This is a genomic window from Paraburkholderia sp. (assembly GCF_036488505.1).
Lineage (GTDB): Bacteria > Pseudomonadota > Gammaproteobacteria > Burkholderiales > Burkholderiaceae > Paraburkholderia.
Genome location: NZ_DASXHN010000306.1, coordinates 1 through 56,346, shown reverse-complemented (window position 1 = coordinate 56,346; position 56,346 = coordinate 1). Strand labels below are relative to the sequence as shown.

Genomic DNA, 56,346 nt, shown 5'->3' with positions numbered 1-56,346 from the left:
GCGCCCATAGTTCGGTGCGCCACGTAGGCCTGCGTTACCGTTTATTTATTGTTTGGTGAAGCGAATCACAGCGGTATCGACGCCCGCGTCCGACAGACGCTGACGGCTCGAATTCATGTCCTCGAACTTCGAAAACGGCCCGATGCGCACACGGTAGTACGTGACGCCGCCCGCATCGCGCTGGGTCACTTTCGATTCGAAGCCTTGAAACGCGAGGCGCGCGCGCTGTTGTTCGGCGTCGGCGGCGGTCTTGTACGCGCCGACTTGCAGGAAGTAGCCGGTGTTCGCGTCGCCGGTTGCCGGCGCGGCGCTGCTGCTCTTCGGCGCGGAGCCCGTGCCGGTCGCGGCGGTGGCGGCCGGCGCGCTCGACGCCTGCGGCTTTTTCACCGGAGCCGGCGCGGCGATTCCGCCGCTGCCGTTGTCCTGCGCGGGCTTCGGCGCAACGGCGGCGCCGTTCGCGTTGTTCGCATTGCCCGCCGACGGCGGCACTTCGACGATCTGCGGTTCTTCGAGCATGCCCGACTGGGTCTGCGAATTAGTCTGGCCCGGTGCGGTGTTCGGCGGCGCGGGCTGCGCGGCCTGTGGCACCGGCTGGCCCGGCGTCTTGCCTTGCAGTGGGCGGTTCGGATCGTATTGCGCCTGGCTCGCACCGTTCTCCGGCGCCGTGGGCGGCGCGACCTTCGACACGAACGGCGTAGGCGCACGGGTGATATACAGCGCCACCACTACCGCGATCGCCAGGCCGACGATCAGGCCCAGCACGATACCGAGAAAAGTGCCCCCGGTTTGTTTCGATTGCTTTGTTGTGCGGCGTGGTTTTGCCATCGTACGAATCACCTGCAAAAAGAATCCTGGAACGGTCGCCGATTATATAGAGCGACGGCCGCGTGCATATTACGCCGGAGGAGTTACATCTTGACGGGAGCGGAGACGCCGATCGTCGCGAGACCGTTGGCCAACACCTGGCGCGTGGCCGCCAGCAGCGCCGCGCGCGCGTTGCGTTCGGCCGCATCGTCGACCAGCACGCGCTCGGCTTTGTCATTGTAGAACGAGTGGAATTCCCCGGCGAGGTCGCGCAGATAGAACGCGACCGCATGCGGCGCGAGTTCGTCGGCGGCGTGCTGCAGCATGTCCGGGAACTCGGCGAGCTTGTTGAGCAGCGCCATCGCGCGCTCGCTCGTGAGCGGCGCGAGGTCCACGTTCGCGAGCGAGCTTTCGTCGAGACCGTAGCGGGTGTTGCACTCGGCGATCACCGAACAGATTCGCGCGTGCGCGTACTGCACGTAGTGGACCGGATTCTCGTCGTTCTGCTTCAGCGCGAGGTCGATGTCGAACACGAATTGCGTGTCGGCCTTGCGCGAGATCAGGAAGAAGCGCACCGCGTCGCGGCCGCGGCGGATCGTTTCCTCGTCGATCAGATCGACGGCCGCCTCGGAGCCCGGCGTCGCGCCACCCGACCATTCGATCAGGTCGCGCACCGTCACGTAGCTGCCGGCGCGCTTGGAGATCTTCACCTCTTCGCCGTTGCGCATCACGGTGACCATCTTGTGCAGGATGTAGTCGGGGTAGCCCTTCGGAATGCCGATGCCGAGACCTTGCAGTCCGGCGCGCACGCGCGCGATCGTGCCGTGGTGGTCCGAGCCCTGCACGTTGATGACCTTCGTGAAGCCGCGTTCCCACTTGGCGGCGTGATAGGCGACGTCCGGCACGAAGTACGTGTACGTGCCGTCGCTCTTGCGCATCACGCGGTCCTTGTCGTCGCCGTCGTCGGTGGTGCGCAGCCACAGCGCGCCATCCTGCTCGTAGGTCTTGCCGGCGGCGATCAGCGCCTCGACGGTTTTCTCGACGCGGCCTTCGGTATACAGCGACGATTCCAGGTAGTAACGGTCGAACTTCACACCGAACGCCTGCAGGTCCATGTCCTGCTCGCGGCGCAGATACGCGACCGCAAAGCGGCGGATCGCGTCGAGGTTCTCGATGTCACGCGCGCCGGTGACGGGCGCACCGTCGCTCGCCTCGACCGTCACGCCGTTCATGTAATCGCGCGCGATCTCGGCGATGTACTCGCCGTTGTACGCGGACGCGGGCCAGCCTTCGTCGTTGGGAGAGAGGCCGCGCGCACGCGCCTGGGTCGACAGCGCGAGCGTATGGATCTGCACGCCGGCGTCGTTGTAGTAGAACTCGCGGTGCACGTCCCAGCCCTGTGACGCCAGCACGTTCGCCAGCGCGTCGCCGAGCGCCGCCTGGCGGCCGTGACCGACGTGCAGCGGGCCGGTCGGATTGGCCGACACGAATTCGACCATCACCTGCTTGCCGGCATCGCGCGGCGAGCGGCCGTAGGCGGCGCCTTCGGCGAATACCGCGGAAATCGCCGCCTGCTTCGCGGCGGCGCTCAGGCGCAGGTTGATGAAGCCCGGGCCCGCGACTTCGGCGGCGCCGATCAGACCTTGGGCCTGCGGCTGCGCGAGCAGCGCATCGACGATCTGTTGCGCGAGCTGGCGCGGGTTGGCGCGCAGCGGCTTGGCGAGCTGCATCGCGACGTTGCACGCGACGTCGCCGTGAGCGGCGACTTTCGGGCGTTCGAGCGTGATGGCGGGGCAGATGAAAGCAGCTTCGGTGGCGCCTTGCGAGGCGAGCGCGACCTGTTTCACTGTGTCGGCGAGCAGTGTTTCGAGAGTGTGTTTATGTGCAGGCAGCATGCTTGTTGCGAGTCCAGTGAGGCAATCCGGTAAGGCGGAAGAGGCGCCGGCCGCGGCCGGTGTCGGAAGCATGGAAACGGCGCTGAGGCGTCGCGGCGGGTGCTCGGACGACCGGCATGTTGCGCGGCGCGGCGCACGTCGCGCACTGTTGCCGTGACGCACCGGCATCTGGCTTGCGACACGAGATTCAGCTACCTGCCGCGCGCTTGCGCCGTGCCTGTCGCCACGCTCGTCGCGCTTCGCCGCGGGCGGCGGATTGCGGCGTGCTTTTCCGTTCAGACGGATTTTAGCAGGTGCTAATATGTTCAATGAGATGCCCGCCAGGGGCGTGACCACCACGCCTGCAGGGCGCCAGGTCAGGCGCGCTGGCGCCATCCGCGGGGGGCGCTGATGCGTCAACCCGATATAACGAAAAAGGGAACAGTCATGCTGATTACTTTCAAATGCCACGCCTGCCCGGACGTGATGATGCTGGAAAATCTGGCGCAGTATCTGGTGGGCATTGTCGGCAAACGCCTTGGGGAGCGTGGCGTGATCACTCACGAGGAAGCGGGCCCGGCGATCGACAAACTCGAAGCGGCCATCAGCTTCGACAAGCAGGAGCGCGCCGAGCACGACGGCCATTTTCACGAAGGTGAGGACGGCCACGAGCATCATGAGATTCCGCCTGGACTCGCGCAGCGCGCGTATCCGTTCCTCGACATGTTGCGCGCCGCGCAAAAGGAAAAAGCGGACATCGTCTGGGGGCTTTGACTTGTCGACCGGTGTGGCTGAAGGTCGGCCGCGGCGGTCTCAATCGCGGCTGCCGCACGGCTCGCCGGCTGCGCACCTGGACCTGGAGTGCCGGCCCTGGCCGAACGGCGGCGCAAGGTCCCGGCAACACAAAGAAAGAGCCCGCTCGATGCGGGCTCTTTGTCATTGAGCGGACGAAACCGGCCGCGCTTCTACTGGCTGGCGGAGTCGGCCGGGGCGGCCATCGGTGCGGACGCGCCTTTCTTCATTTTCTGCTTTTTCGGCTTCTTGACGTGCTTTTCGGTGGGCGGCGAGTACGAACTGACCTCGCTCGCCGCGGGTTGTGCGAGCACCGCGGAAGCGCCTGCGGCGAGAGAAACGGTGGTGAGTAACAGCGTCAGCTTCTTCATACGTTTTCTCCGTTGTCGGTTGCGATCTCGATGAGCCGGCGCGTTCTGGCCACGCCTGACAGGATGAAAGCCGAGTCAGTCTACCGAGCCAAAATGTCAAAAACGCCGTGGCCGCAAATATTCAGTCTTTCCACGGCGATATAGTGGGTCGCCGCTCCGCCTGATGAGGCGCGCAGTTATGCCACCGCGCGCCACCACTTACAGCAACGGCGCCAACGCGCGCTGTGCATCCGCCTTCGACAGCGACATCCGCCGCGCGTAGTCCTCGAGCTGATCCTGGCCGATCTTGCCAACCGAGAAGTAGGTGCTGTCCGGATGCGCGAGGTAGAAGCCCGACACGCTTGCCGCCGGCAGCATCGCGAGCGATTCGGTCACACTCATGCCGATCTCCTCAGCCCGCAGCACCTCGAACATGTCTCGCTTCACCAGGTGGTCGGGGCAGGCGGGGTAGCCGGGCGCCGGGCGCACGCCACGGTATTTTTCGGCGATCAGTTCGTCGTTGGACAGGGTCTCGTCGTTCGCGTAGCCCCACAGGTCGCGCCGCACGCGCGCGTGCATCGCTTCGGCAAACGCTTCGGCGAGCCGGTCCGCGAGCGCCTTCAGCATGATCGCGCTGTAGTCGTCGAGATCCTTCTCGAACTGGCGCTCCTTCACGTCGACGCCAAGACCCGCGGTGACCGCAAACATGCCGATATAGTCGGCCACGCCCGAGTCCTTCGGCGCGATGAAGTCGGCGAGCGACCGGTTCGGCCGCATCACGCCGTCGACTACCGGCCGCACACTCTGTTGACGCAGATTGCGCCACGTCAGCGCGACTTCGGTGCGCGATTCGTCCGTGTAGATTTCGATGTCGTCATCGTTCACCGTATTGGCCGGCAACAGCGCGAGCACGCCGTTTGCTTGCAGCCAGCGGCCCTGGATCAGGCGCGCGAGCATCGACTTGCCGTCGGAGAACACGCGCCGCGCCGATTCACCGACGATCTCGTCGTTGAGGATGGCCGGATATGGGCCGGCCAGGTCCCACGTCTGGAAGAACGGAGCCCAGTCGATATAGTTCGCGAGCTCGTTCAGATCGAAGTTCTTGAATACGCGGCGGCCGATGAACTTTGGCTTGACCGGCTGATAGTTCGCCCAGTCGATCTTCGTTTTGTTCGCGCGGGCCTCGGCGAGCGTGACCATCGGCTGCGCTTTCCTGTTCGCGTGCTGGTCGCGGATGCGCGTGTAGTCGACGTTCAGTTCGTCGATGTACTTCGCCGCGCCTTCGTCGGACAGCAGGTTCGAGGCGACCGACACCGAACGCGACGCGTCCGGCACGTACACCACCGGGCCTTCGTAATGCGGCGCGATCTTCACCGCGGTGTGCACGCGCGAGGTCGTCGCGCCGCCGATCAGCAGTGGAATTTTCTTGATGCGGAAGTAGTCGTCGCGCTGCATTTCCGACGCCACGTAGGCCATCTCTTCGAGACTCGGCGTAATGAGCCCGGACAGTCCGATGATGTCCGCGCCCTCGACCTTCGCCTTCGCGAGGATCTCGCTGCACGGGACCATCACACCCATGTTGACTACTTCGAAGTTATTGCATTGGAGCACCACCGACACGATGTTCTTGCCGATGTCGTGCACGTCGCCCTTCACGGTCGCGATCACGATCTTGCCGCGCGACTTCACCTCGCCGCCGGCCGCCGCGAGCTGGCGCTTCTCTTCCTCGATGAACGGAATCAGATGCGCGACCGCCTGCTTCATCACGCGCGCCGACTTTACGACCTGCGGCAGGAACATCTTGCCCTGACCGAACAGGTCGCCGACGACGTTCATGCCGTCCATCAGCGGACCTTCGATCACGTTGATTGGCCGGCCGCCCGCGGCGGCTATCCTCGCGCGCACTTCCTCGGTGTCGTCGACGATGAAGTTCGTGATGCCGTGCACGAGCGCATGCGCGAGACGCTTTTCGACCGGCTGGTTGCGCCACTCAAGGTTCTCTTCCTTTTTCGCGGCGCCAGTCTTGAACTTGTCGGCGATCTCCAGCAGGCGGTCGGTGCCGTCTTCACGGCGATTCAGCACGACGTCCTCGACGCGCTCGCGCAGTTCCGGATCGAGGTCCGCATACACGCCGAGCTGACCGGCGTTGACGATGCCCATGTCCATCCCCGCCTGGATCGCGTGATAGAGGAACACGGTGTGAATCGCCTCGCGCACCGTGTCGTTGCCACGAAACGAGAACGACACGTTGGACACGCCGCCGCTCACCTTCGCGTACGGCAGGTTCTGCTTGATCCAGCGAGTCGCCTCGATGAAGTCGACCGCGTAGTTGTTGTGTTCGTCGATGCCGGTTGCGATCGCGAAGATGTTCGGATCGAAGATGATGTCTTCGGGCGGAAAGCCCACTTCGTTCACGAGAAAGTCGTATGAGCGCTTGCAGATTTGCGTCTTGCGCTCGAAGGTGTCGGCCTGGCCCTGTTCGTCGAACGCCATCACGACAGCGGCCGCGCCGTAGCGGCGAATCAGGTTCGCGTGATGACGGAACGCCGCTTCGCCTTCCTTCAGCGAGATCGAGTTGACGATCGCCTTGCCCTGCACGCACTTGAGGCCCGCTTCGATCACTTCCCACTTCGACGAGTCGATCATGACCGGCACGCGCGCGATGTCCGGCTCCGACGCGATCAGATTCATGAAGCGCACCATTGCCGCTTTTGAATCGAGCATCGCCTCGTCCATGTTGATGTCGATCACCTGCGCGCCGTTTTCGACCTGCTGGCGCGCGACGGCCAATGCTTCGTCGAACTGGTTGTTCAGGATCATTCGCGCGAACGCTTTCGAGCCGGTCACGTTGGTGCGTTCGCCGACGTTGATGAAGAGCGTCCCGGACGTGACGTTGAACGGCTCGAGGCCGCTAAGGCGCATGGTGTGATCGGTCATGGCTGGGTGCGAGTGGGGTGCGTGCGTTAGAGGCCGTGCAGTCGGGGCTTGCGTTCGGGGCGTGCAGTCGTGGCTTGCGCGGGGCAACGCTGGGCCCGTCAGCGGTGGGCGGCTTCGCTCAAGCCGCGTCGCGATACTGGGTGGGCCACTTGCGCGGCTTGAGTTCGGCGAGCGCCTTGGCGATTGCCGCGATGTGCTCGGGCGTCGTGCCGCAGCAGCCGCCCGCGATGTTCACGAGACCCGCTTGGGCGAATTCCTTCAGCAGACCGGACGTATCGGCGGGCAGTTCGTCGAAGCCGGTGTCGCTCATCGGATTCGGCAGGCCGGCGTTCGGATAGCAGGACACATAGGTGTCGCACAGCTTCGCCAGTTCGGCGATGTACGGACGCATCAGCGCCGCGCCGAGCGCGCAGTTCAGGCCGAACGTGAGCGGCTTCGCGTGACGCAGCGAATTCCAGAATGCTTCGACCGTCTGGCCCGACAGAATGCGGCCCGACGCGTCGGTGACGGTGCCGGAGATCATGATCGGCAGGCGCTCGCCCGTGTTTTCGAACAGTTCGTCGAGCGCGAACAGCGCGGCTTTGGCGTTGAGCGTGTCGAAGATCGTTTCGACGAGGAACAGATCCGCGCCGCCGTCGAGTAGCGCTTTGGCCTGCTCGTAGTAGGCCGCGCGCAGTTCGTCGAACGTGACGTTGCGCGCGCCAGGATCGTTGACATCGGGAGAAATGCTCGCGGTTTTCGGCGTCGGCCCGATTGCGCCGGCCACGAAGCGCGGCTTGTCCGGCGTCGAGTACTTGTCGCACGCGGCGCGCGCGAGCTTCGCCGATTCGAGATTCATCTCGACCGCGAGCGACTCCATGCCGTAGTCGGCCTGCGCAACGGTGGTCGCCCCGAACGTGTTGGTCTCGATGATGTCCGCGCCCGCCGCGAGATACTGCTCGTGAATCTCGGCGATGATCTGCGGCTGCGTGAGCGACAGCAGTTCGTTGTTGCCTTTGATATCACGCGCGTAGTCCTTGAAGCGCTCGCCGCGATAGCGGGCTTCGTCGAGCTTGTAGCGCTGGATCATCGTGCCCATCGCGCCGTCGAGGATCAGGATGCGCGAGTTCAACAGCGCGGGCAGCGCTGCGCCGCGTGTATAAGCGGCGTCGGAACGGACTGGCTTGGCGGATTGAGCGGGCTGGGTCATGGCGGACGAGGGCTTGCGCGGGCGATTGCGGAAAGCCTGTCATTGTAGCCGTTGCCGGGCGGACGCGCCCGGCGCGGGTGGCGTTTGCGGGATCGGGAAGGGGCGCGGCGATCTGCGCAGCGGCCGAAGGTGCCACAAAAAACGGCCCAGCAAGCGATAAGCCTGCTGGGCCGTTTCATCACTGTCGGCCGCCCGGTGCGGGCCGCCAACAGGGCCGCACGGCGCGGCCGATCGATGTCGCCAGAACGCTAACCCGTACTACCTCGACGTCAGTGAAGAATTACCGGTTGGGTCATCAAGCTGTCGAACTGGCCGAGGAACTCGTCGACCTCGTCGAGCGTGGGCTCGCCCTCAATCAGCTTCTGCACATGCTCGCGAAAGTTGGCCGCCATTGCACCATCGATGAAGATTTCGCGCTGCATGTTCTTGTCGACGATCTCGTAGCCGCCCGACCTCATGGCCAGTTGGCCCTCTTGCGGCGGAAACTCGACGACACAATAGTTGGGGCTGTTGTAGATCATTTGCATGGCGACACTCCTTATTTCCGTTGGGCTCCTGCCCTTTTCTGCACCGTAGGTGGAGCGTGTGAGATGGAATTCAAGGGGTGGGTCCGGATCGACGCTTGTAATACTTCCGGACCTAACGGTTAAACCCGCTGCTCCAGAAACGATTCGAGCAAGGCGGCAAAACGGTGAGACTGCTCGATGGGCGCCAGATGAGCGGCATCGAGCAATTCGAAGCGGGCGCCTTGGATCGCATCCGCTATCGCCTGTGTGACAGCAGGCGGCGTGCCCGTGTCGTGGCGGCCCGCTACTGTGAGTGTAGGACAGCGGATCGCGCCATGTTTGCCGCGCAGGTCGAAATCGCGCAACGCCTCACAGGCCATCGCGAAGCCTTCCGGCGGCGTGCGACCAAGCGTTTCGCGGATCGGCTCGACCGCTTCCGGATGCGCGGCCTCAAAGTCGGGCGTGAGCCAGCGCGCGATCGTCGATGGCACGAGCGCGGCCATACCCTCGCTGCGCGCGGTGTGGGCGCGCTGGTTCCACAACTCGCGGTTTTCGGACGGCGTGCCACCGGTGCTGTCGGCGATCGTCAACGTATCGACGCGCGACGGGTGATCGAGCGCGAACTGCTGCGCGATCATGCCGCCGAGCGACAGCCCGACCACGTGCGTCGTCTGCGCGCCAAGCGCATCGAGCAGTTTCGCGAGATCGTCCGACAGATCGCGCACGCCGAATGGCTCGCGCGCCACCGCGCTGTCGCCGTGGCCGCGCACGTCATAGCGCAACACCGTGTAATCGTGGCGGAAGTAACCGGCAAGCTGATCCCAGATCGACAGGTCTCCGCCCAACTGATGGATGAATGTGAGCCATGGGCCGCCACCCTCGTTGCTGAGCACGTAGCGTGTTTCGATACCGTTGACGTTCACTTGCATGCGGACTCCTTGAAGAAAGGAAACGCGGTGAGAAATCGTGGTTGCTTCGTCCTGGCAATGCGTTCGCTTCGACGAAGCGCGCCGGTCCGACTGTTCAATTGAGCAAACGGTTGCGGCATTCAGATGCGAGTCGGCGCTACCCAGGAAGTTTCGCCGAACTTGCGATGGTCTGCTCGACGTTGTTTCGTGACCAGTCAGCAGCTTTCGCGCCGCGATGCTTCAAGGTTTGATGTTTTCCGGAGCGGTCGAATCGACCGGCGCGGCGGGAGCCGTGTCGGGCATAACTGCCGAAGCGCTAACGGGTGCGGCGGGCGCGGTGGGCGTGGCGTTGTTGGGCGCGGCCGGATTTGCGGCAGTAGCGGGAGCAGCGGGAGCAGCGGGAGTAGAGGGAGTAGCGGGAGCGGCGGAAGTGGCGGAAGTGGCGGGAGCAGCGGGAGCAGCGGGAGTAGCAGGAGTAGCGGGCGCGGGGCTGCTGTTGCCGCTATTGGCCGATGCAGGCACAGGCGCGGCGCCAGCGCCATCGGGCGATGCGCGGTCGAGATCGAGCTTGCCGCGCCACACGAGTTCGAATTGCGTGCCGTTGGGCTCCGTCTGCACGATCCGCGCGGGCAGCCAGCCGAGCGATGGAGCGAGCCACACGTCGATGCGGCGCTGATCGCCGTCATGGCGCGGCAGCCGTTTGAAATGACGCGTCTCCAGATAGCCTTGCGCCGCGCGAATCGTTTCGTCGCCGATCGTCTCGATTGGCCAGTCCTCGCCGCTATCGGTGTCGACCACAAAGAACTGTCGCGTGACGCCCGGTGTGTATGCGCGAGGATCGCCGCGCACGAGGCTCGCAAGCTGCATCACGACGCTGAAACGGTCCTGGGCGCCGTCGGGCAGTGGGAATGTCGCTGGCGTGCGCGTGAAGCCGATCTTTCTATCGGCGCGATTGAAGATCGCGATGTCTTCCGCGCGACGGCCACGCTTCTCGCCGTACTGCGCCGGCGCGAGGCCGAACGCATCGATACCGCCGTGGCTTGAAAACACGAACGGACCGACGAACGGCAGCGGCACCGAAACGATCATTTCGTATCCCTGCGCGTTGCTGACCCAGTGAATCGTGCCTGGCTGGTTGCGCACGCCGTTGTAGAACGTGTCGTATTCGAGGTCGGCCGATGGCGGCACCGAAAACTTCACGCCCTTCGATGCCTGCGGTGCGCTCGCCGCGACGGGGGCGCTGGCCGCGTTGGCGTTTGCGTTGGCGGACGCGTTCACGTTCCCACTCGAGGCGCCGGCCGGCGCGCTCGCCGCCGCATCGGAGGCGGCCGTGGCCGCCGGCTGGTCCGGTCTGGCCGGCTGCACCGCGCTCAGCACATGCGCTTCCCGCGGGGGGCTGGCAGCGGCCTTGCGCGCGGGCGCCGGCGCATGTTGCGCGGGCGCGGCCGGCTGCGGCGCGGGTTGACGCTCGACCCGCTCGGGCGTCAGGAGCGCGACCTGCACCGGCACATGCTCGCGATCGGCCGGATTCAGATTCACGCGATTGCGCTCGAACCACTGCGCGGCGATCCAATGCATCACCGCCACCGCGACGAGCACCGCGAGCCAGCGCCACGCGCGCCTCGGCCGATGGCCTGCCGGCGGCATGCGATCGGAGTGGCGGGAGGCGGAAGCAAAGACCATCGGCGATTGAATGTGCGTGACTGTGGGTTTGCGTGACTGAGTGTAAAGTGCGGCGCGGGATCAACCGTTTTCGCTGCGCGGCGACGCGCTATAGCCGAGCTCGTACGACAGCTTGCGCGCGCATTCGCGCAGCGCCGTATCGATCTCGCCACCCCAGCGGATATCGAACACGCCTTCATGGCCCAACGCGACGATGCCGAGCGCGAGTTCACCGGTCGAATCGAACACCGGCATGCAGAACGCGTGGATCGTCGGAAGCAGCATGCCCTCGACGCGCGCGGCCTGATGCTCGCGCACCTTGGCGAGCACCTGGTCGACTTCCGCGCGCGTGCGTGGCGCGCCGCTATACGACCCGCGGCGCGAGTCGGCCAGTTCGCGCTCGAGCATCGCGGCGATCTTGCCAGCCGGCAGGTAAGCGGCAAACAGCAGCCCTGTGGCGGAACTTAGAAGCGGCATCACGTCGCCGAGTTTCAGCGATGCCTTGGCCGGATAGCTCGACTCCATCCAGTGCACCATCGTCGGCCCCTGGTTGCCCCATACCGCAATGCCCAGCGTCAGATCGAGCCGGTTGTGCAATTCGGCGAGCGCGATGCGCGCCAGCGTCACGCCATCGACGCGCGCAAGCCGCGCGAGCCCCAACTGCAACGCGAAGCCGCCGAGTTCGTAGCGACCCGACAGCGGGTCCTGCGCGACCACGCCGAGGCGCAGAAAGCTCACCAGATAGCGATGCGCCTTCGCCGGACTCATGCCCGCGCGCTGCGCGAGGTCGCGCAGCATCATTGCGCGCGGCTCGTGGGTGAGCACCTCGAGCAGCCTGAAGCCGACTTCGATCGACTGGATGCCCGAGCGCAGTTTCTCTTCGCCGGGCTCGCTGGCTTCGTCATCGGCGCTGGCGTCGAGTGGATCGGCTGCATCGGCGCTGCCGCGCGAATCATCGGCGGACAGGTGGACGGTGACAGGGCGGGATGTGCCGGAGCGGGCATTGGCGGACATGGGCAAAGGGCGCGGGCGGCGCATTCGGGAATCGGTAATGACAGCAGTCGCAGTGGTAACGATGGCAGTGTGTATCGGCTTCACATACGGTGCGCGGCGCGGCGGCGCACCGTTGCGTGCGCCGCCGCGGCGACCGCGCGACCCGCACGCGAGGCGCGCACACTGGGCCGCGCCGATTCACCATCGTAGAATAGATTCCTTCCATCGTCACTAACCCACGGTTCACAGCTCTATGAAACTTGCCTCGCTGAAGGACGGCACGCGCGACGGTCAACTGATCGTCGTGTCCCGTGACCTGCACACCGCGGCGATCGCCGACGCGATCGCGCCCACGCTGCAGCGCGTGCTCGACGACTGGGCTTTCTACGCGCCGCAATTGCACGATCTCTACGATGCGCTCAACCAGGGCCGCGCGCGCAACAGTTTCGCGTTCGATGCGAAACACTGCATGGCGCCGCTGCCGCGCGCGTTCCAGTGGGCCGACGGCTCGTCCTACGTGAACCACGTCGAACTCGTGCGGCGCGCTCGGGGCGCGGAAATGCCGCCCGAATTCTGGACCGACCCGCTGATGTACCAGGGCGGCAGCGACGATTTCATCGGCCCACGCGATGACGTGGTGTGCGCGTCGGAAGCGTTCGGCATCGACTTCGAGGCGGAAGTCGCGGTCATCACGAGCGACGTGCCGATGGGCGCGACGCCCGAGCAGGCACTGCGCGGCGTGCGCCTCATCACGCTGGTCAACGACGTGTCGCTGCGCAATCTGATTCCCGCGGAACTCGCGAAGGGCTTCGGCTTTTTCCAGAGCAAGCCGGCTACGTCGTTCGCGCCAGTGGCGGTCACGCCGGATGAGCTCGCCGAGCACTGGGAAGACGGCCGTGTGCACCGACCGATGATCGTCCATTGGAACGGCAGAAAAGTCGGCCAGCCCGACGCGGGCACCGACATGGTGTTCCACTTCGGGCAACTGATCGCGCATGCGGCGAAGACGCGCAACCTGCGCGCCGGTTCGATCGTCGGTTCGGGCACGGTGTCGAACAAGGACGCGAACCGCGGCTACTGCTGCATCGCCGAGAAACGCTGCCTCGAAACCATCGAACACGGCGCGCCGCAAACCGAGTTCATGAAGTACGGCGACACCGTGAAGATCGAAATGTTCGACGAAGCGGGCAAGTCGATTTTCGGTGCGATCGAGCAGAGCATCGCGCCGCTCGAATGAACGCGAAAGGGTTTCGCCCGATGCCGTGACCCCGGGGCGCGGCTACACTGACTGGCGCGCGCAGGCAGTCGATCAAAAACGAAAAACCGAGAGGAGACAACATGCCGCGATTGACATCCGTTGAATCTGCAAACCGGCGCAAACGTGCGCCGCATCTCAACGCGAGTGCGCATCTATACGTAAGCGCGGGCGCATCGCGCGGCCCGCTCACGCGCTTCGCGCGCCGCGCCGCCACGCTGTGCGCGGCGCTCGCGTGCGCGCTGCCGTTGACGTCGTTCGCGCAGGTCAAGGTCGGCCTCGTGCTGTCGTTGACAGGGCCGGCCGCGTCGCTCGGCATTCCCGCGCGCGAGACCGTCGCGCTGTTGCCCCGGCAGATCGGTGGACAAAGCGTCGATTACATCGTGCTCGACGATGCATCGGACACGACCAAGGCGGTGCAGGACACGAAGAAGCTGATTTCGGAAGATCGTGTCGACGCGATCATCGGTTCTTCGATTACGCCGAATTCGCTCGCGATGATCGACGTCGTCGCCGAGGGCGAAACGCCGATGATCTCGCTCGCGTCGTCGGCGAAAATCATCGAGCCGGTCGACGCCAAACGCCGCTGGGTCTTCAAGACACCGCAGACCGACGCGATGATGGCCTCGGCGATCGCCGAACACGCGAGCACGCACGGCGTCAAGACGATGGCCTTCATCGGCCAGGCCGACGCGCTCGGCGAGACCTTCTATGCCGAGGTCGCGAAATTCGCGCAACTGCATCACATCGACGTGGTCGCGAGCGAGCGCTTCAATCGCACCGATCCGAGCGTGACTGGCCAGGTGCTGAAGATTCTCGCGACCCATCCGGATGCCGTGGTGGTCGGCGCGGCCGGCACGCCCGCCGCACTGCCGCCGAAAACGCTGCGCGAGCGCGGCTACAAGGGCGTGATCTATCACAATCACGGCGTCGGCAATAACGACTTCCTGCGCGTGTGCGGCGCCGATTGCAACGGTACGTTCCTGCCCGCGAGCCCGGTGCTGGTGGCCGCGCAGTTGCCGGCCGATCATCCGGCGAAGCGTCTTGCGCTCGATTACATCGCACGCTTCGAGGCGCAGCACGGGCCGGGCAGCGTGTCGGCGTTCGGCTCGTACACGTCGGACGCGGGCGCGCTGCTCAATCACGCGATCCCGATCGCGCTGAAGGCGGGCGCGCCGGGCACGCCGCAATTTCGCCGCGCGCTGCGCGACGCGCTCGAATCGACGCGCGGTCTCGCGGATACCAACGGCGTGGTCGATATGAGCGCGACCGATCATCTCGGGCTCGATCAGCGCGCCCGCGTGATGGTTGAAATCAGCAACGGGAAGTGGGTTTATCAGCCACGCTGAAGCCACGACGGCGACGCATCGATTCGCCTGAGACAGCATTGTGGAGAATGTTCATCATGTCCGAGTCACCGCACAGTCATGACGACGCCGGCAATACGCATGACACGTACTACGCGCACTATCGGTCGCTGCGCTTGCAGCGCCATCCGCATGGCGTGCTCGAAGTCGTGATGAGCGGCGAGGGCGCGAACAAAAGCGGGCTCGCCACTGCGAACGCGCGGATGCACTACGAACTCGCCGAAATCTGGCGCGACATCGACCGGGATCCGGAAACGCGCGTCGCGATCATTCGCGGTGAGGGCAAGGGCTTTTCGGCGGGCGGCGATCTGCAACTGGTCGAAGACATGGCGAACGATTTCGACGTGCGCGCGCGAGTCTGGCGCGAGGCACGCGACCTCGTCTACAACGTGATCAATTGCGGCAAGCCGATCGTGTCGGCGATGCATGGTCCAGCGGTCGGCGCGGGGCTCGTCGCCGGTCTGCTCGCCGATATCTCGATCGCGGCGAAGACGGCGCGCATCATCGACGGACACACGCGCCTCGGCGTCGCCGCCGGCGACCATGCGGCGATCGTCTGGCCGCTGTTGTGCGGGATGGCGAAGGCGAAGTACTACCTGATGTTGTGCGAGCCGGTGAGCGGCGAGGAGGCCGAGCGCATCGGGCTCGTGTCGCTCGCAGTCGACGAAACCGAGCTGTTGCCGAAAGCGTTCGAGGTTGCGCGCAAGCTCGCCGACGGCTCGCAAACGGCGATCCGTTGGACCAAGTACGCGCTGAACAATTGGCTACGCACGGCGGGACCGGCGTTCGATACGTCGCTTGCGCTCGAGTTCATGGGGTTTGCGGGGCCCGATGTGCGCGAGGGATTGAGTTCGTTGCGCGAGCGGCGCGCGCCGGATTTTCGCGGCGGCGATCCGTGGCGGCAGACGCGTGATCGTGATGGCACGGATCGCGGCGACAGCTAGAGATACGAGCCGCGCGCACCGTCGATCGGCAGTCGACGAACGATCCTGGTTCCGCGTTGCGCACGGTATGATCGAATCAACGCGCGCGGCCTGCGCCGCGCCGCATCTCTTCACGCACTGAGGCGACAACCATGACCGACACGACTGGCTCCGCGCCGCCCTTTCCCGGCTTTCCGCCCGCTGAAATGCTCGATCGCATGTGGAGCATGATGCGGCTATCGCCGTTCGGCTCGATGCTCGGCGGCGCGCAGCCGGGTAGCGGCGCCGCCCCGTCGCTGTCGATGATGTCCGACATGATGGCGCCGCTCACCAACGTCGAGGAGCTCGACAAGCGCATCACCGATATGCGCGCGGTCGAGCAGTGGCTGAAGCTGAACCTGAGCATGCTGCAATCCGCGATCCAGGCGCTCGAAGTTCAGCGTGCGACGCTCGCGACGCTGCGCGCGTTCGGCGCGTTCGCGCAGTCGTCGATGGCGCAGCCGGCGGCGGCTGCGCCGAACCCGGCGGCCGGGCCCGCGGCGGCGCCCAGTTGGGCCAGGCCGTCAGAGCCGCCGGCGGCCGGTGAAGGCGGGGCTGCGGGCGGCGCCGACGAAGACGACGCGTCCGCCGCGCCGTCCTTCGACGCATCCGCGTGGTGGAACTTGCTCCAATCGCAATTCAATCAGATCGCCCAGTTCGCGATGACGCAGCCGGGTGTCGCGGTCGCCGCGGCGGGGGGCGGCACGCAGGGCATGACCGCACCGCCGGACGCAGCGGACCCACAGGATCCGGCCGCCGACGACGCGAAGCCCGCGGCCAAACGGCCGGCCGCCAAGCGCGCGTCGAGCTCGGCCAAACGTGCGGGCGGCGAGGGCTCGGGCAGTGCGGGGTCGAAAAAATCGTCTTGAGCGTAACCGTGACGCGATAAGCTGGCCACGGCGGTCATCGCCGTGCCCAGCGTGGCATCAGCCGGCCGTGGCAGCGAGGGTGCCGCAAGCGATAACGTGGCAGCGAGCTTGGCGCAAACGATAAGGATGCGAGATGCATGGGCAAATCGGCGCGCGGACACGCGGCGAAGCGCAAGAGAGCGTGGATGGCCATGGACTTTGATCTCGCCATCCCGCTTTCGCTAGCGATTTCCGGCACCGCTGCACTGTCCGCGCGAATCGCGCGTTTTTGTTGCGAAAAGTCAATCCCACTGCGGGATTGCGCGGTTTCCGACGCAGATTCTGCCAGGTCCGCGTGCTATCATTGTGTAAGCTTCATCATACTTTGGGGCGCGTGCTGAAAATAACCATCCCGCCGCCCTCGCGTCATTTGCCGCCGGCACTCCCGTGCAGAGCTGGGCGGTTTCAACGCAGGCTGGTTCGACCTCAGGCAACAGGCATATCGAGTGTCCTTACCGATGGTTGGCCGCGCAGCGCCTGATTCACGCTTCGCGCACCTGTGCAAACGCCCGGACTTCTTTGCTGCCCGATGCATCTGGGCGGTTGATTAACGCGTAAAATTCAATGCTTGGCCGATAAACGGCAGGTCCGTTTGTCGCAGGTAAAAACGGCTACACGTAGCAGCAACAGACACACAGTATGCGCAGACCAGGGGTGGGACAATGAACACCATGCTTTATCCGGAACTTTATAAATCGCTCGAATCCGTTCGATGGGACATGGAGAAAGACATTCCCTGGGACAAGTTCGATGCATCGCTTTTGACCGACGAGCAGGCCGCGACGATCAAGATGAACGCGATCACCGAATGGTCGGCGTTGCCCGCCACCGAAATGTTTCTGCGTGACAATCATCACGACAGCGATTTCTCCGCATTCATGAGCGTGTGGTTCTTCGAAGAACAGAAACACTCGCTGGTGCTGATGGAATACCTGCGCCGTTTCAGGCCGGAAATGTGCCCGACCGAAGACGAACTGCACGCGGTGCGCTTCGAGTTCGACCCGGCGCCGCCGCTGGAAACGCTGATGCTGCACTTCTGCGGCGAAATTCGCCTCAATCACTGGTACCGCCGTGCGGCCGAATGGCACACCGAGCCGGTCATCAAGCACATCTACGAAACGATCTCGCGCGACGAGGCACGCCATGGCGGCGCATATCTTCGCTACATGAAGAAGGCGATGGTGCAAACCGGCGACATCGCGCGCGCCGCGTTCGCGAAGATCGGTGTGCTGATGGCATCGGCGCGGCGCACCGAAAAGCCGCTGCATCCCACCAACCTGCACGTGAACCAGGCGCTGTTCCCGCGCGACACGATTCAGTCGCGTCTGCCCGATCCGGAATGGCTCGAGCGCTGGCTCGACGAACAAATTCGTTTCGACGATGGCTGGGAAAAGAAGGTCGTCGAGCGCATTTTGCACAACCTGTCGCTGCTGTTCGAGCGCACGTTCAACACCGCGCAGGAGCTGAACCGCTATCGCAAGGAAGTGGTCGCGCGCCTGCAGGCCTCCGATCAGAATCCGACCCAGCAGCAGCCGGCATGATCGTGCAAATGCCGCGTTGACATTGCCATTGGCATCGCAATCGACGTTGGCACGGTGATTCGGATTCGCGCGTTGGCCATGATGTCTGCCTTGCAGCAATCCGGGCTCCAACGGTTCATGACAAATCAAAGACGGTCCGCCAGGCGTGAGCTTGCCGGACCGTTTTGCTTGGCTTTGCTGATTTTGCTTGATACCGCCGCCCTTGTATCGTGACGGCAATCTCTTTTCCTTTTTTTCCGCAACTGTGCAATGGCCGCTATCTTTGAACGCAAGATCCTTTCGCGCGATGATCTGGTGAAGCTTCGTCCTTCGCTGCACGCTCCGGTTGTATTCACGAACGGGGTATTCGATATCCTGCATCGAGGGCACGTGAGCTATCTCGCCGATGCGAAGGCGCTCGGCGCCTGTCTGATCGTCGGCGTGAACAGCGACGCGTCGGTGCGCATGCTCGGCAAGGGTGACGACCGGCCGATCAACACCGAGGCCGACCGGATGGCCGTGCTCGCGGCGCTCGAGAGCGTCGACTACGTAGTCGGCTTCGGTGAGAAAAGTCCGGTCGAGCTGATTGCGGCGCTGCGGCCGGACGTGCTCGTGAAGGGCGGCGACTACGACATGGACGCATTGCCCGAGTCGGCGCTCGTGCGCGGCTGGGGCGGCAAGGCGCTCGCCATCGCGTTCGAACACGATCGCTCGACGACCGCGCTGTTGAAGAAGGTGCGCACGCAGGAGTGATCGTTAGCGGGGATTGCCGTCGTGGGCGCAGACGGGCTGCTGCTCGACTTCGCTACTACGGCAATACTGACGTCGAAATCGGCGCTGTCGGCGCCGGTCCGCCGACCACCGCCTGATCGGCTGCGTCGGCGGCGCTGACCGGACGCACCTTCAGCCAATCCGGATGAATCTGGCGGCCTAGACGGACCGGGTCGCGCCCGGCGGCGCTGGGCGCCGGGCTGAACGCGCCGCGCAACGCGGCAAAAGCGAGCACGTTGGCGAGAATCAGAATGGCGATCGGCCAGCGAAGCATTAGCGGTTGTTCCAATCCAGAAGCAGGTTGACACGGGATCGAGGTGCGGAAGTTGCGGCGCCGAAATCGGCCTGGTCGGATGCACTTCGAATCATCGATCCCGAAACGGCCCGTCATCACTGTTTATCGCCGCGGGGCGGGACCGGTGTCGCGCGTCCGCGGACAGTCATCCGCCGCCCGCGCGCGCACCGCGTTGCGCGATATCGTCGGCGGCAATCAGCGCAAGCCCCGACAGCACCAGCGAATCGTGGCGAGTATGCGGCACTTTGAGCGCGCTCGCCACCTCGTCGACGGCGCCGCCGCTGACGACGAGCCGCACGGGCACCCGCCACTCGTCCTGCAGATCGCGCCACATCCGCTCGATCAGTCCCGCCTGCGCGAGCGTGCAGCCCGCCGACAGTGAACGCGGCGTATCGGCCGCGAAGAACGGGCCGCGGCGGTCCGGGTCGGCAGCCCCCGCCGCAGCGCCGGCGTCGAGCAGACCACGGGCGCGGGCGGCATCGAGCGTCGGCAGTTGCGCGGTGTGCTCGCCGAGCGAGCGCATCATCAGCGTCCAGCCCGGCGCGATCAGCCCGCCGATAAACGCGCCGTCCGCGCGCAACGCTTCGAGTGTCGTCGCGGTACCGAACGTCGCCAGCAGCAGATGTTCGCCGGGAAATGCCGCATGCGCGCCGATCATGCCCGCCCAGCGGTCGCTGCCAAGCGAATCCGGCACCGCGTAGCAATTGCTGACCCCGCATTGGCGTGCGCTCGCGCGGATCGTCGTAAGCGGCAGTTGCGGCCACTGCGCGTCGACGAGCGCGGCGATGCGCGCCGCGACGCCGGTGCCCGCCACGTTCGAGACCCAGGCGCCGCACGGCGCCGGCCAACCGGACCAGTCCGGCTGCGAACCGGACTGCGGACCAGACTGTGAAGCCGGCCGCGACCCAGACTGCGCATCCTCATCGTGCGCGAGCGCGCCGTTCGCAAGCTGCTTGCCGTCCGGTTGCACTAGCGCCCATTTGATCCGGCTGTTACCCGCGTCGATCAGCAGATAAGGCGCGCGCTGCGTCATGCGACACCGTCGGCGAGGCGCAGCGACACGTCGCCGGTTGCAATGCTCTGGCGGCCTTCGGCCGTATCGAGTAGCAACTGGCCGCGCTCGTCGACGCCCGCTGCGATGCCGCGCGCGAGTTCGTTGCCTTGCTCGATCAACACGACCTCGCGGCCCGCATACGCGTGCACCGCGTTCCAGCGTGACTGGAACGGTGCGAAGCCGTCGGCGCCGAAGCGCTGCAGCGCCGGTTCCAATGCGTTCAGCTCGGCGGCGAGCGTATCGGTCAGATTCGCGTTCGGCAGCGCGCGCTGCAACGCGGTCGGCACGGTGCCGCGCGCCTGCGGCGGCACGCCGGCATTCAGCGCGCCGACCTTCGCCGCGAGTTCGTCAGCGCCCTTCACGTTGGTGCCGATACCGATCACGACCGCGCTCGCGCGCTCGGTGCTCCACGCGGTTTCGATCAGGATGCCGGCGAGCTTGTCGCCTTCGAGCAGCACGTCGTTCGGCCACTTCAGCGCGATCTGTCCGGGCCCGGCGACCGGCAGCGAGCGCAATCCATCGACCAGCGCGACGCCCACCGCGAGGCTCAGCCCCGCGAGCCCTTCGAGCGGTCGCGGCAGCACGCACGCAACCGAAAACAGCAGCGCATTGCCCGGCTCCGCATACCACGGACGGCCGCGCCGGCCGCGCCCGGCGGTCTGCAGATACGCGACCCGCACGATCGGCCGCGGCAGCGCGTTCGCTTTGCGCGGCAGCGCCTTCATACGGGTCATCAGGTCGGCGTTGGTCGAGCCGGTTTCGTCGACGATTTCGATCGGCCAGTCATGCGCATGCGGGCCGAACAGCTTGACCGCGCGCTCGCGGTCGATGCGCCAGCTGGCCGCGGGCGGGGCCGAGGGGGACGCGGGCGAACTGGGGGGAGGCTTGGAGGCGTTCATGCCGCCTATTGTAGCGACAGCGAACTCGCCGAGGCTTCGGGTTTTGAGTGCGGCCCATCGGCCGAGCCTTCGTTACAATGGCCGCTAATCCGATTACCAGATCCACGCGATCCTTGAACTACGACACTCCGCCCGGCCTTGAAGTCGCGGCCGGCAGCCAAGGCAAGATCGTCCGTCTCTCGGGCCAGTGGACGGCGCTCGCGCTCGCGCGCGATCGCGACACCGGGCATGTGATCCCGCTGCTGCGTTCGCTGACCGGCGCGCAGGGCATCGGCGAGTGGGACCTGTCGCGCATCGACCGGATGGACCACGTCGGCGGCCAGGCGCTGTGGCGCGTGTGGGGCCGCAAGATGCCGCCCGGCACCGCGCTCACCGACACCCAGCGCGACATCTTCGATCGCATCGCGATGCTCGACAGCGTGCGCGAGAGCGCCGAAACGGTGCCGCGCTTCGATCCTTTCACGCGACTCGGGCTGTCAATCTTCTCGTTCTTCGAGCATCTGTACGGTGGCGTCGCGATGCTCGGGCGCGTCGTGCTCGATCTGCTCGCCGTTATCCGCAAGCCCAAAATCACGCCGTGGACCGAAATCTCCGCGAATGTCTACAACGCGGGTGCGCGCGCATTGCCGATCACCGCGCTGGTCGCATTTCTGATCGGGATCGTGCTCAGTTATCTGTCCGCGCAGCAGTTGCGGATGTTTGGCGCGAACCAGTTCATCGTCAATATTCTCGGGCTGGCGGTGATTCGCGAACTCGGGCCGGTGCTGTCGGCGATTCTGGTCGCGGGCCGCTCGGGCTCGGCCATCACCGCGCAGATCGGCGTGATGCGCGTGACGGAAGAGCTCGACGCGATGCGCGTGATGGGCATCCCGCACGGCCTGCGGCTGATCCTGCCGCGCGTGATCGCGCTCGGCGTCGCGATGCCTTTGCTGGTGATGTGGACCAACGCGATCGCGCTGACCGGCGGCGCGCTGGCCGCGAAGCTCGTGCTCAACATCGACATGAGTTTCTTCGCGCGGCAACTGCCGAGCGTGGTGCCGATCGCGAATCTGTGGATCGGCCTGGGCAAGGGCGCGGTGTTCGGCATGCTGATCGCGATCGCCGGGTGTCATTTCGGTTTCCGCATCAAGGCGAACTCGCAGAGTCTCGGCGAAGGCACGACGACCTCGGTGGTGACCTCGATCACGATCGTGATTCTCGCGGACGCGGTGTTCGCGATCCTCTTCCAGAACGTGGGGCTCGGATGATCGCGCCGCTCACCGAGGCCGTGCGCGGCCAACCCGTGCCGTCGATCGAGGAACCGGTGATCGAGGTGATCGACATCACCAAGCGCTACGGCCGCAACATCGTGCATCAGCATCTGAGCTTCGACGTGCGGCGCGGCGAGATCGTCTCGATCGTCGGTGGTTCGGGCTCGGGCAAGACCACGCTGGTGCGGCAGATTCTCGGCCTCGAGCGGCCGTCGTCGGGCACCATCAAACTGTTCGGCGAGGACCTCGCGACCATCTCCCCCGAAACCGCGCTGCTGATGCGCAGCCGCTCGGGCATGCTGTTCCAGCGCGGCGCGCTGTTCTCGTCGCTGTCGGTATTCGACAACGTCGCGCAGCCGGTGCGCGAGCTCGGCAAGGTGCCCGAAGACCTGCTGCGCGACATCGTGATGCTCAAGCTCGAAATGGTCGGCCTGCCGTGCAAGCATGCGTCGAAGATGCCGTCGGCGTTGTCGGGCGGGATGATCAAGCGGGTTGGCATCGCGCGCGCGATCGCGCTCGAACCCGAACTGCTGTTCCTCGACGAACCGACCGCCGGGCTCGACCCGCAGGCGTCCGACGAGTTCGTCGAACTGATCTCCGGGCTGCATCGGGCGCTCGGCCTGAGCGTTGTGATGGTGACGCACGACCTCGATACGATGGTCGCGCTGTCCACGCGCGTGGCCGTGCTCGCCGATCGCAAGGTGCTCGTGAATGCGCCGGTCGAGGAGGCGGCGGGCGTCGATCATCCGTTCATCCGCGAATATTTCCTCGGCTTGCGCGGGCGCCGCGCGCTGCAGGCGCTGCCGCCCGAGCGCCGCGCGAAGCTGCCGCAGGCGGCGCTCGAACCGGCCTCGTCCGAGATCTCGCTGTGAAGCAGGGCGCCATGAACCAGGAAACCTGACAATGGAAAACAAAGCACACGCGTTCTGGGCCGGGCTGTTCACGGTCGTGCTGACGGTGGCCGTCGGGCTCGCCGCGTTCCTGTTCAACGTGGACCGCACGGTGCGGGTGCCGTACGACCTGATCGCGCGTACCAACGTAACGGGGCTGTTCGCCGATGCATCGGTGCGCTATCGCGGGCTCGACGTCGGCCGCGTGCAGTCGATCAAATTCGATCCGAGCCATCCCGGGCAGATCCTGATTCGCATCATGGTCGACGAGCATGCGCCGATCACGCATTCGACATTCGGCAGCCTCGGCTTGCAGGGCGTGACCGGCATCGCATTCATCCAGCTCGACGATACCGGCCGCGATACGACGCCGCTGCCGTCGTCGGCGCAGCAGGTCGCCCAGCTGCCGATGCGCCCGGGCCTGCTCGACCAGTTGCAGCAACGCGGCGACGTGCTGTTGCGCAAGCTCGAAAAAGTCACCGACAACGTGAACGATATGCTGTCGCCGGAAATGGTCGCGCAGTTGCACGCCACTGCGGCGAGCATCCAGCAAGCCGCTTCCGGGGTTGCCGGGCTGAGCCAGCAGATCTCGCCGGTCGTGGGCAAGTTGCCGGCCACGGTCGATCAGCTGAACCGGACGCTCGCGTCGACCAACCGGATGATCACGAGCCTCAATCGGCCGGACGGCCCGTTCGAGCGCAATCTGAACAAGGTCGGCACGGCCGCGCAGCAGGCCGGCGATGCGCTGGCCCAGATGAATATGTCGCTGCAGGATCTGTCGGCGCGGGTCAGCTACGAAACGCTGCCGAGGGTGAATTCGCTGAGCGAGGACGTGCGCTCGGCGGCCCAGTCCATCGACCGCGCGGCCGACACGTTCAGCACCAATCCGCGCAGCGTGTTGTTCGGCGCGCCGCGCGCTGCGCCGGGTCCGGGCGAGACCGGCTTCAGTTGGCCGGCCGCGTCCCCCGCCGCTCGGGCGGCCCCCGCAGGCCACTAAATCCGCAGCCCAGCACAGAGGAAGATGCTCATGTCACGCTCGATTCACCGACTGTTGTCCTCGCGCGCCGCGCTCGCGGCGCTGCTCGCGTTCGGCGTGCTGGCGGCGGGTTGCGCGGGCACCTCCGCGGTGGTCTCGGACGTCCGCTATGACTTCGGTCCGCCGCCGCAGAGCGCCGCGGCCGCGCCGCTGCCGGCCGTCAAGGTGCTCGATGTGGGCGCGCCGAGCGTGCTCGAATCGGACCGGCTGACTTATCGGTTGACCTATGCAGACGCGCAGCAGACCGCCGCGTACGCGAACAGCCACTGGACGATGATGCCGTCGCAACTGCTCACGCAGCGCCTTCGCAATGCGTTGAGCGCGCGCGGCACGGTGCTGACGGGCGCCGACGGCGTGGCCGCGCCGGTGCTGCGGGTCGACTTGACGCAGTTCGAGCAGGTGTTCGACAGCCAGACCGAGAGCCACGGCGCGATCACCGCGCGCGCGACGCTGATCCAGAATGCGAAGATGATCGCCCAGCACACCTTCACCGCGCGCGCCCCCGCGCATTCGGCCGATGCGGCCGGCGGCGCGCAGGCGCTCGCCGCGGCCAGCGACGACCTCGTCGCGCAGATCGGCACGTGGCTCGGCTCGCAGGCGCTGGCCGCCGCGCAATGACGGCCCGGCGGCGCATGCACCGGAGCGCTGTATGAGTGAGCGACCCTGGCTGCGCCGGCCATCGGCGCTGGCCCGTCAGGCGCTGCTGCTTTATACGGCGCTGATCGTCTACGGCTCGTGGTATCCGTTTTCCGGCTGGCGCTCGCTGGGCATCGCGCCGTTCGCCTATCTGTTCGATCCGATGCCGCAGTACCTGACGGCCTTCGACGTCGTGACCAACGTGCTCGGCTATATGCCGTTCGGCGCGTTGGTGGTGATCGCGGTCTATCCGCGCTGGCGCGGTACGTCGGCGGTCGCGCTGGCATTCGTGCTGGGCGCGCTGCTGTCCGGCACGATGGAAGCGGTGCAGACCTGGCTGCCGACGCGCGTCGCGTCCAACCTCGACCTCGCCGCCAACACGCTCGGCGCGCTGCTCGGCGCGGCGATGATGTCGCCGGCGACCGGCGCGCTGCTCGATCGCGGTCTATTCCGGCGGCTGCGGCTGTTGTGGTTCGAGCGCGGCCACGCGGCGCTCGCCTGCCTCGTCGCCGCGTGGCCGTTGGCGACGATGTATCCCGCGCCGCGTCTGTTCGGCCTCGGCAATTGGCCGCGCGCGCTGTGGCTGCGTTTCGATCCCGCGTCGCAGGATGCGCTGCTCGCGTGGACGCCGTCCGCATGGCACGTCGGCGCATGGCCGGCGGCGGCCGCCGCATGGCTGCCGGACGACGCTTGGGAAGCGGTGATCACCGCGCTGAACCTGTTCGCGGCGCTCGCGCTCGCGTCGCTGCCGGCACGCCGCCACGCGCCGCGCGTGCGTCTGCTGCTGCTGTTTGTGGTCGGCACGTTGTGCGTGAAGGCTGGCGCGACATTCCTGCAATCGCAGTCGGGTCTCGCGTTCGACTGGGCGACGCCCGGCGGGCTCGTCGGGCTGGCGTGCGGGACTGTCGCGGCAATCGTCGCGCTGCCGCTGCGGCGGCGGGTGCGCGCGGCGCTCGCTGGGCTGGCGCTCGTGGTCGCGCTGGTATTCGTCAATCTGCTGCCGGTGAGTCCGTATTTCGACGCGGTGCTCGCCGACTGGCGGCAAGGGCGTTATCTGCATTTCAACGGACTTGCGCGCTGGCTCGCGTGGATGTGGCCGTATGCGGCGCTAGTGTGGCTTGCGTTTGCGGTCGAACGGGCGTGGCTGAAGCGGCGGGTGAAGCCGGTGTGACGCGAACGCGAAGCCGATGCGCGGCGCGCGTCGCAGTGATGAGCGGGGCACGCGGCATGCGCGTTCGAGGCGTACCGGGGCGCGCGCATGCGCAGGGTCTTCGCGACGCGCCAGTGAAGGTGCGACGCGTTCGACCGCCGCCGGCGGCCGCACAGCCTGCTCGCTATAATCGTCCGCACGACAGGCGCTGTACGTACACCACGCGCTGACGGCGCCCTTGCACTTCCTTTCAGTCTTTCCCCCCGACACCATGGACTCCTTTTACAAGCACCACGTCTTCTTCTGCCTGAATCAGCGCGACCCCGGCGCCGAGCGTCCGAGTTGCGCGAACTGCAACGCGCAGGCGATGCAGGAGCATGCGAAAAAGCGCGTGAAGCAACTTGGCCTTGCGGGTCCCGGCCGGGTGCGCATCAACAAGGCGGGCTGTCTCGACCGCTGCGAACTCGGCCCGACGCTCGTCGTGTACCCGGAGGGCGTCTGGTACACGTATGTCGACGAAAGCGACATCGATGAGATCGTCGAATCGCATCTTGCGAATGGCAAGATCGTCGAGCGTCTGAAGATCGATCAATGACTCGAACCGTCGAGCGCGAACTGCCGCCCGGTCAACAGGCATCTCCATGAATTCGAATACGAAGAAATATCTGATCGACGGCCCGGTCGGCAAGATCGAGGTCGCACTCGACCTGCCCGACGGCGTGCGCGAGAGCGGCGCCGCGCCGCGCGGCATCGCGCTGGTCGCGCATCCGCATCCGCTCTTTGGCGGCACGATGGACAACAAGGTCGCGCAGACGCTCGCGCGCACGCTCGTGCAGTTGAACTACGTGACGTATCGGTCGAATTTCCGCGGCGTCGGGCAGACCGAGGGCGAGCATGACGCAGGCATCGGCGAACGCGACGACCTCCGCGCGGTGCTCGAACACATGCGCATGGACGGCGATTACGGCAGTCTGCCACTGGTGCTCGCGGGCTTTTCGTTCGGCACCTTCGTGCTGTCGCACGTCGCCGCGGCGCTGCGCGACGAAGGACGGGAAATCGAGCGCGTGGTATTCGTCGGCACCGCGGCAAGCCGCTGGGAAGTCGCGCCTGTGCCCGAGAACACGCTCGTGATCCACGGCGAGCTCGACGAGACCGTTCCGATCCAATCCGTGTACGACTGGGCACGGCCGCAGGAATTGCCAGTCGTCGTGATTCCGGGCGCCGAACACTTTCTGCATCGCAAGCTTCACGTGTTGAAGCGGATCATCGTCGACGCGTGGCGATAAAAAACGCGCAGCCCGCGCGTTATCGTGGGGCACAGGTATCCGCAAACGTGTGCGAAACGCCACTTTTGACGCGAATCCGGCCGGATGCCGCGCGTATAATGAGCGCTCTTTTTTTGGGCGCAGCGCCGCTCATCCGATAGTCCGCGCGCGGCGAAGCCGCTTTGCCTGCAGCGCGGCCGGGTGCGACGCGCTGCGCTTGCGAACCGATTGCGCCGCCGGAAGTCCAACGGGCGCCGTGCCGTTTTACGGCCAGATGCTCTCCGACCGGCTCCCCCAACTATGCGCGTTGCCGCGCGATGTATTTTTCCGCACGAATCGACCTTATGCGTTTCTCCTTCTCTGGCCGCACGTCACTCCCGTCAGTCGCTTCCTTCGTTCCCGCCTCGCTCAATCGCGTCATCACCGTTGGCATCGTCCTGCCCGCCACGCTCGTTGCAACGAGCGCGTTTGCGCAGGTGCCGCCGCCGGGCGTGAGCGCACGCTCGTGGGTGCTCGTCGACGCGACCAGCAATCAGGTGCTCGCTTCCGGCAACCCCGATGAGCGTGTCGAGCCGGCTTCGCTCACCAAGCTGATGACCGCCTATCTGGTGTTCGAGGCGCTGCAAACGAAGAAGATCACGATGGATCAGACCATCGAGCCGAGCGAAGCGGTGCGCCGGGTGAAAAACGACGAATCGCGCATGTTCATCGAGGCGAACAAGCCGGTCACCGTGCATGACCTCGTGTACGGGATGATCGTGCAGTCGGGCAACGACGCGGCGATCGCGCTCGCCGAACTGGTCGGCGGCAGCGAGGCGCAGTTCGTCAACATGATGAACGCCGAAGCGCAGAAGCTCGGCATGAAGCACACGCATTTCGCCGATGTGAACGGCATGCCCGACCCGCAGCACTACACCACGGCGGGCGATCTCGCGGTGCTGTCGGCGCGTCTGATCCGCGACTATCCGGACTACTACAACATCTTCTCGGTCAAGGAATTCACGTACAACAAGATCAAGCAGCCGAACCGCAACCGTCTGCTGTGGATCGACCCGACCGTCGATGGCTTGAAGACCGGCCACACGCAAGCCGCCGGCTACTGCCTGATCGCGAGTGCGAAGCGTCCGCTGCCGGGCACGCCCGACGCGTCGCGCCGTCTGGTCTCTGTGATGATGGGCGAAGCCAAGGAACATGACCGCGTGCAGGACAGCCTGAAGATGCTGAACTACGGCTATACCGCGTACGACACCACGCGTCTGTACAAGGCGAACCAGGTGGTGGCCACGCCGCGCGTCTACAAGGGCACGGCGGACAGCGTGCAGGTCGGCGTGAAGAGCGATCAGTACGTGACGCTGCCCAAGGGCGCGGGCGACAAGGCCAAGCCGCAGATTGAACTGAACGATCCGCTCGTCGCGCCGCTAGCGAACGGTCAGCAGGTCGGCACCGCGAAGCTCGTCGCCGACGGCAAGGTGCTCGCGCAGTTCCCGGTGGTCGCGCTGCAGCCGGTCCAACAGGCGGGTGTGGTCGGCCGCGTGTGGGATTCGCTGATGCTGATGTTCAACAAGAAGAAGTAAGGGCTGCACCGCGATGACCGCTGTCTCCGAGGTGTCGCAGGACCCGATCGTCTATCTGAACGGCGAGATGGTGCCGTTGTCCGAGGCGCGCGTGCCGGTGCTGGATCGCGGCTTCATTTTCGGCGACGGAATCTACGAGGTCGCGCCGCTTTACGCGCATGCGAGCGGCCGGCGCACCGCGTTTCGTCTCACGCAGCATCTCGCGCGGCTCGCGCGCTCGGTCGGCAAGACCGGCATCGCCAATCCGTTCGACGACGCCGGCTGGCGCGAACTGATCGAGCGCGTCGCGCAGGCCAACGAGACGGATGGCGGCTTGCGTGCCGATCAGGATGCGATCGCGTATATCCAAGTCACTCGCGGCGTCGCGAAGCGCGCCCACGCGTTCCCGGCGAACGTGAAGCCGACCGTGTTCGTGATGGTCACCGCGCTGAACCTGCCCGATGCGACGCAACGCGCGCGGGGCGTGCGTTGTGTGAGCGCCGAGGATCGCCGCTGGCTCAATTGCGACATCAAGTCGGTGTCCTTGCTCGGTAACGTGCTGATGGCGCAATACGCGGCCGAAAACGATGCATTCGAGACGATTCAGTTCCGCGATGGTCTGCTGACCGAAGGGTCGTCATCGAACGTCTGGATTGTGAAGAACGGCGTGCTCGCGGCGCCGCCGCGCAGCAACAAGATTCTCGAAGGGATCCGCTACGGTCTGATCGAGGAGCTGACGGCCGAATGCGGAGTCCGTTTCGAAGCGCGCGAGATTACCGAGGCCGAAGTGCGCGCGGCTGACGAAATCATCGTCAGCTCGGCCACCAAGGAAGTGTTGCCGGTCACGCGGCTCGACGACGAGCCGGTTGGCGCGGGCAAGCCGGGCGCGGTGTTTGCGGCGCTGTATGCAGCGTATCAGCGAGCCAAGGCCGGCGAGGCAGAAGAAGGAGTGCAAGAGAATGAATCCCGAGAACGACTCACTGTTTGAGTTTCCCTGCGATTTCCCAATCAAGATCATGGGCAAATCGCATCCGGAGTTTGCCGCGACGATCGTCGACGTGGTGCGGCAGTTCGACGGCGAGCTCGACACGGCCCGCGTTGAAACCCGCCCGTCGAGCAGCGGCACCTACACCGGGCTGACCGTTACCGTGCGCGCCACGAGCCGCGCGCATCTGGACGATATCTATCGCGCGTTGACCGGCCATCCGATGGTCAAGGTCGTGCTTTAACGCTAGAACTAAAACTGAGACTGAAGCGTCGGGACGTCCCGATCACGGTGTGACGCGCAACGCGTCCGCCGTCGCCCCTTGCGCCGCGAGGCGCGCACTCGCCAACGGGCCCGCCGTGCAGGCCAGATCGAAAAGCTCCCTGAAGCGCGCGACCTCGTCGAACACCCAGTCGCGAAACGCCTTGACCCGCTCGGTTTCAAGCATCTGCGGCTGGCAGATGAAATAGTATTGCCACGGGCTTGGCCCATCCACATCGAACAGCCGTACCAGCCGCCCGGCCGCGATTTCATGCATCGCGAGCGAGCGGCGCGTGAGCGCGACCCCCTGGCCGTCGACGGCCGCCTGCAACAGATTTGACGAATCCTGATACAGCACGCCGCGCTTCGGCTCTGGCCAGTCGGTGAGGCCGGCCGCGTCGAACCATGGGCGCCACAGTTCGTCGTCGGAGCGCAGCAGCGGCACCTTGGCGAGGTCGGTCGGCGTTTGCGGCAGCTTGCCGCCGTTGAAGTTCGGCGCGCAGGCTGGAAAGAAGATTTCCTCGAGCAGCAGTTCCGCGTGCAGCCCCGGATATTTGCCGAAGCCGAAGCGGATCGCGACGTCGACGTCATCGCGCGCGAAGTCGGTCAGCGCATTGGTCGACAGCAGTTCGAGGTCCCACTGCGGATGGGCTTCGATAAAGCTGCCGATGCGCGGCGTGACCCAGCGCGCTGCGAACGACGTCAGCATCGAGACGACGAGGCGGCGGTCGCGGTCGCCGGCACGGATCGCGCGCGTCGCGTCGACGAGTTGCAATAGCGCGGCGCGCACCTGCGCGGCGTAGCGCCGGCCGGTTTCGGTGAGGCGCACGCGCTTGCCGTCGCGCGCGAACAGCGACACGCCCAGTTCGGCTTCGAGCGCGCGAATCTGATGGCTGACGGCGCCGTGCGTGACGAACAACTCGTCGGCGGCGCGCGAAAAGCTTTCGTGACGGGCGGCGGCTTCGAACGCCTTGATCGCGTTCAACGCGGGAAGTTGGCGCAGGTCCATTCAAACATTTCTCACATAGAGGTGAAAATTGATCGTTTTGCCTAACCCCTTGCTGCACCTACGATTCTAGCCATGAAACGATTTTTGGCGAGGGCATCATGCGAGAAATTTCCTCTAGCATTGCATATGAAATCGGCACCGGCGACACGCTGCCGTTAAAGGTGGCGCGCAGCACGAGGATGACGGTGCGCGGCGGCGCGGTGTGGGTCACCCGCAGCGACGACACCGAGGACTATTGGCTGCAACCGGGCAATACGCTGCATCTGCGCCGCGGCGAGCGGCTGTGGCTCAGCGCCGAGGGCGCGAGCGACGCGAAGGTGGCGTTTTCGGTGCCCACGCGCTGCGACCAACGCGCGCTGAACTGGCTCGCGCGTATCGGCGAGCGGTGGACGATGCGGATGCGCGGAGGCTGGCGCACGGTTTAAGCGCGACGCGAAGCCCCGCCGGGCGAGGATTCGCATCTTTCGGTAAACTGCCGGGATCATGTGTGCCGCCCCGGTTTCTCCGTCTCTCCTGCCTTTACCCGCCATCGCGCCGCCAACGCTGCGCTGGCTCGGCCGCGAACCCTACCAAACCAGTTTCGACGCGATGCGCGCGTTTACCGACGCGCGCACCGCCGATACCCCCGACGAAATCTGGCTGGTCGAACACCCGCCCGTCTTCACGCTCGGCCAGGCGGGAGACCCCGCCCATCTGCTTGCCGCCGACAGCGGTATTCCGCTCGTGAAAGTCGATCGAGGCGGGCAGATCACCTATCACGGGCCGGGCCAGGTGGTCGCGTATCTACTGCTCGATCTTCGCCGGCGCAAGCTGATGGTTCGCGAAATGGTCACGCGCATCGAGCAGGCCGTGATCGACACCCTCGCGGCGTATAATCTCGCCGGAGAACGCAAGGCGGGCGCCCCCGGCATCTACGTGGCGCCCTCACCCGACAGCGGGCCGCACGCCGGCGCCAAAATCGCGGCGCTGGGCCTGAAAATCCGCAACGGCTGCAGTTATCACGGCGTGAGTCTGAACGTGAACATGGACCTGCAACCGTTTCTCGCAATCAATCCATGCGGCTACGCGGGGCTCCGAACGGTCGATATGGCGACGCTGGGTGCCGCCGCCGGCTGGGACGACGTGGCCCGCACGCTGGCAGCACGCCTCACCGCAAATCTCGACGGCAGTCCTGCGGCCGTCGCCCAACCACAGGCCGGTGCGCTCACCGCCTGACTGGATCCAACGAATGACTGACGTTACCGCGAATTCCGCCGTCTCCTCCGCCACCGAAGGCGTGCCGGCCCCCGCCGCCTACGACGCCACCGCGAAGCAGAAAGCACAAGCCAAAACCGCCCGCATCCCGATCAAGATCGTCCCAATTGAAAAGCTGAAGAAGCCGGACTGGATTCGCGTGAAAGCGGCCACCGGCAATTCGCGTTTCTACGAAATCAAGCAGATCCTGCGCGAACACAATCTGCACACGGTGTGCGAAGAGGCGAGCTGCCCGAACATCGGCGAATGCTTCGGCAAGGGCACCGCGACCTTCATGATCATGGGCGACAAGTGCACGCGCCGCTGCCCGTTCTGCGACGTCGGCCACGGCCGCCCCGATCCGCTCGATGCCCAGGAGCCAGGCAATCTCGCGCGCACGATCGCCGCGCTCAAGCTGAAGTACGTCGTAATCACCAGCGTCGATCGCGATGACCTGCGTGACGGCGGCGCGGCGCATTTCGTCGAATGTATTCGTCAGACGCGCGAACTGTCGCCGGAAACCCGTATCGAGATCCTCACGCCGGACTTCCGCGGCCGTCTCGACCGTGCGATCGGCATCCTGAACGCCGCGCCACCCGATGTGATGAACCACAACCTCGAAACGGTGCCGCGTCTGTACAAGGAAGCGCGGCCGGGCTCGGATTACGCGCATTCGCTGAAGCTGCTGAAGGACTTCAAGGCGCTGCATCCGCATGTCGCGACGAAATCCGGCCTGATGGTTGGCCTTGGCGAAACCGAAGAGGAAATTCTCCAGGTGATGCGTGATCTGCGCGAGCACGATGTCGATATGCTGACGATCGGCCAGTATCTGCAGCCGTCAGAGCACCATCTGCCGGTGCGCGCGTACGTGCATCCGGACACCTTCAAGATGTACGAGGAAGAGGCGTACAAGATGGGCTTCACGCACGCCGCGGTGGGCGCGATGGTTCGTTCGAGCTATCACGCCGACTTGCAGGCGCATGGAGCCGGCGTGGTCTGACGCGCTGGCGCCTGGCCGTGCAGTCGCACACAGCAGCAGAAAGCCCGCCGATGCGCGGGCTTTTTCATGCGCCGACGTTGGCGGGCTCTTCGCTCGGGCTTTCGCTGCGGCGCGCCCGGCGCGCGATACTACGCGCTCGACTCACACGCTGGACACGCTGGACTCCCACGCCGGACCCGCGCGCCGGACATGCAAAGGCGCTGTAGGCAACGCGTCAGTACACGTCGCTAGCACACTGAACCGCTCAATCAGAAAGGGACCGACACGTGGCACATGGGAATGATCGCGGACTATCCGCGCAATGGCCTTATCCGCGACTGATCGCGCATCGCTGCGGCGGCACGCTGGCGCCGGAAAACACGCTCGCGGGCTTCGACGCGTGCGTGCGTTACGGCTATCGGATGGTCGAATTCGACGCGAAGCTGTCCGCCGACGACGAACTGTTCCTGATGCACGACGATACGCTCGCGCGGACCACCAACGGTCACGGGCCGGGTGTCGCGCTTGGCTGGCCGCAACTGTCCCGACTGGACGCGGGCGCATGGCGTGGCGAGCAGTTCGCCGGCATACGGCTGCCGACGCTCGCCGAGGCTGCCGAGCGGTGTGCGCGCGACGGTATCGCGGCGAACATCGAGATCAAGCCGTTCACAGGCCGAGAGGTGATCACCGGCACGTCGGTCGCCAATGGCGCGCGGGACCTGTGGCAAGGACAGACGCCGCCGCTCCTGTCGTCGTTCTCGTTCGACGCGCTCGCCGCCGCGCGCGATGCCGCGCCGTCGCTGCCGCGCGGCATGCTGTTCGAGGAGGTGCCGGCGGACTGGCTGCACATCGTGCGCGAACTGGATTGCGTGTCGCTGCACGCGAGCCATCGTCATCTGAGCGAGCCGCTGGTCGCGCAGATCCACGCGGCCGGGCTGCGGGTGCTCGCCTACACGGTCAACGATCCGGCGCGCGCGCAACTGCTCGCGCAGTGGGGCGTCGACATGATCTGCACCGACCGCATCGATCAGCTGACGCACGATATGCTGCCGCCCGCGCCGGCGCTCCCCGTCTGAGAATCGCGACACAGTAGCCGCTGCGGCAGATAAGCGGTTACGCCGCCCACCGTACCCACCGCCCTCGCATAAACCCCTGCGGGTTTCCCCGCGATTTGGCGAGCCGCTGATTCCGGATTCCCCGACGCCGGTCGTCCGGATTTCCGGACTCCCGGACGACCTTCGCCGTCCGTCTCCCGCAAAGCCATATACATCAAGGCTTCGGGCGCCACGTCGAGCTGGCACCGACCTTGCAATTTAAAGCGCGTGGCCGCCACGGCCCGACAACTAAAGCAAGGAGACAACGATGTTCGATTTCCCTTCCAGGTATTTCTGAATTCGTCGTCTTGGTCGCCCTGAAGCAGTGCGCCCGCGCGACGACGCTTCGTTCGCGCGACGCCCTGCCGCGGGTCATGAGTTCATCCACCTCGCAGGAATCATCGTGAAGAAACCTATCCATAAAGTGCTGTACGTCCAGGTGATCGTGGCGATCATCATTGGTATCGTGCTGGGGCATTTTTCGCCGAATTTCGCCGTCGACATGAAGCCGCTCGGCGACGCCTTCATCAAGCTGATCAAGATGGTGATCGGGCCGATCATCTTCTGCACCGTGGTCACCGGCATCGCCGGCATGGAGGACATGAAGAAGGTCGGGCGCGTCGGCGGCAAGGCGCTGCTGTACTTCGAGATCGTGTCCACCTTCGCGCTCGTGCTCGGCCTCGCGGCCACGCACCTGTTGCGCCCGGGCGCCGGCTTCAACGTCGATCCGGCGTCGCTCGACAGCCGCGCGGTCGCGTCGTATGCGGCGAAGGCGCACGGCCAGAGCACGGTCGACTTCTTCATGCACATCATCCCGGACACGATTTCGTCGGCATTCGCGCAGGGTGAAATTCTGCAGATCCTGCTGATCGCGCTGCTGTTCGGCTCGGTGCTCGCAACGGCCGGTGAGAAGGGCCGCGTCGTCACGAACTTCATCGACGGCATTTCGCACGTGCTGTTCGGGATGGTGCGCATCATCACGAAGCTCGCGCCAATCGGCGCGTTCGGCGCGATGGCCTTCACGATCGGCAAGTACGGCATCGGCTCGCTGCTGCCGATGCTCAAGCTGATCGGCACGTTCTATCTGACCTCGATCGTGTTCGTCGTGTTCGTGCTCGGCGCGATCGCGCGCATGGTGGGCTTCAACATCCTGCGCTTCGTTGCCTACATCAAGGAAGAGATGCTGATCGTGCTCGGCACGAGCTCGTCCGAAGCCGCGCTGCCGCAACTGATGCTGAAGCTCGAAAAGCTCGGCTGCTCGCGCTCGGTGGTGGGCCTCGTGGTGCCGACCGGTTACTCGTTCAATCTCGACGGCACCAACATCTACATGACGATGGCGGTGCTGTTCATCGCGCAGGCGACCAACACCGACCTCACGTGGACCCAGCAGATCACGCTGCTCGCGGTGACGATGCTGACCTCGAAGGGCGCGAGCGGTGTGACCGGCGCGGGCTTCATCACGCTGGCAGCGACGCTTGCGGTCGTGCCGACGATTCCGCTGTCGGGCATGGTGCTGATTCTCGGCATCGACCGCTTCATGAGCGAATGCCGCGCGCTGACCAACATCGTCGGCAACGGTGTCGCGACGGTCGTCGTATCGGCGTGGGAGAACGAGCTCGATCGCAGCAAGCTGAAGTCGATGCTGCGCGGCGATGTGGCCGTCGAAGAGCCGGCTCGCGTTTGAGCCGCGCGTAGATTCATCCGTTCTGTCGTGACGCGCGCGCGCCTAGCTATGAAACCGGCGTCCGCGCGCGCGACCGGCACGCCATCGATTTCCCCGGCGCTTTCTGCGTCGCCCGCGGCGTGCGCATCCGGCGAAACTCGCGGGCCGCCCGAGCCCGACGCCGCGTTTGCTTATGCCACAATGTCCGATCCCCAACGATCGGATCTTGCCAACGTGACGCGCCGCCTGCTGATCCTTGCCGTGCTCGCAGCCGGGCTCGTGGGGGCATGTTGGCTCACCTATAGCATCGCGTGGCGCAATGGTGTCGACACGCTGCGGCGCAACGCCGCCGTGCGCGCCGAGCGAACCGCGAGCGTGCTGAAAAGCACGCTCGAACGCTACGAATCGCTGCCTTATCTGCTCGGCGAGCATCCGATCGTGCAGGATGTGCTGATCGATCCGAGTCAGGACAACGTGAAGCGCGCCAATCTCTATCTCGAAGACCTGAACCGCCACGCGCGCGCGACCGTCACCTACGTCATTTCCGCCGACGGCCACTGCGTCGCCGCGAGCAACTGGCGCGGGCCCGGCAGTTTCGTCGGCGCGGGCTATCAGTTCCGGCCGTATTTCATCGACGCGGTGAACGGTGGTGTAGGCCGCTTTTTCGGGATCGGCACGATCTCGCAGGCACCGGGCTACTACATCTCGCAGCCGGTGCGGCGCGACGGCAAGATCGTCGGCGTGGCCGTCGTCAAGCTCGACCTCGAATGGTTCCAGGGGGTGGATGCATCGGAGCCGCTGGTCGTTACCGACGATCACGGGGTGATCTTTCTGTCGTCGGTGCCCGCGTGGAAATATCACACGATCCGGCCGCTGCCTGGTCAGGTCGCCGATTCGATCTACCAGGCTCGCCAATACGCGCAGCAGCCGATCGCGCCGCTGCCGGTCACGGTCGTGCGCGCGCTCGCCGGCAATGCGCAGATCCTGCGCATCGGCGCCGGGCGTTCCGCGCCGCGCTATCTCGCGTCGCGTTACGGCATGGGCGAACCGGACTGGCATCTGATCACGATGTCGCCAGTCGATCCGGTCGATGCCGACGCGCGCAACGCGACCATCGTGACCGGCTTCGGCTACGTGTCGCTGGTGCTGCTCGGGTTCTACTGGCGCATGCGCCGCGCGCGCGTGCGCGTGGTGATGCGCAGCCGCGCGCTGCTGCAAAACGCGTACGCGGAATTGAACCAGCGCGTCGCGGAGCGCACCGCGGACCTTTCCGAAGCGAACGAGCGATTGCAGAAGGAAGTGGCCGAGCGCACGCGCGCGGAACAGGAGTTGCGGTCCGCGCACGACGAGCTGGTCCAGGCCAGCAAGCTTGCCGCGCTCGGCCAGATGGCGGCCGGCATCACGCATGAACTGAATCAGCCGCTCGCCGCGCTGCGCAGTTTCTCGGACAACACCCGCGTGCTGCTCGAACGCGGCGACCAGGCGTCGGCGCGCGAGAATCTCGAAGCGATCGCGGCGCTCACTGAGCGCATGGGCAAGATCACCAACCAGTTGAAGCTGTTCGTCGGCCGCGCGCGACCGCGCAGTGCGCGCGCGCCGATCGTGCGAGCGCTGCGCAACGTGGTCGCGTTGCTGCAGAAGCGTCTGCAGGGCGTCGAGCTCGAGTTCCTGCTGAGCGATGCGCAAGCGACTGCCGATGCCGATGCAAATAACGGTGCCGGTGCCGATGCCGCTGCCGATGGGGATGCGGCGGGCGGCGCGTGCGTGCCGCTGAACCTCGCCGACGATCATCCGGAGTTGGTCGCGCATTGCGATGACCTGCGGCTCGAACAGGTGCTGATCAATCTGCTTGGCAACGCGCTCGACGCGACCGCCGGCATCAGTCCACCACGCATCGCGGTCCGGGTCGAGGCCGCCGACGCGACGCTGTCGGTCGCGGTCAGCGACAACGGCCCTGGCATTGCTGACGACGTACTGCCGCGCCTTTTCGAACCGTTCTTTACGACCAAGGAAATGGGCCAGGGGCTCGGTCTCGGTCTCGCGATTTCATCGTCGATCGCGCGCGATTGCGGCGGCTCGCTGGTCGCACGCAACGCGCCGGACAGCGGTGCGTTATTCATCCTGACGCTGCGCCGTGCGCGCGTGCAGGCGAACCCTTCGCCGGACCCGCTGAGCGCGGGCGCCTGACTTTACCCGGAACACGCCATGAACGACGGCCTGCAAGTGCTGTATATCGAAGACGACGAACTGGTGCGGCGCGCGGGCGTGCAGAGCCTGCAGCTCGCGGGCTTCGACGTGATCGGGTACGCGTCGGCGGAGTCGGCGGCCAAGGCGATCAGCGCGGACTTCTCCGGCGTGATCGTCAGCGACATCCGTCTGCCCGGCGCGAGCGGCCTCGAGCTGCTCGCGCAATGCCATGAACGCGCGCCCGAGGTGCCAGTGATCCTGGTGACGGGCCACGGCGATATTTCGATGGCGGTGCAGGCGATGCGCGATGGCGCGTATGACTTCATCGAGAAGCCGTTCGCGTCTGAACGGCTGATCGAAACCGTGCGGCGCGCGCTTGAGCGCCGCAAGCTGGTGCTCGAAAACCTCGCACTGCGGCGTGAGCTGGCTGGGCAGAGCACGGTGGCGCCGCGCATCATCGGCCGCAGTCCGGCGATCGAGCAGGTGCGGCGACTGATCGCGAACGTCGCGCCGACCGATGCATCGGTGCTGATCAACGGTGATACCGGTGCTGGCAAGGAACTGATAGCGCGCAGCCTCCACGAATTGTCGCCGCGCCGCGACAAGCCGTTCATCGCGGTGAACTGCGGCGCGCTACCCGAGCAGATGTTCGAATCGGAAATGTTCGGCTACGAGCCGGGCGCGTTCACCGGCGCGGCGAAACGGCGGATCGGCAAGCTCGAACATGCGTCTGGCGGCACGCTGTTTCTCGACGAGATCGAGAGCATGCCGCTCGCGTTGCAGGTGAAGCTGCTGCGCGTGCTGCAGGACGGCGTGCTCGAGCGGCTCGGCTCGAATCAGCCGATTCGTGTCGACTGCCGCGTGGTCGCGGCGGCCAAGGGCGACATGGCCGAGCATGTCGCTGATGGCTCGTTCCGCCGCGACCTGCTGTACCGGCTCAACGTGGTGACGATCGCGCTGCCCCCGCTTGGCGAGCGCCGCGAGGACATCGTGCCGCTGTTCGAGCATTTCCTGCTTGATGCGGCGGTGCGTTATCAGCGGCCGGCGCCGATCCTCACCGATCGCCAGCGCACGAGTCTGATGAAGCGCGAGTGGCCGGGCAACGTGCGCGAGCTGCGCAATGCCGCCGATCGCTTTGTTCTCGGCATCGCCGACGACCCGGTACTGTCGTTCGACGACGACAGTGCGGCCACGCAGCCGCTAAAGGAACGGGTCGAGCAGTTCGAGCGCGCGATGATTGCGGAGGCGTTGGAGCAGGCGGGTGGCGTGGTGGCGGTCGCAGCGGACCGCTTGCAGCTCGGCAAGGCGACGCTGTACGAAAAGATCAAGCGATATGGCCTCGCGGCCAAAGGTGAAGGGGAGCGGTGAAGCGGAGAAGCGCCGGCGGCGAAAGCTTGCGCCGGCGCGTATGAATCAGATTGACGATCAGACTTTGCTCAGGCTGACGTGCCTTTCAGCGCCTTGGCGAGCAATTGATCGAGTTCCGTGAATTGCGGCTCGCCGACATAGCGCTTCAGGATCTTGCCGTCCTTGTCGACGACGAAAGTGGTCGGTGTGAGTTGAACGTTGCCGAACTGCTTGGCGGCCGAACCGTCGTCCATCGCGACCTTGAACGGCAACTGACGCGTTTGCGTGTAGTTGGTCACGTACATCGGCGCGTCGTAGTTCATCGCGACCGCGACGAATTCCAGGCCTTGGCCTTTGAAGCGGTTATAGGTTTCGACCATCTTCGGCATTTCCTGCATGCAGGTGTCGCAGTTCGTCGCCCAGAAGTTGACCAGATAGACCTTGCCCTTCAGATCCGCGGTCGACAGCTTCTGGCCCGACAGCAGCGTAAAGGTCGCATCGGGCACGCGCTGCTGACCCGCAAACGCGAAATAGCCGGCGACAGCGAGCGCTACGGCCACGGCCAACGCGATCACGTAGCGAAGCGGGTTAGCGCGCCGGGCGGCAGTGGATGGATTCGAGCTCATGAACGGAACCTCGGGATTTGCGCGGGACGCGCGGAGCAATGGGTCGGCAATCGGTGATCGGAGGCACTGCTGGATAGCCCGGCTATTGTAGCGCCATTGGTGCGATTGCGCCGTGCGTCAGCCGGCGGAAAGCCGCAGCAGCAAAGGATCGGCGGATAATACGGTTTTTATGTTCCTGTAAGCCCGATCTCCGATCCTCCATGCTCCGAACTGCTTTTGGCTCCCGCCGTTTGCTCACCCGCGTTTGGTCCCGCGTTCCTTTGATAAACCGTTTGTTGGTCCGCGTAACGGGCCCAGCGCGGAACCGCGTCCAGCCGGTCAATTCCGCCGACGTTTCGCCACGACCGCCGCGCGCGGGAACGATGCTCGGCACCGCGCTCGGCGCGCTCGCACTCGGTGTCGCGCTTGGCGCTTGCTCGCCGACCTTCGACTGGCGCACCGTGATGAACAACGATAACGGCTACACGGTCGATTTCCCGGCCAAGCCGGGCAACGACCAGCGCCCGGTGCAGATCAACGGCACGCCGATGCAGATGGCGATGCAGAGCGCGGAAGCCGGCCACGCGGTGTTCGCGGTGGGCACCTTGATGCTGCCGGACGACAGCGACGCGACGCAGCGCGCCGCGCTCGATTTCCTGCGCGCCGGGCTGGCGCGCAATGTCGGCGCGGCGCCCGACGCGCACCCGGTGCAGATCCCGCTGGCAGCGGGCGGTAAGACGCCAGGCCTGGAGATGAAAGTAAGCGGCGTTGCCGGGGCGAAGCATGAGACGCGCACCGTCTATGCGCGGCTCGTCGCACACGGGCGGCATGTATACCAGGCGGCGATCATCGCCGATCAGGCACTGCCGCAGGACCAGCTCGACCAATTTTTTTCGTCGTTCCAGCTGTATTGAAAGCGGTATTTTTGGCCGGATCGAGACCCGATGGGGCGGCGACTGCAGTCAATGTTTTTTCGCAGCATTGCGCGCTAATTCGCGGTTTACGTTGATGTTTTCGAGTTGTCGGCGATACCTGTGGATAACTCTGTTGAGAACTCCGCTTCATTTGCCCAAAAGGTCCGGCTGGTGGGCCTTCCGTCAGGATTCCCCGGTGCGGCGCATTTTAAAAAATCCAATAAAATCAATGCGTTCGCCGGAGCTCAGTCTGGATGCCTTTCACATGTAACAAAATCTGTCAGAAGCGCGAACGTGTGCATAAGTCAAGTCTTGACAGTAGTTTTTTCTCCCTATAACGCGCCAAACGCGCGCCGGTATTGAATCGCTTCGGCGATCTGCGCGGCGCTCGGCATTGCCGTGCCGGCAAGGTCCGCGATAGTCCGTGCGACCTTCAGCACCCGGTAGTAGGCTCGCGCCGACCAGCCAAAACGCTCACCGGCTTCGCGCAGCAGCGCTTCACCGGCCGCGTCCGGACGACAGAGATCGTCCACTTCCCGGCCGCCCAGTTCGCGATTCGTCCTGCCTTGCCGGAGCCGTTGCCGTTCGCGCGCGGCTCCCACTCGCTCCGCGATGGCCGCGCTCGGCTCGCCGGCGGCCGTGGTTCTGGCCGCGAGTTCGGCGGGCGTGAGCGCCGGAATCTCGAGTTGGATATCGATTCGGTCGAGCAGCGGCCCTGACAGCTTGCGCAGATAGCGCGCGGCGACCTCGGGCGTGCAGCGGCAGCGCCCGGCCGGATCGCCACGCCAGCCGCATGGGCACGGGTTCATCGCGGCGATCAGTTGGCATGCGGCGGGGAAGTCAGCCTGCAATGCGGCGCGCGAAATCGTGATGCGGCCTGCTTCGAGCGGCTCGCGCAAGGTTTCGAGCACCACGCGATCGAATTCGGGCAATTCATCGAGAAAGAGCACACCTAGATGCGCGAGTGTGATTTCCCCCGGCTGTGGCGGATTCCGCCCGCCGACCAGCGCTGCCGCGCTCGATGAGTGATGGGGCGCTCGAAACGGCCGCTGTCGCCACTGCGACGGTTTGAAGCCGATCCGGCTCGCGGACAGCAATGCGGCGGAGGCGAGCGCTTCGTCGTCGGTCATCGGCGGCAGCAGGCTGGGCAGGCGTGCGGCGAGCATCGACTTGCCGGCGCCAGGCGGTCCGATCAGCAGCACGTGGTGGCCGCCCGCCGCGGCGACCTCTAGCGCGCGGCGGGCGGCGCGCTGGCCGATCACGTCGGCCATGTCGGGAGCGTACGAGGGCTGGTCGCCGCCGGGTTCAGGCGCTTCGACCGGGCTGAGGCGCGCATCGGCTTCGCCCGCGAGGTGCGCGCACAACGACGGCAGGTCGGCGGCGCCATAGACGTCGACGCCCGGCACCAGCGCCGCTTCCGCCGCGCTGGCCGCGGGCAGATAGAGCTGGGGGACCCGCAGGGGTAGCGTCGCCGCTTGCGCGTGAGGCACAGGACCAGCGCACCCCGAAGGAGGTTGCGCATCGGTATGGCCGCTGCCGGTGGCCGAGCCGCCGCGTGCGGTTCCGCATGCCATCGCGAACGCGCCGCGCATCGGCCGCAGCGCGCCTGTTAGAGACAACTCCCCGGCAAACTCGCGATGAAGCAGCGACTCGGCCGGAATCTGCCCGCTGGCGGCGAGGATGCCGAGTGCGATTGGCAGATCAAAGCGGCCAGACTCTTTCGGCAGATCGGCGGGCGCCAGATTGACGGTAATGCGCCTGACCGGGAAATCGAAATCGCAGTTCTGCAGCGCTGCGCGCACGCGCTCGCGGCTTTCGCGTACTTCCAGGTCCGGAAGGCCGACGATGGAAAACGACGGTAGTCCGTTGGCGAGGTGAACCTCGACGGTTACTTCGGGCGCGCGGCCAGAGGCCGGCGCGCGACTGCGCACCACGGCAAGCGACATGTTTTCTCCCGTCGGACGGCGCGCCCGAGACGAGCGCGAATTCCTAAAACGCTGTCGACGTCACGGCCCGCTTGCCGGTGATGTGCAGCATCACGCAGCGCAACGGCTGCGAGCAGGGATTATGGCGTCGGGGTGAGCGGCAGCTTCTGCTCGAGTTCGGCGACGCGGCGCTCCAGTTCCTCGAGGCGCGCGCGCGTGCGCACCAGCACCTGCGTCTGTGTATCGAATTCGTCGCGCGTGACGAGATCGAGCTTCGAGAAGCCTTGCGACAGCATTGCCTTGACGTTGCGCTCGACGTCCTTGGCCGGCGAGTTCTTGAACAGATCGCTGATACGCGCCTGGAAGTCGTTGAAAACGTCGTTCGGTTGTTTCATGGTGTTTCCCCTTGATGCACAAAAAATGTGCATGTTTCGTTACGTCCGTGCCCCGTTGCGGCGAATGGGCGATGCTGGTGCGCTCGCATCGCCGCTCGTCGGCCGTGTGAGCGCATTTGGTGCGCGCCGGTCGCGTCCAGGACCTTCGAGCACTCTAGCAACGATCCCTATGCCGCGCCACCGCCGGCCACGCCGGTGGCCGTTCGGACGAGGCCGGCCGAGCGCCACCCGCCATCGAGCGCGCGCCGGCAGCCTCAGCTTGGCATGGCAGTTGCTTTTACTGGCCCCGCGCGCACCGCCAAGGCGCTTTTACCGGCGACGCACCAGACCGCGATTGCGGGTACGCAACGGCATTAGCACCAACCAGCGAGGATTTCATGAAACTCATTACCGCAATCATCAAGCCGTTCAAGCTCGATGAGGCACGCGAGGCCTTGTCGGCGATCGGCGTGTCGGGCATCACGGTGACGGAAGTCAAAGGCTTCGGGCGGCAGAAGGGCCACACGGAGCTGTATCGGGGGGCTGAGTACGTCGTCGACTTTTTGCCGAAGGTGAAGATCGAGGCGGCGGTGTCGGACGACATCGTCGATCAGGCGATCGAGGCGCTCGAGCGCGCTGCGCGCACCGGCAAAATCGGCGACGGCAAGATTTTCGTCACGCCGATCGAGCAGGTGGTGCGGATCCGCACCGGCGAAACCGGCGCAGACGCGCTGTAACGACAGAGCATAGCGACAACAGCTAGCGATAAGAGGAAACGAAGATGCGCAAACTATTGATGTCCCTGCTGATGGCCGGCTCGCTGCTCGCGGGCGGTGTCGGCACCGCTCTCGCGGACGACGCTTCGGCGGCCGCCGCCGCCTCGGCCCCCGCAGCCACCGCGTCGGCACCCGATGCGTCGGCCGCGGCCGCGGCCAGTGCACCGGCTAGCGACGCCGCCGGCGCGCCGGCCACGCCGACCGCGCCGTTCTCGGTCGATTCATCGAAGATCAATTCCGGCGACACCGCGTGGATGCTCACGTCCACCGCGCTCGTGCTGTTCATGACGATCCCGGGTCTCGCGCTGTTCTACGGCGGCATGGTCCGCAAGAAGAACGTGCTCGCGACCTTGATGCAAAGCTTCGCGATCACCTGTGTCGTGACGATCGTCTGGACCGTGATCGGCTACAGCCTCGCGTTCACGCCGGGGGGGCCGTTCATCGGCGGCTTGTCGCGCGTGTTCATGGCCGGCATGACCTATGTCAAGGGCGACAAGGCCACGACGCTGACCGTCAGCCACCTCGCGCCGACGATTCCCGAAACGGTCTATTTCGTCTATCAGATGACCTTCGCGATCATCACGCCGGCACTGATCACCGGCGCGTTCGCGGACCGCATGAAGTTCTCAGCGATGCTCGTGTTCATGACGCTGTGGTCGATCATCGTCTACTCGCCGATCGCGCATATGGTGTGGGAACCGTCAGGCTGGCTGGCTAGCGCGGGCATCCTCGATTTCGCCGGCGGCACGGTGGTGCACATCAACGCCGGTATCGCAGCGCTGGTCTGTGCACTGGTGCTCGGCAAGCGCGTCGGCTACGGCCGCGAAGCGATGGCGCCGCACAACCTGACGCTCACGCTGATCGGTGGCGCGATGCTGTGGGTGGGCTGGTTCGGCTTCAACGCGGGTTCGGCGGTGGCAGCGGACGGCCGCGCCGGCTTCGCGATGTTCACGACGCAGGTCGCGACCGCGGCGGCCGCGCTCGCGTGGATGTTCGTCGAATGGGCGGCCAAGGGTAAGCCGTCGGTGCTCGGTATCGTGTCGGGCGCGGTGGCTGGGCTGGTGGCGATCACGCCGGCTTCGGGCTTCGTCGGCACGCTCGGCGCACTGGTGATCGGCGTCGTCGCCGGCGCAGTCTGCTTCTGGTCGGCCACGTGGCTCAAGCACAAGCTCGGTTACGACGATTCGCTCGACGCGTTCGGCGTGCACTGCATCGGCGGCATCGTCGGTGCGTTGCTGACCGGCGTATTCGCGGTCAAGGATATCGGTGGATCCGACGGCAGCCTGATCCTGCAGGCGAAGGGCGTGCTGACGACGCTGATCTACAGCGGCGTGGTGAGCTTCGTGTTGCTGAAAATCATCGACATGGTCATGGGCATCCGCGTGACCGAAGAGCAGGAGCGCGAAGGCCTCGACGTGAGCCTGCACGGCGAGCACGTCGAATAACCGGCGCAGCCCTTGCGACGGGGCTGTACTCCATCGAACCGGCGCCGCCAGGCTCGATGGACGGACCGGTTGGGTGACGGACCGGGGCGACCCCGGCGGCTGCTGAGCTCAGCAAACAAGCACGAAAATTGCCCGCCTTCATGGCGGGCTTTTTTATACGCGCCGTTTTCAAAAGCCGCGGGCCCACGCACGAATACGGTCCGAACCAGGCGGTCAGACGGCGCGAAAATGATCGACGAAATTGGCTGGCACGGGGTGGAAGCGGCGAATCTCCCGGCTTATCATCGCAACAGGGAGAATGCATTCAAGTCTGCTTGCGAATGGAGAAACCGTCCCCAATTGGACAAAGCATTTGCTCTACAATCTTTTTTCTCCAGTCTGCGAGTGATCAATGGTTCCGCACCTAGTTACGGCGTTAAACGGCCCGCTGCTCGACCTCGAGCGGAAGATCCTCGACGCCACGCCCGCTATCGAACGCTGGTTCCGGCTCGAATGGCAGGAGCACACGCCGCCGTTCTACTGTTCGGTCGACCTGCGTAACGCGGGCTTCAAGCTCGCGCCGGTCGACACCAATCTGTTCCCCGGCGCATTCAACAATCTGCCGCAGGAAGTACTGCCGCTCGCGGTCCAGGCCGCGATGGCATCGATCGAAAAGATCTGCCCGGACGCGAAGAATCTGCTGGTGATTCCGGAGCGCCACACCCGCAACGCGTTCTACCTCGAAAACGTCGCCCGGCTCGCGTCGATCATGCGCCAGGCGGGGCTGAACGTGCGCTTCGGCACGCTCGACGAAACCATCAACGGCCCGGTCACCATCGCGCTGTCGGACGGCCAGAAGCTCGTGCTCGAACCGCTCGAGCGCTCGCCGCGGCGCCTGGGGCTGAAGAATTTCGACCCGTGCTCGATTCTGCTGAACAATGACCTGTCGGGCGGCATCCCGCGGGTGCTCGAAAATCTGCATGAGCAGTATTTGCTGCCGCCACTGCACGCGGGCTGGGCGGTGCGCCGCAAATCGACGCATTTCTCCTGCTACGACGACGTTGCGAAGAAGTTCGCGAAGATGGTCGAGATCGACCCGTGGATGATCAATCCGTACTTCGCGCATGTCGAAGGCGTCGACTTCCAGCAGCGTACCGGCGAGGAAGCGCTCGCCGACGCGATCGACGGCGTGCTCAAAAAGATTGCGCGCAAATATCGCGAGTACGGCATTTCGGAAAAGCCGTATGTCGTGATCAAGTCCGATGCGGGCACGTACGGGATGGGCGTGATGACGGTGCACGACGCGTCTGAAGTCGCCGCACTCACCAAGCGCGAACGCGCGCGCATGGCGGCGACCAAAGACGGCCTCGAAGTGCACGACGTGATCGTCCAGGAAGGCGTGTACACGTTCGAGCGCATCGGTGAGGAAGTGGCCGAGCCGGTCGTCTACATGATCGACCGCTATGTGGTGGGGGGCTTCTACCGCGTACACGGCAGCCGCGAGCGCGACCAGAATCTGAACGCGCCGGGCATGCACTTCGTGCCGCTTGGCTTCGAACACACGGCGCTGCCCGATGCGCACGCGAAGCCGGGTGCCGCGCCGCCGAACCGCTTCTACATGTACGGCGTGGTCGCGCGTCTCGGGCTGCTCGCCGCGTCGGTCGAACTCGAAAAAACCGATCCGGAAGCAATCCAGGTCTAAGCGACCTCGCGCACGGCACTGACGGCATGCGTGCCGCCGGTGCCGTTCGTGAAGGCTCTATTGACGAATAATGCCAAGCCCGTCAGGGCGCACGGGACTTTCATGGACATTCTTTTCATCGCCGATCCGCTCAGCCATTTCAAGATCTACAAGGACTCGACTTACGCGATGATGGCCGAAGCGGCGCGCCGCGGTCATACGGTGCAGACGTGCGAACCGAAGCAGCTGGCGTGGACGGGCGGCGACGTCGAGGCAACCGTTGAGCGCATCACGATCGTCGGCGATACGACAGACTTGCAGCGTGACGTGTGGTTTGCCGCCGATCCCGCCACGCCGCGCGCGCTGAAGAGCTTCGGCGCGGTGGTGATGCGCAAGGACCCGCCGTTCGACATGGAGTATGTGACGTCGACGTGGCTGCTCGAGATGGCCGAGCGTGCCGGCGCGCGCATCTTCAACAAGCCGCAGGCGATTCGCGATCATTCGGAAAAGCTCGCGATTGGCGAGTTCGCGCAGTTCGTCGCGCCTACGCTCGTCACGCGCGACCCCGCGCGCCTGCGCGCGTTTCACGAACAGCACGGCGACGTGATCCTGAAGCCGCTCGACGGCATGGGCGGCATGGGCGTGTTCCGCGTGAAGGCCGACGGCATGAACCTCGGCTCGATCATCGAGATGCTGAGCCACGACGGCGCGCGCTCGGTGATGGCGCAGAAATTCATCCCCGAGATCAAGGACGGCGACAAGCGCATCCTGCTTATCGGCGGCGAAGCGGTGCCGTATTCGCTCGCGCGGATTCCTCAGGGCAATGAGGTGCGGGGCAATCTCGCGGCGGGCGGACTTGGCGTCGCGCGGCCGCTCAGCGAGCACGATCGCAAGATCGCCCAGACCCTCGCGCCGGTGCTCGCCGCGCGCGGCTTGCTGCTGGCCGGCCTTGATGCGATCGGCGACTGGCTCACCGAGGTCAACGTGACGAGCCCGACGTGTTTCCGCGAGATCATGGATCAGACCGGCTTTGACGTCGCCGGGATGTTCATCGACGCGCTGGAGCGGGCGGTCGGCTGACCCCGCAAGCCTGAACGCCGCATTGCCGCAGTCGCCTTGAATGGTCGGCTGCGCCCCCAAACTATGTAGTGAACACGCATCGGGTGCGCCACGCGGTTTGGCGCGAAAATGAGCCTGCTACAATGCCCGCTCTCCCGCGATGCGCCAGCCGCAGCGTTATCGGCTGCAATCGGCGCGACCGCGGATCGCGGAGCATGGACGGGCAGCGTTTTCGCCCGCGCCGGCAGCGCGCAGCGAACTACTCGTTCACGATGCATTCCCGCTCTCGCGACCCACGGCCGGTCGAGGGCGCTGGCGAACCGGGCTGCGTCCCGGTCTCAGGTTTGGGGCCGTTCTTTTGCAGTAAGGCTGACATGGCAGGCATTCTGATCATTGCGCACGCTCCGTTCGCCACCGCGTTGCGCGATTGCATTTCTCATATCTACGGCGGTTTACCGGCACGTATCGGCGTGATCGACGTATCGGCGGACTGCGATCCCGCGCAGGTCGTTGCGTTTGCGAATTCGGAAGTCGCGCGTCTGAAAGAAGACAACGGCACGCTCGTCCTCACCGATATGTTCGGCGCGACGCCGGCCAACATTGCCGGCCGGCTCGCGACGATGCCGGACGTGCGCGTGCTGTGCGGTGTCAATCTGCCGATGCTGGTACGCGCGGTCTGCTATCGGGCGACGCCGCTCGACACGCTCGTCGACAAGGCGCTCGCTGGTGCGACCAAGGGCGTGCATGCAATCGGGCCGGCGACGCCGCAACCCGTCGCGCCGCCGACCGAATCGCGCGATTGCCTGCCGGCGCTGCCACCCGATGCGGCGCCCGGCGACTGTATTCCGGCGTTGCCTGCCGGCGCCGATCTGGCGAGCAGGCCCGACCCGGCTGGAGTGTAAGTCGAGTCGCCGCTGAAGGCTTCAACCGCATTGCAACTGCTTTGCAGTTTCACCTTTCACCATTTCATTCACCCGCGCTTCGGATCATCACATGCTGCAACAGGAAACGACTATTGTGAACAAGCTGGGGTTGCACGCGCGCGCGTCGGCCAAGTTGACGCAACTCGCGGGCAACTATCAGGCGGAGATCTGGATGAGCCGTAATGGCCGCCGTATCAACGCGAAGAGCATCATGGGTGTGATGATGTTAGCCGCGGGCATCGGCAGTACGGTGCAGATCGAGACGGAAGGTCCCGACGAAAAGGAAGCGATGGACGCATTGCTGAAACTGATCGCCGATAAATTCGGCGAAGGCCAGTAAAGCAGCGCGCTGCAAACTCGACAGATCAAAAACCGCGGCCCGACCGCGGTTTTTTTTGTCGCCGACATTTGGCTGTAAAACAGCTCGCTTTTCACCCGTGTGAAAACAGATGCGAAAGAGTGCGCAGCGCAACTGCTGCTTCGAACGCGTCGCGCACGCGTTCGTGATCGGCATGCTAATGATCGACGCTCGTCGACCATGCGCGAGCGCTGATTTCGACAATTCGTGCTGCGCTGCACACACCTTTGCGACACTTCAAAAAGGCGTGGAATTTATAATGACCAATAGAGTCTGAGAGCATTGCAGCGGTTTGCCGCGGCATCACACAAATAGAGGAGGTGCGCGTGTCATTCACGCTGCATGGAATTCCCGTGTCACGCGGTATCGCCATTGGGCGGGCTTATCTGATCGCCCCGGCAGCACTCGACGTAGACCACTACCTGATCGAACCTGCCCGGATCGAAGGGGAGGTCGAGCGCTTTCGCGCGGCTCAGCAACGCGTTCATCATGAACTCGACGCGTTGCGCGCCGACCTGGCCGCCGATGCGCCGAGCGAGATGGGCGCCTTCATCAACGTCCACACCATGATCCTGAACGACGCGATGCTCGTTCAGGAAACCATCGACCTGATCCGTACACGCCGCTACAACGTGGAGTGGGCGTTGACCGAGCAGCTAGAACGCCTGTCGCGCCATTTCGACGATATCGAAGACGAATACCTGCGCGAGCGCAAAGCCGATATCGAGCAGGTCGTCGAGCGCGTGTTGAAAGCGCTCGCGGGCGCGCCCGGCATCGTCGATGCTGTGCATGGCGCATGCGACGAGATGATCGTGGTCGCGCACGACATCGCGCCGGCCGACATGATGCAGTTCAAGACGCAAACGTTCCAAGGCTTCGTCACCGACCTCGGCGGCCGCACGTCGCATACGGCGATCGTCGCTCGCAGCCTCGGCATTCCAGCCGCGGTCGGCGTGCAGCATGCGAGCGCGCTGATTCGTCAGGACGATCTGATCATCGTCGATGGCGATCACGGCATCGTGATCGTCGATCCGGCTCCGATCGTGCTCGAGGAATACTCGTACCGCCAAAGCGAAAAGGAGCTCGAGCAGCGCAAACTGCAGCGACTCAAGTTTTCACCGACGCAAACGTTGTGCGGCAACCGCATCGAGCTGTGCGCGAACATCGAATTGCCGGACGACGCGCGCGCGGCGCTCGAATCCGGTGCGACGGGCGTTGGCCTGTTCCGTACGGAGTTCCTGTTCATGAATCACAAGGACCGGATGCCTGCGGAGGAGGAGCAGTTCGGCGCGTATCGCCGTGCGGTCGAACTGATGAACGGCTTGCCGGTCACGATCCGTACGATCGACGTCGGTGCGGACAAGCCGCTCGATTCGATGGGAGGCGGCGACGGCTACGAGACCGCCGTGAACCCGGCGTTGGGATTGCGGGCGATTCGCTGGAGCCTGTCCGAGCCGCAAATGTTCCTCACGCAGTTGCGCGCGATCCTGCGCGCGTCGGCGTTTGGCAAGGTGAAGATCCTGATTCCGATGCTCGCACACGCGCAGGAGATCGACCAGACGCTCGATCTGATCCGCGAAGCGAAGCGTCAGCTCGACGATGCCGGCATCGCCTACGATCCGAACGCGCAGGTCGGCGCGATGATCGAAATTCCGGCCGCGGCGATCGCGTTGCCGTTGTTTCTGAAGCGGCTCGATTTTCTGTCGATCGGCACCAACGATCTGATCCAGTACACGCTCGCGATCGATCGCGCGGACAATGCGGTCGCGCACTTGTACGATCCGCTGCATCCGGCGGTGCTGCATCTGATTGCTTTTACGTTGCGCGAGGCGAAGCGTGCGGGCGTGCCGGTGTCGGTATGCGGCGAGATGGCGGGCGACCCGTCGATGACACGTCTGTTGCTCGGCATGGGCCTCACCGAGTTTTCCATGCATCCGAGTCAGTTGCTCGAGGTCAAGCAGGAGGTGTTGCGCTCGAATTTGAAGACGCTCGAAAAGCCGGTGGCCGACGTGCTCGCTTCGTTCGAGCCGGAGGAGGTGCAGGCGGCGCTGAAACGGGTGGCGCTGGCTTGACTTGCTTGGCCTGCTTGCGCTGACTTGTTCGATGAAGAGCGCCGCCTGTGTGCGGCGCTTGTCGTTTCAGCGTTGCAGACTCGGCCTGCGCATCACGACTGATGCGCGTGCGCACAAACCGGACAATCTGGCTGACGTGCAATGCGCATCGTGTTCCATTCCATCCGCAGCGAATCGAGCATCGTCAGGCGTCCGACCAATGGCGTGCCGATTTCACCGATTACCTTTAGTGCCTCGGCGGCCTGCATCGAGCCAATGATGCCGACTGTCGGCGCGAACACACCCATCGTCGAGCACGCGACTTCCTCGAACGGCTGATCCTCGGGAAACACGCATGCGTAGCACGGCGACGTGTCGCTGCGGAAATCGAACGTGCTGATCTGGCCATCGAAGCGCAGCGCCGCGCCCGACACCAGCGGCACGCGATGTCGAACGCACGCGCGGTTGATCGCGTGACGCGTCGTGAAGTTGTCGGTGCAATCGAGCACGACGCTCGCGTGCGGCACCTCGCGGTCGAGCCACGCGTCGTCGACGCGCTCGGCCACCGCATTCACGACAACCTCCGGGTTGATCTGCGCGAGCATGTCGCGCCCTGACTCCACCTTGCTGCGTCCGACCGATGCGCTGACGTGCAGGATCTGCCGCTGAAGATTGGTCAGGTCGACGGTATCGGCATCGACGAGCGTCAGTCGGCCGACGCCCGCAGCCGCCAGATACAGCGCGGCCGGTGAACCGAGCCCACCCGCGCCGATAATGATCGCGTGCGCGTCGATAAAACGCTGCTGTGCGTCGATGCCGATTTCGTCGACGAGAATATGGCGGGAATAGCGGAGAAGTTGATCGTCATTCATGGCGGGACGCGCGAGTGTGTCACGCAGGAGACGGACCGGGAGGCCGCGCTGCGCGTGGCTATTATTTTAAATCGCGCGGGGACAGGCTTGTTGCGGCGGGTTTGCTGCTGGTCGCGGCTTTCTGCGACGGATGACCGGCCATGCCGTGGCTTCCAGAAGTGAGTCGCGTGTATTCGCGGCGCGATTCGCCGCGAATACACGCGTGAGGTGCTGCTTACTTGGCTGCCGGAGCCGATGCGGGCGCCGAAGCCGGCGCCGGTCCGGATGCGCCCGGCACCGGTTGCGTCGGTTTGACCGCGACCGGCGCGGAAGCCGACGTGCCCGGCTTGTTCTGCGCGAGGCGGCGTTCCATGATCGACTTCGACTCCTGAACCGGCTTGCCTTCGAGCTTGTCGACCGCTTGCTGCAGCATGAAGTCGTCGGCCGAACCGAATTCGATCGGCTTGCGCTCGCGATCCTTCTGGCGCTGTTCCGGCGTCTTCTTGTCGTTCTGCTCTTCGAGCTGGCGCAGCTGTTCCATGCGCTCCTGCTCGCGTTGGTCCGCTTCCTTCTTCTCGTTCGGATCCTGCGTGTTCGCAAGGTGATTCGAGTAGTCGACCTCGCGCGTTACGAGCGCGTCGTCTGGATCGCCGTCTGCGTATTGATCGACCGGGATGTCCGGGCGGATGCCCTTGTTCTGGATCGAGCGGCCGCTCGGCGTGTAGTAGTACGCGGTGGTCAGGCGCAGCGCGGTGTCCGCGGTCATGGGCCGCACGGTCTGCACCGAACCCTTGCCGAACGTCGTTTTGCCGAGGATCAGCGCGCGATGCTGGTCTTGCAACGCACCCGCGACGATTTCCGAGGCCGACGCCGAGTACGCGTTGGTCAGCACGATCATCGGCACGGTCTTGAAGATCGCCGGGACGTCCTTCAGCGGGTCGCTGTCGAACGATTGCAGGCGGTAGTTATCGTACGTGTCGCGATAGATCTGCTTCGAATCCGGAATTTGGCCGTTGGTGGACACGACAACCGAATTCGGCGGCAGGAACGCACCGGCGACGCCGACCGCGCTCTGCAGCAAACCGCCACCATTGTTGCGCAGATCGAGGATGAGGCCCTTCAGGTTCGGTTCCTGGCGCGCGAGGTCCTGGAGCTTGGCCGCGAGATCAGGCGTGGTGCGTTCCTGGAAGCTCGTGATGCGCACGTAAGCGAAGCCCGGCGCGACGATCTTGCCCTTGACCGACTGCACCTTGATTATCGCGCGCGTCACCGTGAGCGGGAACGTGCGGTCGTCGGTCTTGCGGAAGATGGTCAGCGTAACCTTGGTGCCGGGATCGCCGCGCATCTGCTTGACCGCCTGGTCGAGCGTCATGCCGCGCACGGGCTTGTCGTTGATCCGCGTGATCAGATCGCCCGGACGGATGCCCGCGCGGAACGCGGGCGTGTCTTCGATCGGCGAAATCACCTTGATCAGGCCGTCTTCCGACGAGATCTCGATGCCGAGGCCCGCGAAGCGGCCCTTGGTTTGCTCCTGCAGCTCCTCGTAGTCGGTCTTGTCGAGGTACGAAGAGTGCGGGTCGAGGCTCGACACCATGCCCTTGATCGCGGCGGTGAGCAGCTTCTTGTCGTCGACCGGTTCGACGTATTCGTGCTTGATCTGCCCGAACACTTCGGCAAAGAGCCTGAGCTGGTCTAGCGGCAGCGGTGCGACAACGGCGCTAGCGGGTTGCTGGGCCGAGGCGGAGAATTGCAGGGTGGCAAAGACACCGGTAGCAAGGCCCACGGCAATCAGGCCGATATTTTTCAGGTTCTTTCGCATAGAGTCTGTTGCGGTCGGAAGCGCGTGGCAGCGTCGATATAGATGGGACGGACAAGTATAACTGCACACCCGCCTGGTCAGGGCGTGGTGCAGGCAATCGTGCTTCGACAGTACGGGAGCGTCCTGGTTCGCGGCATCCGCACCGCGAACGGCGAAGTCGTATGACCCGATGCGCGGCTGTCAGCTTCAGTTGGGTGCCGCGCCAAGCCAGTCAACGGCAGTGGCCGCCTTGGCCGGTGACTACGGCCACCCCGCGCAATACAGTATTTCCCGCCAGCCATCGTGGCGCCGCGCGGCACGGGGCAGCTGCGCGCGTGGCGGCGCCCGGCGGGATCGCGTGCTCAACCGGCCTTGCCCTGGTTTGCGACCGCGGCTTGTGCCTTCGCGATCGCTTCCTGGTCGCCGAGATAGTAGTGCTTGACCGGTTTCAGGTTCTCGTCGAGTTCATAGACGAGCGGCACGCCGTTCGGAATGTTGAGACCGACGATGTCGTTGTCCGAGATGTTGTCGAGATACTTGACGAGCGCGCGGATCGAGTTGCCGTGCGCGGCGATCACGATGTTGCGGCCCGACTTGATGGCAGGCGCGATCGACTCGTTCCACAGCGGCAGTACGCGGGCGACGGTGTCCTTCAGGCACTCGGTGAGCGGCAATTGCTCGCGCGGCACCTTGGCGTAGCGCGGATCGCTGTAAGGCGCGCGCTCGTCGGTCGGTTCGAGCGCCGGCGGCGGCGTGTCGTAGCTGCGGCGCCAGACCAGCACCTGCTCGTCGCCGAACTTCGCGGCGGTTTCGGCCTTGTTCAAACCCGACAGCGCGCCGTAATGGCGCTCGTTCAGACGCCAGGAATGCACGACGGGCAGGTACATCAGATCCATCTTGTCCTGCACGTGCCACAGCGTGCGAATCGCGCGCTTGAGCACCGACGTGTACGCGATGTCGAACGTGTAGCCGGATTCCTTGAGCAGCATGCCCGCCTGTTGGGCTTCAAGGTTGCCTTGCTCGGTGAGGTCGACGTCGACCCAGCCGGTGAAGCGGTTTTCCTTGTTCCACGTCGATTCGCCGTGGCGGATGAGAACGAGTTTGTACATGAGAATTGCCGGTCGGTAGTGAGGAAGCGGTCGGCGCTGCGAGGCGCCTGTGGAGGCGCGTCGCCATCGCGTCAAACGGTTATTTTATAATGGCTGGATGACCCCTCTCGATTTCTCTTTTTCCGGCGGATCCTCCGTGAAGTTTTTCACCGATTACACCAATCTTGTACTGATCGCAATCGTCCTTATCTCCGGTGGGTTGCTGCTGTGGCCGACTATCATGCGGCGTGGACGCGGCGGCCTGTCGGCCGCCGAAGCCACTCAACTGATCAACCGGCGCAACGCGGCGGTCATCGATCTGCGGCCGTCCGCCGACTACGCCAGCGGGCATCTGCCGTTGGCACGGCACTTCGAATTCGGGCAATTGCAGGCCCAGGTAGCGCAACTCCCGAAGAACAAAAGCAATCCGGTCCTGCTGGTGTGCCAGACCGGCCAGCAGTCGAACAAGGCGGCGCGTATCGTGCAGGAAGCGGGATACACGGAAGTCCACGTTCTCGAAGGCGGCGTCGACGCCTGGCAGAAAGCCGGTATGCCGGTGGTGAAACAAGGAGCAGCCAAGTGAACAAAGTGATCATGTACAGCACGCAGGTGTGCCCGTATTGCCAGATGGCCGAACGTCTTTTAAAGTCGCGCGGCGTCGAGCACGTTGAAAAGGTACTGATCGACAAGGACCCGGCCCGTCGCGAGGAGATGATGACCCGGACCGGTCGCCGCACGGTGCCGCAGGTGTTCATCGGCGAGACGCATGTCGGCGGTTACGATGACCTCTCGGCGCTCGATCGCGCGGGCGGCTTGACGCCGCTGCTCGAAGCAGCCTGAGTTCGCATCCCGCGCTGCGCGAGCGGGCGGACGATTCGGACTCGATCAGCCGGCGCATGCGTGCCTGCGGTGGGCGCGCGAACCGTCGCAACAAT

General features: G+C 65.1%; 53 protein-coding genes. 34 read left to right on the top strand and 19 right to left on the bottom strand.

The features are described 5' to 3' along the window. Positions 1-45 precede the first annotated feature (45 nt). Positions 46-843, bottom strand: a complete 798-nt coding sequence (locus VGH68_RS18425; protein ID WP_331605107.1) for an SPOR domain-containing protein — start codon at positions 841-843, stop codon at positions 46-48. A 65-nt stretch (positions 844-908) separates the two neighbouring features. Then, positions 909-2,699 carry an arginine--tRNA ligase gene (argS, locus tag VGH68_RS18420; protein ID WP_331605106.1) on the bottom strand — a complete coding sequence of 597 codons (1,791 nt, stop codon included), beginning with the start codon at positions 2,697-2,699 and terminating at the stop codon, positions 909-911. A 426-nt stretch (positions 2,700-3,125) separates the two neighbouring features. On the opposite strand from argS, the gene VGH68_RS18415 reads away from it, so the two are divergent. Continuing rightward, complete coding sequence (locus VGH68_RS18415; protein WP_331605105.1) at positions 3,126-3,452, top strand: DUF1840 domain-containing protein; 327 nt, start codon at positions 3,126-3,128, stop codon at positions 3,450-3,452. A gap of 191 nt (positions 3,453-3,643) precedes the next feature. Here VGH68_RS18415 and VGH68_RS18410 read toward each other — a convergent pair whose 3' ends face one another. From VGH68_RS18410 to VGH68_RS18380, 7 genes are all read right to left on the bottom strand, one after another. After that, a complete protein-coding gene (locus VGH68_RS18410; protein ID WP_331605104.1) occupies positions 3,644-3,841 on the bottom strand; it encodes an acid-shock protein in 198 nt (65 codons plus the stop codon). 198 nt (positions 3,842-4,039) lie between these two features. Next, positions 4,040-6,844, bottom strand: coding sequence for a methionine synthase (metH, locus tag VGH68_RS18405; protein WP_331605103.1), 2,805 nt, complete (start codon positions 6,842-6,844; stop codon positions 4,040-4,042). Between the two features lie 31 nt (positions 6,845-6,875). Next, the gene (locus VGH68_RS18400; RefSeq protein WP_331605102.1) at positions 6,876-7,946 is read right to left on the bottom strand and encodes a homocysteine S-methyltransferase family protein; all 1,071 of its coding nucleotides are present in this window, start codon (positions 7,944-7,946) and stop codon (positions 6,876-6,878) included. A 269-nt stretch (positions 7,947-8,215) separates the two neighbouring features. Continuing rightward, positions 8,216-8,473 (bottom strand): BTH_I0359 family protein, encoded by a 258-nt coding sequence (locus VGH68_RS18395; protein ID WP_331605101.1) that lies wholly within the window; start codon positions 8,471-8,473, stop codon positions 8,216-8,218. A 119-nt stretch (positions 8,474-8,592) separates the two neighbouring features. Continuing rightward, positions 8,593-9,381: an alpha/beta fold hydrolase gene (locus VGH68_RS18390; protein WP_331605100.1), complete on the bottom strand. Its 789-nt coding sequence runs from the start codon at positions 9,379-9,381 to the stop codon at positions 8,593-8,595. 219 nt (positions 9,382-9,600) lie between these two features. Then, positions 9,601-11,043, bottom strand: a complete 1,443-nt coding sequence (locus VGH68_RS18385) for a DUF3108 domain-containing protein (protein WP_331605098.1) — start codon at positions 11,041-11,043, stop codon at positions 9,601-9,603. Positions 11,044-11,103: 60 nt separating this feature from the next. Next, positions 11,104-12,036: an IclR family transcriptional regulator gene (locus tag VGH68_RS18380; protein ID WP_331605097.1), complete on the bottom strand. Its 933-nt coding sequence runs from the start codon at positions 12,034-12,036 to the stop codon at positions 11,104-11,106. Between the two features lie 232 nt (positions 12,037-12,268). Between VGH68_RS18380 and VGH68_RS18375 the strand changes: the two genes are divergently transcribed. From VGH68_RS18375 to rfaE2, 6 genes are all read left to right on the top strand, one after another. Next, the gene (locus tag VGH68_RS18375; RefSeq protein WP_331605096.1) at positions 12,269-13,252 is read left to right on the top strand and encodes a fumarylacetoacetate hydrolase family protein; all 984 of its coding nucleotides are present in this window, start codon (positions 12,269-12,271) and stop codon (positions 13,250-13,252) included. Positions 13,253-13,353: 101 nt separating this feature from the next. Next, the gene (locus tag VGH68_RS18370) at positions 13,354-14,619 is read left to right on the top strand and encodes an ABC transporter substrate-binding protein (protein WP_331605095.1); all 1,266 of its coding nucleotides are present in this window, start codon (positions 13,354-13,356) and stop codon (positions 14,617-14,619) included. Positions 14,620-14,675: 56 nt separating this feature from the next. Further along, complete coding sequence (locus tag VGH68_RS18365) at positions 14,676-15,581, top strand: enoyl-CoA hydratase/isomerase family protein (RefSeq protein ID WP_331605094.1); 906 nt, start codon at positions 14,676-14,678, stop codon at positions 15,579-15,581. A gap of 131 nt (positions 15,582-15,712) precedes the next feature. Beyond that, positions 15,713-16,468, top strand: coding sequence for a PhaM family polyhydroxyalkanoate granule multifunctional regulatory protein (locus VGH68_RS18360; RefSeq protein WP_331605093.1), 756 nt, complete (start codon positions 15,713-15,715; stop codon positions 16,466-16,468). 701 nt (positions 16,469-17,169) lie between these two features. Then, the gene (locus VGH68_RS18355; RefSeq protein WP_331605092.1) at positions 17,170-18,048 is read left to right on the top strand and encodes a ferritin-like domain-containing protein; all 879 of its coding nucleotides are present in this window, start codon (positions 17,170-17,172) and stop codon (positions 18,046-18,048) included. Between the two features lie 249 nt (positions 18,049-18,297). Further along, complete coding sequence (gene rfaE2, locus VGH68_RS18350; RefSeq protein ID WP_331605091.1) at positions 18,298-18,780, top strand: D-glycero-beta-D-manno-heptose 1-phosphate adenylyltransferase; 483 nt, start codon at positions 18,298-18,300, stop codon at positions 18,778-18,780. Positions 18,781-18,835: 55 nt separating this feature from the next. On the opposite strand, the gene VGH68_RS18345 is transcribed toward rfaE2, so the two are convergent. The 3 genes from VGH68_RS18345 to VGH68_RS18335 all read right to left on the bottom strand — a co-directional run bounded on the left by VGH68_RS18345 (position 18,836) and on the right by VGH68_RS18335 (position 21,046). Beyond that, positions 18,836-19,072 (bottom strand): hypothetical protein, encoded by a 237-nt coding sequence (locus tag VGH68_RS18345; protein WP_331605090.1) that lies wholly within the window; start codon positions 19,070-19,072, stop codon positions 18,836-18,838. Between the two features lie 166 nt (positions 19,073-19,238). Then, positions 19,239-20,126 carry a type III pantothenate kinase gene (locus VGH68_RS18340; protein ID WP_331605089.1) on the bottom strand — a complete coding sequence of 296 codons (888 nt, stop codon included), beginning with the start codon at positions 20,124-20,126 and terminating at the stop codon, positions 19,239-19,241. Continuing rightward, positions 20,123-21,046, bottom strand: a complete 924-nt coding sequence (locus tag VGH68_RS18335) for a biotin--[acetyl-CoA-carboxylase] ligase (RefSeq protein WP_331605088.1) — start codon at positions 21,044-21,046, stop codon at positions 20,123-20,125. The genes VGH68_RS18340 and VGH68_RS18335 overlap by 4 nt, the downstream gene beginning before the upstream one ends. A gap of 113 nt (positions 21,047-21,159) precedes the next feature. On the opposite strand from VGH68_RS18335, the gene VGH68_RS18330 reads away from it, so the two are divergent. The 10 genes from VGH68_RS18330 (at position 21,160) to VGH68_RS18285 (ending at position 30,055) form a co-directional block, all read left to right on the top strand. Continuing rightward, on the top strand, positions 21,160-22,293 hold the full coding sequence (locus tag VGH68_RS18330) for an ABC transporter permease (protein WP_331605087.1): 1,134 nt from the start codon (positions 21,160-21,162) through the stop codon (positions 22,291-22,293). Further along, a complete protein-coding gene (locus tag VGH68_RS18325) occupies positions 22,290-23,168 on the top strand; it encodes an ABC transporter ATP-binding protein (protein ID WP_331605086.1) in 879 nt (292 codons plus the stop codon). The genes VGH68_RS18330 and VGH68_RS18325 overlap by 4 nt, the downstream gene beginning before the upstream one ends. A 31-nt stretch (positions 23,169-23,199) precedes the next feature. Next, the gene (locus tag VGH68_RS18320; protein WP_331605085.1) at positions 23,200-24,183 is read left to right on the top strand and encodes an MlaD family protein; all 984 of its coding nucleotides are present in this window, start codon (positions 23,200-23,202) and stop codon (positions 24,181-24,183) included. A 30-nt stretch (positions 24,184-24,213) separates the two neighbouring features. Continuing rightward, complete coding sequence (locus VGH68_RS18315) at positions 24,214-24,840, top strand: ABC-type transport auxiliary lipoprotein family protein (RefSeq protein ID WP_331605084.1); 627 nt, start codon at positions 24,214-24,216, stop codon at positions 24,838-24,840. Between the two features lie 31 nt (positions 24,841-24,871). Next, the gene (locus VGH68_RS18310; protein WP_331605083.1) at positions 24,872-26,029 is read left to right on the top strand and encodes a VanZ family protein; all 1,158 of its coding nucleotides are present in this window, start codon (positions 24,872-24,874) and stop codon (positions 26,027-26,029) included. Between the two features lie 250 nt (positions 26,030-26,279). Beyond that, positions 26,280-26,603, top strand: coding sequence for a (2Fe-2S) ferredoxin domain-containing protein (locus tag VGH68_RS18305; RefSeq protein WP_331605082.1), 324 nt, complete (start codon positions 26,280-26,282; stop codon positions 26,601-26,603). A 46-nt stretch (positions 26,604-26,649) separates the two neighbouring features. Beyond that, positions 26,650-27,294, top strand: a complete 645-nt coding sequence (locus VGH68_RS18300) for an alpha/beta hydrolase (protein WP_331605080.1) — start codon at positions 26,650-26,652, stop codon at positions 27,292-27,294. A gap of 323 nt (positions 27,295-27,617) precedes the next feature. After that, the gene (locus VGH68_RS18295) at positions 27,618-28,847 is read left to right on the top strand and encodes a D-alanyl-D-alanine carboxypeptidase family protein (protein WP_331605079.1); all 1,230 of its coding nucleotides are present in this window, start codon (positions 27,618-27,620) and stop codon (positions 28,845-28,847) included. Positions 28,848-28,860: 13 nt separating this feature from the next. After that, positions 28,861-29,814: a D-amino acid aminotransferase gene (locus VGH68_RS18290; RefSeq protein WP_331605078.1), complete on the top strand. Its 954-nt coding sequence runs from the start codon at positions 28,861-28,863 to the stop codon at positions 29,812-29,814. Continuing rightward, positions 29,786-30,055 carry a DUF493 family protein gene (locus VGH68_RS18285; RefSeq protein WP_331605077.1) on the top strand — a complete coding sequence of 90 codons (270 nt, stop codon included), beginning with the start codon at positions 29,786-29,788 and terminating at the stop codon, positions 30,053-30,055. The genes VGH68_RS18290 and VGH68_RS18285 overlap by 29 nt, the downstream gene beginning before the upstream one ends. Before the next feature lie 42 nt (positions 30,056-30,097). Here VGH68_RS18285 and VGH68_RS18280 read toward each other — a convergent pair whose 3' ends face one another. Next, entirely contained in the window at positions 30,098-31,081 is a 984-nt protein-coding gene (locus VGH68_RS18280; RefSeq protein WP_331605076.1) for a transcriptional regulator GcvA, read from the bottom strand. A 98-nt stretch (positions 31,082-31,179) separates the two neighbouring features. Between VGH68_RS18280 and VGH68_RS18275 the strand changes: the two genes are divergently transcribed. The 7 genes from VGH68_RS18275 (at position 31,180) to VGH68_RS18245 (ending at position 39,605) form a co-directional block, all read left to right on the top strand. After that, the gene (locus VGH68_RS18275) at positions 31,180-31,506 is read left to right on the top strand and encodes a DUF2917 domain-containing protein (RefSeq protein ID WP_331605075.1); all 327 of its coding nucleotides are present in this window, start codon (positions 31,180-31,182) and stop codon (positions 31,504-31,506) included. Between the two features lie 58 nt (positions 31,507-31,564). Further along, a complete protein-coding gene (gene lipB / locus VGH68_RS18270) occupies positions 31,565-32,296 on the top strand; it encodes a lipoyl(octanoyl) transferase LipB (RefSeq protein ID WP_331605074.1) in 732 nt (243 codons plus the stop codon). Positions 32,297-32,309: 13 nt separating this feature from the next. Next, entirely contained in the window at positions 32,310-33,314 is a 1,005-nt protein-coding gene (gene lipA / locus VGH68_RS18265) for a lipoyl synthase (protein WP_331605073.1), read from the top strand. Positions 33,315-33,580: 266 nt separating this feature from the next. Further along, positions 33,581-34,369: a glycerophosphodiester phosphodiesterase gene (ugpQ, locus tag VGH68_RS18260; protein ID WP_331605072.1), complete on the top strand. Its 789-nt coding sequence runs from the start codon at positions 33,581-33,583 to the stop codon at positions 34,367-34,369. Between the two features lie 421 nt (positions 34,370-34,790). Further along, positions 34,791-36,071 carry a dicarboxylate/amino acid:cation symporter gene (locus VGH68_RS18255; RefSeq protein WP_331605071.1) on the top strand — a complete coding sequence of 427 codons (1,281 nt, stop codon included), beginning with the start codon at positions 34,791-34,793 and terminating at the stop codon, positions 36,069-36,071. 48 nt (positions 36,072-36,119) lie between these two features. After that, positions 36,120-38,237 carry a sensor histidine kinase gene (locus VGH68_RS18250; protein ID WP_331605070.1) on the top strand — a complete coding sequence of 706 codons (2,118 nt, stop codon included), beginning with the start codon at positions 36,120-36,122 and terminating at the stop codon, positions 38,235-38,237. An 18-nt stretch (positions 38,238-38,255) separates the two neighbouring features. After that, entirely contained in the window at positions 38,256-39,605 is a 1,350-nt protein-coding gene (locus VGH68_RS18245; RefSeq protein WP_331605069.1) for a sigma-54 dependent transcriptional regulator, read from the top strand. A 68-nt stretch (positions 39,606-39,673) separates the two neighbouring features. Here VGH68_RS18245 and VGH68_RS18240 read toward each other — a convergent pair whose 3' ends face one another. Beyond that, the gene (locus tag VGH68_RS18240) at positions 39,674-40,210 is read right to left on the bottom strand and encodes a TlpA disulfide reductase family protein (protein ID WP_331605068.1); all 537 of its coding nucleotides are present in this window, start codon (positions 40,208-40,210) and stop codon (positions 39,674-39,676) included. Between the two features lie 362 nt (positions 40,211-40,572). Here VGH68_RS18240 and VGH68_RS18235 point away from each other — a divergent pair, with 362 nt between their 5' ends. After that, entirely contained in the window at positions 40,573-41,103 is a 531-nt protein-coding gene (locus VGH68_RS18235) for a hypothetical protein (protein WP_331605067.1), read from the top strand. A gap of 332 nt (positions 41,104-41,435) precedes the next feature. On the opposite strand, the gene VGH68_RS18230 is transcribed toward VGH68_RS18235, so the two are convergent. After that, a complete protein-coding gene (locus tag VGH68_RS18230) occupies positions 41,436-43,049 on the bottom strand; it encodes a YifB family Mg chelatase-like AAA ATPase (protein ID WP_331605066.1) in 1,614 nt (537 codons plus the stop codon). A 119-nt stretch (positions 43,050-43,168) separates the two neighbouring features. After that, positions 43,169-43,423 (bottom strand): accessory factor UbiK family protein, encoded by a 255-nt coding sequence (locus VGH68_RS18225; RefSeq protein ID WP_331605065.1) that lies wholly within the window; start codon positions 43,421-43,423, stop codon positions 43,169-43,171. Between the two features lie 377 nt (positions 43,424-43,800). On the opposite strand from VGH68_RS18225, the gene VGH68_RS18220 reads away from it, so the two are divergent. The 7 genes from VGH68_RS18220 to ptsP all read left to right on the top strand — a co-directional run bounded on the left by VGH68_RS18220 (position 43,801) and on the right by ptsP (position 51,695). Then, on the top strand, positions 43,801-44,139 hold the full coding sequence (locus tag VGH68_RS18220; protein WP_013088261.1) for a P-II family nitrogen regulator: 339 nt from the start codon (positions 43,801-43,803) through the stop codon (positions 44,137-44,139). 44 nt (positions 44,140-44,183) lie between these two features. Then, positions 44,184-45,623: an ammonium transporter gene (locus tag VGH68_RS18215; RefSeq protein WP_331605064.1), complete on the top strand. Its 1,440-nt coding sequence runs from the start codon at positions 44,184-44,186 to the stop codon at positions 45,621-45,623. Between the two features lie 391 nt (positions 45,624-46,014). Beyond that, positions 46,015-47,304 (top strand): glutamate--cysteine ligase, encoded by a 1,290-nt coding sequence (gene gshA / locus VGH68_RS18210; RefSeq protein ID WP_331605063.1) that lies wholly within the window; start codon positions 46,015-46,017, stop codon positions 47,302-47,304. 102 nt (positions 47,305-47,406) lie between these two features. After that, positions 47,407-48,363, top strand: a complete 957-nt coding sequence (gene gshB, locus VGH68_RS18205) for a glutathione synthase (RefSeq protein WP_331605062.1) — start codon at positions 47,407-47,409, stop codon at positions 48,361-48,363. 353 nt (positions 48,364-48,716) lie between these two features. Beyond that, on the top strand, positions 48,717-49,244 hold the full coding sequence (locus VGH68_RS18200; RefSeq protein ID WP_331605061.1) for a PTS mannose transporter subunit IIA: 528 nt from the start codon (positions 48,717-48,719) through the stop codon (positions 49,242-49,244). A 91-nt stretch (positions 49,245-49,335) separates the two neighbouring features. Beyond that, the gene (locus VGH68_RS18195) at positions 49,336-49,605 is read left to right on the top strand and encodes an HPr family phosphocarrier protein (RefSeq protein WP_331605060.1); all 270 of its coding nucleotides are present in this window, start codon (positions 49,336-49,338) and stop codon (positions 49,603-49,605) included. 344 nt (positions 49,606-49,949) lie between these two features. Further along, positions 49,950-51,695 carry a phosphoenolpyruvate--protein phosphotransferase gene (gene ptsP / locus VGH68_RS18190; RefSeq protein ID WP_331605059.1) on the top strand — a complete coding sequence of 582 codons (1,746 nt, stop codon included), beginning with the start codon at positions 49,950-49,952 and terminating at the stop codon, positions 51,693-51,695. A 92-nt stretch (positions 51,696-51,787) separates the two neighbouring features. On the opposite strand, the gene VGH68_RS18185 is transcribed toward ptsP, so the two are convergent. The 3 genes from VGH68_RS18185 to gpmA all read right to left on the bottom strand — a co-directional run bounded on the left by VGH68_RS18185 (position 51,788) and on the right by gpmA (position 55,432). Beyond that, a complete protein-coding gene (locus VGH68_RS18185) occupies positions 51,788-52,546 on the bottom strand; it encodes a molybdopterin-synthase adenylyltransferase MoeB (RefSeq protein WP_331605058.1) in 759 nt (252 codons plus the stop codon). A 214-nt stretch (positions 52,547-52,760) separates the two neighbouring features. After that, positions 52,761-54,344, bottom strand: a complete 1,584-nt coding sequence (locus VGH68_RS18180) for a S41 family peptidase (protein WP_331605057.1) — start codon at positions 54,342-54,344, stop codon at positions 52,761-52,763. 341 nt (positions 54,345-54,685) lie between these two features. Next, positions 54,686-55,432 (bottom strand): 2,3-diphosphoglycerate-dependent phosphoglycerate mutase, encoded by a 747-nt coding sequence (gene gpmA, locus VGH68_RS18175; RefSeq protein WP_331605056.1) that lies wholly within the window; start codon positions 55,430-55,432, stop codon positions 54,686-54,688. Positions 55,433-55,568: 136 nt separating this feature from the next. On the opposite strand from gpmA, the gene VGH68_RS18170 reads away from it, so the two are divergent. After that, the gene (locus VGH68_RS18170) at positions 55,569-55,994 is read left to right on the top strand and encodes a rhodanese-like domain-containing protein (protein ID WP_331605055.1); all 426 of its coding nucleotides are present in this window, start codon (positions 55,569-55,571) and stop codon (positions 55,992-55,994) included. Continuing rightward, entirely contained in the window at positions 55,991-56,251 is a 261-nt protein-coding gene (grxC, locus tag VGH68_RS18165) for a glutaredoxin 3 (RefSeq protein WP_013088272.1), read from the top strand. Before VGH68_RS18170 ends, grxC begins: the two co-directional genes overlap by 4 nt. Positions 56,252-56,346: the final 95 nt, after the last annotated feature.

What these genes read in the sequence shown, in the direction of transcription:
- argS (WP_331605106.1), bottom strand. Translation starts at nt 2,699, where the DNA reads ATGCTGCCTGCACATAAACACACTCTCGAAACACTGCTCGCCGACACA.
- VGH68_RS18415 (WP_331605105.1), top strand. Translation starts at nt 3,126, where the DNA reads ATGCTGATTACTTTCAAATGCCACGCCTGCCCGGACGTGATGATGCTG.
- VGH68_RS18410 (WP_331605104.1), bottom strand. Translation starts at nt 3,841, where the DNA reads ATGAAGAAGCTGACGCTGTTACTCACCACCGTTTCTCTCGCCGCAGGC.
- VGH68_RS18400 (WP_331605102.1), bottom strand. Translation starts at nt 7,946, where the DNA reads ATGACCCAGCCCGCTCAATCCGCCAAGCCAGTCCGTTCCGACGCCGCT.
- VGH68_RS18395 (WP_331605101.1), bottom strand. Translation starts at nt 8,473, where the DNA reads ATGCAAATGATCTACAACAGCCCCAACTATTGTGTCGTCGAGTTTCCG.
- VGH68_RS18390 (WP_331605100.1), bottom strand. Translation starts at nt 9,381, where the DNA reads ATGCAAGTGAACGTCAACGGTATCGAAACACGCTACGTGCTCAGCAAC.
- VGH68_RS18385 (WP_331605098.1), bottom strand. Translation starts at nt 11,043, where the DNA reads ATGGTCTTTGCTTCCGCCTCCCGCCACTCCGATCGCATGCCGCCGGCA.
- VGH68_RS18380 (WP_331605097.1), bottom strand. Translation starts at nt 12,036, where the DNA reads ATGTCCGCCAATGCCCGCTCCGGCACATCCCGCCCTGTCACCGTCCAC.
- VGH68_RS18375 (WP_331605096.1), top strand. Translation starts at nt 12,269, where the DNA reads ATGAAACTTGCCTCGCTGAAGGACGGCACGCGCGACGGTCAACTGATC.
- VGH68_RS18370 (WP_331605095.1), top strand. Translation starts at nt 13,354, where the DNA reads ATGCCGCGATTGACATCCGTTGAATCTGCAAACCGGCGCAAACGTGCG.
- VGH68_RS18365 (WP_331605094.1), top strand. Translation starts at nt 14,676, where the DNA reads ATGTCCGAGTCACCGCACAGTCATGACGACGCCGGCAATACGCATGAC.
- VGH68_RS18360 (WP_331605093.1), top strand. Translation starts at nt 15,713, where the DNA reads ATGACCGACACGACTGGCTCCGCGCCGCCCTTTCCCGGCTTTCCGCCC.
- VGH68_RS18355 (WP_331605092.1), top strand. Translation starts at nt 17,170, where the DNA reads ATGAACACCATGCTTTATCCGGAACTTTATAAATCGCTCGAATCCGTT.
- rfaE2 (WP_331605091.1), top strand. Translation starts at nt 18,298, where the DNA reads ATGGCCGCTATCTTTGAACGCAAGATCCTTTCGCGCGATGATCTGGTG.
- VGH68_RS18345 (WP_331605090.1), bottom strand. Translation starts at nt 19,072, where the DNA reads ATGCTTCGCTGGCCGATCGCCATTCTGATTCTCGCCAACGTGCTCGCT.
- VGH68_RS18340 (WP_331605089.1), bottom strand. Translation starts at nt 20,126, where the DNA reads ATGACGCAGCGCGCGCCTTATCTGCTGATCGACGCGGGTAACAGCCGG.
- VGH68_RS18335 (WP_331605088.1), bottom strand. Translation starts at nt 21,046, where the DNA reads ATGAACGCCTCCAAGCCTCCCCCCAGTTCGCCCGCGTCCCCCTCGGCC.
- VGH68_RS18325 (WP_331605086.1), top strand. Translation starts at nt 22,290, where the DNA reads ATGATCGCGCCGCTCACCGAGGCCGTGCGCGGCCAACCCGTGCCGTCG.
- VGH68_RS18320 (WP_331605085.1), top strand. Translation starts at nt 23,200, where the DNA reads ATGGAAAACAAAGCACACGCGTTCTGGGCCGGGCTGTTCACGGTCGTG.
- VGH68_RS18315 (WP_331605084.1), top strand. Translation starts at nt 24,214, where the DNA reads ATGTCACGCTCGATTCACCGACTGTTGTCCTCGCGCGCCGCGCTCGCG.
- VGH68_RS18310 (WP_331605083.1), top strand. Translation starts at nt 24,872, where the DNA reads ATGAGTGAGCGACCCTGGCTGCGCCGGCCATCGGCGCTGGCCCGTCAG.
- VGH68_RS18305 (WP_331605082.1), top strand. Translation starts at nt 26,280, where the DNA reads ATGGACTCCTTTTACAAGCACCACGTCTTCTTCTGCCTGAATCAGCGC.
- VGH68_RS18300 (WP_331605080.1), top strand. Translation starts at nt 26,650, where the DNA reads ATGAATTCGAATACGAAGAAATATCTGATCGACGGCCCGGTCGGCAAG.
- VGH68_RS18295 (WP_331605079.1), top strand. Translation starts at nt 27,618, where the DNA reads ATGCGTTTCTCCTTCTCTGGCCGCACGTCACTCCCGTCAGTCGCTTCC.
- VGH68_RS18290 (WP_331605078.1), top strand. Translation starts at nt 28,861, where the DNA reads ATGACCGCTGTCTCCGAGGTGTCGCAGGACCCGATCGTCTATCTGAAC.
- VGH68_RS18285 (WP_331605077.1), top strand. Translation starts at nt 29,786, where the DNA reads ATGAATCCCGAGAACGACTCACTGTTTGAGTTTCCCTGCGATTTCCCA.
- VGH68_RS18280 (WP_331605076.1), bottom strand. Translation starts at nt 31,081, where the DNA reads ATGGACCTGCGCCAACTTCCCGCGTTGAACGCGATCAAGGCGTTCGAA.
- VGH68_RS18275 (WP_331605075.1), top strand. Translation starts at nt 31,180, where the DNA reads ATGCGAGAAATTTCCTCTAGCATTGCATATGAAATCGGCACCGGCGAC.
- lipB (WP_331605074.1), top strand. Translation starts at nt 31,565, where the DNA reads ATGTGTGCCGCCCCGGTTTCTCCGTCTCTCCTGCCTTTACCCGCCATC.
- lipA (WP_331605073.1), top strand. Translation starts at nt 32,310, where the DNA reads ATGACTGACGTTACCGCGAATTCCGCCGTCTCCTCCGCCACCGAAGGC.
- VGH68_RS18250 (WP_331605070.1), top strand. Translation starts at nt 36,120, where the DNA reads ATGAAACCGGCGTCCGCGCGCGCGACCGGCACGCCATCGATTTCCCCG.
- VGH68_RS18245 (WP_331605069.1), top strand. Translation starts at nt 38,256, where the DNA reads ATGAACGACGGCCTGCAAGTGCTGTATATCGAAGACGACGAACTGGTG.
- VGH68_RS18240 (WP_331605068.1), bottom strand. Translation starts at nt 40,210, where the DNA reads ATGAGCTCGAATCCATCCACTGCCGCCCGGCGCGCTAACCCGCTTCGC.
- VGH68_RS18235 (WP_331605067.1), top strand. Translation starts at nt 40,573, where the DNA reads ATGCTCGGCACCGCGCTCGGCGCGCTCGCACTCGGTGTCGCGCTTGGC.
- VGH68_RS18230 (WP_331605066.1), bottom strand. Translation starts at nt 43,049, where the DNA reads ATGTCGCTTGCCGTGGTGCGCAGTCGCGCGCCGGCCTCTGGCCGCGCG.
- VGH68_RS18225 (WP_331605065.1), bottom strand. Translation starts at nt 43,423, where the DNA reads ATGAAACAACCGAACGACGTTTTCAACGACTTCCAGGCGCGTATCAGC.
- VGH68_RS18220 (WP_013088261.1), top strand. Translation starts at nt 43,801, where the DNA reads ATGAAACTCATTACCGCAATCATCAAGCCGTTCAAGCTCGATGAGGCA.
- VGH68_RS18215 (WP_331605064.1), top strand. Translation starts at nt 44,184, where the DNA reads ATGCGCAAACTATTGATGTCCCTGCTGATGGCCGGCTCGCTGCTCGCG.
- gshA (WP_331605063.1), top strand. Translation starts at nt 46,015, where the DNA reads ATGGTTCCGCACCTAGTTACGGCGTTAAACGGCCCGCTGCTCGACCTC.
- gshB (WP_331605062.1), top strand. Translation starts at nt 47,407, where the DNA reads ATGGACATTCTTTTCATCGCCGATCCGCTCAGCCATTTCAAGATCTAC.
- VGH68_RS18200 (WP_331605061.1), top strand. Translation starts at nt 48,717, where the DNA reads ATGGCAGGCATTCTGATCATTGCGCACGCTCCGTTCGCCACCGCGTTG.
- VGH68_RS18195 (WP_331605060.1), top strand. Translation starts at nt 49,336, where the DNA reads ATGCTGCAACAGGAAACGACTATTGTGAACAAGCTGGGGTTGCACGCG.
- VGH68_RS18185 (WP_331605058.1), bottom strand. Translation starts at nt 52,546, where the DNA reads ATGAATGACGATCAACTTCTCCGCTATTCCCGCCATATTCTCGTCGAC.
- VGH68_RS18180 (WP_331605057.1), bottom strand. Translation starts at nt 54,344, where the DNA reads ATGCGAAAGAACCTGAAAAATATCGGCCTGATTGCCGTGGGCCTTGCT.
- gpmA (WP_331605056.1), bottom strand. Translation starts at nt 55,432, where the DNA reads ATGTACAAACTCGTTCTCATCCGCCACGGCGAATCGACGTGGAACAAG.